This is a genomic window from Methanosarcina baltica, assembly GCF_055394095.1.
Window position 1 is genome coordinate 1,845,193 of sequence record NZ_AP042463.1, and the last position, 57,671, is coordinate 1,902,863.

49 protein-coding genes and 3 tRNA genes (1 of these 52 running past the window's edge) are annotated in these 57,671 nt (G+C 48.1%); 28 read left to right on the forward strand and 24 right to left on the reverse strand.

From position 1 onward, the window contains the following. The 3 genes in view from hisB to hisG are tightly spaced (at most 39 nt apart) and all read right to left on the reverse strand, a layout consistent with a single transcriptional unit that may run on beyond the window. Positions 1–484 carry the 5' portion of an imidazoleglycerol-phosphate dehydratase HisB gene (gene hisB, locus ACZ5QV_RS07995; protein WP_464599324.1) on the reverse strand. The gene continues 92 nt to the left of window position 1, outside the view, so the window shows 484 of its 576 coding nt (coding positions 1–484); the start codon lies at positions 482–484; its stop codon lies off the left edge, out of view. A 36-nt stretch (positions 485–520) separates the two neighbouring features. Beyond that, positions 521–1,258, reverse strand: a complete 738-nt coding sequence (gene hisA / locus ACZ5QV_RS08000; RefSeq protein ID WP_464599325.1) for a 1-(5-phosphoribosyl)-5-[(5-phosphoribosylamino)methylideneamino]imidazole-4-carboxamide isomerase — start codon at positions 1,256–1,258, stop codon at positions 521–523. 39 nt (positions 1,259–1,297) lie between these two features. Beyond that, complete coding sequence (gene hisG / locus ACZ5QV_RS08005; RefSeq protein ID WP_464599326.1) at positions 1,298–2,158, reverse strand: ATP phosphoribosyltransferase; 861 nt, start codon at positions 2,156–2,158, stop codon at positions 1,298–1,300. A gap of 608 nt (positions 2,159–2,766) precedes the next feature. Here hisG and ACZ5QV_RS08010 point away from each other — a divergent pair. Next, positions 2,767–3,963 carry a methionine adenosyltransferase gene (locus tag ACZ5QV_RS08010; protein ID WP_464599327.1) on the forward strand — a complete coding sequence of 399 codons (1,197 nt, stop codon included), beginning with the start codon at positions 2,767–2,769 and terminating at the stop codon, positions 3,961–3,963. A 109-nt stretch (positions 3,964–4,072) separates the two neighbouring features. On the opposite strand, the gene ACZ5QV_RS08015 is transcribed toward ACZ5QV_RS08010, so the two are convergent. Next, positions 4,073–4,411 (reverse strand): protease inhibitor I42 family protein, encoded by a 339-nt coding sequence (locus ACZ5QV_RS08015; protein ID WP_464599328.1) that lies wholly within the window; start codon positions 4,409–4,411, stop codon positions 4,073–4,075. Positions 4,412–4,637: 226 nt separating this feature from the next. On the opposite strand from ACZ5QV_RS08015, the gene ACZ5QV_RS08020 reads away from it, so the two are divergent. The 7 genes from ACZ5QV_RS08020 (at position 4,638) to ACZ5QV_RS08050 (ending at position 10,137) form a co-directional block, all read left to right on the forward strand. Then, positions 4,638–4,747 (forward strand) — tRNA-Tyr (locus ACZ5QV_RS08020). Positions 4,748–4,853: 106 nt separating this feature from the next. Then, positions 4,854–4,926 (forward strand) — tRNA-Asp (locus ACZ5QV_RS08025). 409 nt (positions 4,927–5,335) lie between these two features. Then, positions 5,336–6,514 carry a M24 family metallopeptidase gene (locus ACZ5QV_RS08030; protein WP_464599329.1) on the forward strand — a complete coding sequence of 393 codons (1,179 nt, stop codon included), beginning with the start codon at positions 5,336–5,338 and terminating at the stop codon, positions 6,512–6,514. A 317-nt stretch (positions 6,515–6,831) separates the two neighbouring features. Then, complete coding sequence (gene map, locus ACZ5QV_RS08035; protein ID WP_464599330.1) at positions 6,832–7,722, forward strand: type II methionyl aminopeptidase; 891 nt, start codon at positions 6,832–6,834, stop codon at positions 7,720–7,722. 72 nt (positions 7,723–7,794) lie between these two features. Then, on the forward strand, positions 7,795–8,568 hold the full coding sequence (locus tag ACZ5QV_RS08040) for a hypothetical protein (RefSeq protein ID WP_464599331.1): 774 nt from the start codon (positions 7,795–7,797) through the stop codon (positions 8,566–8,568). A gap of 113 nt (positions 8,569–8,681) precedes the next feature. Next, positions 8,682–8,969, forward strand: coding sequence for a YunC family protein (locus tag ACZ5QV_RS08045; RefSeq protein ID WP_464602067.1), 288 nt, complete (start codon positions 8,682–8,684; stop codon positions 8,967–8,969). A 121-nt stretch (positions 8,970–9,090) separates the two neighbouring features. Then, entirely contained in the window at positions 9,091–10,137 is a 1,047-nt protein-coding gene (locus tag ACZ5QV_RS08050; RefSeq protein ID WP_464599332.1) for a methyltransferase domain-containing protein, read from the forward strand. Positions 10,138–10,197: 60 nt separating this feature from the next. Here the strand turns inward: ACZ5QV_RS08050 and truA are convergent, their stop codons facing one another. Together truA and ACZ5QV_RS08060 are read right to left on the reverse strand one after the other, a co-directional pair. Continuing rightward, entirely contained in the window at positions 10,198–11,007 is an 810-nt protein-coding gene (gene truA / locus ACZ5QV_RS08055) for a tRNA pseudouridine(38-40) synthase TruA (RefSeq protein ID WP_464599333.1), read from the reverse strand. 13 nt (positions 11,008–11,020) lie between these two features. Beyond that, positions 11,021–12,112 carry an ArsR/SmtB family transcription factor gene (locus tag ACZ5QV_RS08060; protein ID WP_464599334.1) on the reverse strand — a complete coding sequence of 364 codons (1,092 nt, stop codon included), beginning with the start codon at positions 12,110–12,112 and terminating at the stop codon, positions 11,021–11,023. A 328-nt stretch (positions 12,113–12,440) separates the two neighbouring features. Between ACZ5QV_RS08060 and ACZ5QV_RS08065 the strand changes: the two genes are divergently transcribed. Both ACZ5QV_RS08065 and ACZ5QV_RS08070 read left to right on the forward strand, forming a co-directional pair. After that, the gene (locus tag ACZ5QV_RS08065; protein WP_464599335.1) at positions 12,441–13,511 is read left to right on the forward strand and encodes a formate--phosphoribosylaminoimidazolecarboxamide ligase; all 1,071 of its coding nucleotides are present in this window, start codon (positions 12,441–12,443) and stop codon (positions 13,509–13,511) included. A 1,008-nt stretch (positions 13,512–14,519) separates the two neighbouring features. Further along, positions 14,520–14,699 (forward strand): hypothetical protein, encoded by a 180-nt coding sequence (locus ACZ5QV_RS08070; protein WP_464602068.1) that lies wholly within the window; start codon positions 14,520–14,522, stop codon positions 14,697–14,699. 82 nt (positions 14,700–14,781) lie between these two features. Here ACZ5QV_RS08070 and tmk read toward each other — a convergent pair whose 3' ends face one another. Then, on the reverse strand, positions 14,782–15,396 hold the full coding sequence (tmk, locus tag ACZ5QV_RS08075; protein WP_464599336.1) for a dTMP kinase: 615 nt from the start codon (positions 15,394–15,396) through the stop codon (positions 14,782–14,784). 166 nt (positions 15,397–15,562) lie between these two features. Between tmk and ACZ5QV_RS08080 the strand changes: the two genes are divergently transcribed. Together ACZ5QV_RS08080 and ACZ5QV_RS08085 are read left to right on the forward strand one after the other, a co-directional pair. Continuing rightward, positions 15,563–16,225: a DUF166 domain-containing protein gene (locus tag ACZ5QV_RS08080; protein ID WP_464599337.1), complete on the forward strand. Its 663-nt coding sequence runs from the start codon at positions 15,563–15,565 to the stop codon at positions 16,223–16,225. A gap of 219 nt (positions 16,226–16,444) precedes the next feature. Beyond that, positions 16,445–16,837 (forward strand): DUF2111 domain-containing protein, encoded by a 393-nt coding sequence (locus ACZ5QV_RS08085; protein ID WP_464599338.1) that lies wholly within the window; start codon positions 16,445–16,447, stop codon positions 16,835–16,837. A gap of 42 nt (positions 16,838–16,879) precedes the next feature. Here ACZ5QV_RS08085 and tnpC read toward each other — a convergent pair whose 3' ends face one another. Next, positions 16,880–18,352, reverse strand: coding sequence for an IS66 family transposase (tnpC, locus tag ACZ5QV_RS08090; protein ID WP_464599339.1), 1,473 nt, complete (start codon positions 18,350–18,352; stop codon positions 16,880–16,882). 222 nt (positions 18,353–18,574) lie between these two features. After that, positions 18,575–19,405: a F420-dependent methylenetetrahydromethanopterin dehydrogenase gene (locus ACZ5QV_RS08095; RefSeq protein ID WP_464599340.1), complete on the reverse strand. Its 831-nt coding sequence runs from the start codon at positions 19,403–19,405 to the stop codon at positions 18,575–18,577. A gap of 431 nt (positions 19,406–19,836) precedes the next feature. Between ACZ5QV_RS08095 and serB the strand changes: the two genes are divergently transcribed. Further along, the gene (serB, locus tag ACZ5QV_RS08100) at positions 19,837–20,544 is read left to right on the forward strand and encodes a phosphoserine phosphatase SerB (RefSeq protein ID WP_464599341.1); all 708 of its coding nucleotides are present in this window, start codon (positions 19,837–19,839) and stop codon (positions 20,542–20,544) included. Positions 20,545–20,591: 47 nt separating this feature from the next. Next, the gene (locus tag ACZ5QV_RS08105) at positions 20,592–21,446 is read left to right on the forward strand and encodes a coiled-coil protein (protein ID WP_464599342.1); all 855 of its coding nucleotides are present in this window, start codon (positions 20,592–20,594) and stop codon (positions 21,444–21,446) included. Positions 21,447–21,871: 425 nt separating this feature from the next. Here the strand turns inward: ACZ5QV_RS08105 and ACZ5QV_RS08110 are convergent, their stop codons facing one another. The 6 genes from ACZ5QV_RS08110 to ACZ5QV_RS08135 all read right to left on the reverse strand — a co-directional run bounded on the left by ACZ5QV_RS08110 (position 21,872) and on the right by ACZ5QV_RS08135 (position 31,626). Then, positions 21,872–23,005, reverse strand: a complete 1,134-nt coding sequence (locus ACZ5QV_RS08110; protein ID WP_464599343.1) for a radical SAM/SPASM domain-containing protein — start codon at positions 23,003–23,005, stop codon at positions 21,872–21,874. A gap of 40 nt (positions 23,006–23,045) precedes the next feature. After that, positions 23,046–24,203 carry an NAD(P)/FAD-dependent oxidoreductase gene (locus tag ACZ5QV_RS08115; protein WP_464599344.1) on the reverse strand — a complete coding sequence of 386 codons (1,158 nt, stop codon included), beginning with the start codon at positions 24,201–24,203 and terminating at the stop codon, positions 23,046–23,048. Positions 24,204–24,333: 130 nt separating this feature from the next. Beyond that, positions 24,334–25,278 carry a UbiA family prenyltransferase gene (locus ACZ5QV_RS08120; RefSeq protein ID WP_464599345.1) on the reverse strand — a complete coding sequence of 315 codons (945 nt, stop codon included), beginning with the start codon at positions 25,276–25,278 and terminating at the stop codon, positions 24,334–24,336. A gap of 377 nt (positions 25,279–25,655) precedes the next feature. After that, on the reverse strand, positions 25,656–27,152 hold the full coding sequence (gene tgtA, locus ACZ5QV_RS08125; RefSeq protein ID WP_464599346.1) for a tRNA guanosine(15) transglycosylase TgtA: 1,497 nt from the start codon (positions 27,150–27,152) through the stop codon (positions 25,656–25,658). 150 nt (positions 27,153–27,302) lie between these two features. Then, complete coding sequence (locus ACZ5QV_RS08130) at positions 27,303–29,288, reverse strand: monovalent cation:proton antiporter family protein (RefSeq protein ID WP_464599347.1); 1,986 nt, start codon at positions 29,286–29,288, stop codon at positions 27,303–27,305. Positions 29,289–29,637: 349 nt separating this feature from the next. Next, positions 29,638–31,626: a monovalent cation:proton antiporter family protein gene (locus tag ACZ5QV_RS08135; protein WP_464599348.1), complete on the reverse strand. Its 1,989-nt coding sequence runs from the start codon at positions 31,624–31,626 to the stop codon at positions 29,638–29,640. A gap of 359 nt (positions 31,627–31,985) precedes the next feature. On the opposite strand from ACZ5QV_RS08135, the gene ACZ5QV_RS08140 reads away from it, so the two are divergent. Further along, on the forward strand, positions 31,986–32,270 hold the full coding sequence (locus ACZ5QV_RS08140; RefSeq protein WP_464599349.1) for a hypothetical protein: 285 nt from the start codon (positions 31,986–31,988) through the stop codon (positions 32,268–32,270). Between the two features lie 20 nt (positions 32,271–32,290). After that, positions 32,291–32,548 carry a type II toxin-antitoxin system RelE family toxin gene (locus ACZ5QV_RS08145; RefSeq protein WP_464599350.1) on the forward strand — a complete coding sequence of 86 codons (258 nt, stop codon included), beginning with the start codon at positions 32,291–32,293 and terminating at the stop codon, positions 32,546–32,548. A gap of 192 nt (positions 32,549–32,740) precedes the next feature. Here ACZ5QV_RS08145 and ACZ5QV_RS08150 read toward each other — a convergent pair whose 3' ends face one another. Then, a complete protein-coding gene (locus tag ACZ5QV_RS08150; RefSeq protein ID WP_464599351.1) occupies positions 32,741–33,328 on the reverse strand; it encodes a pyruvate kinase alpha/beta domain-containing protein in 588 nt (195 codons plus the stop codon). 236 nt (positions 33,329–33,564) lie between these two features. On the opposite strand from ACZ5QV_RS08150, the gene ACZ5QV_RS08155 reads away from it, so the two are divergent. After that, positions 33,565–34,311 (forward strand): proteasome assembly chaperone family protein, encoded by a 747-nt coding sequence (locus ACZ5QV_RS08155; protein ID WP_464599352.1) that lies wholly within the window; start codon positions 33,565–33,567, stop codon positions 34,309–34,311. Between the two features lie 4 nt (positions 34,312–34,315). Next, positions 34,316–34,705, forward strand: coding sequence for a DUF473 family protein (locus ACZ5QV_RS08160; RefSeq protein ID WP_464599353.1), 390 nt, complete (start codon positions 34,316–34,318; stop codon positions 34,703–34,705). Positions 34,706–34,919: 214 nt separating this feature from the next. On the opposite strand, the gene thsA is transcribed toward ACZ5QV_RS08160, so the two are convergent. From thsA to ACZ5QV_RS08190, 6 genes are all read right to left on the reverse strand, one after another. Next, positions 34,920–36,530 carry a thermosome subunit alpha gene (gene thsA / locus ACZ5QV_RS08165; RefSeq protein WP_464599354.1) on the reverse strand — a complete coding sequence of 537 codons (1,611 nt, stop codon included), beginning with the start codon at positions 36,528–36,530 and terminating at the stop codon, positions 34,920–34,922. An 804-nt stretch (positions 36,531–37,334) separates the two neighbouring features. Beyond that, positions 37,335–40,415, reverse strand: a complete 3,081-nt coding sequence (locus ACZ5QV_RS08170) for an FAD-binding and (Fe-S)-binding domain-containing protein (protein WP_464599355.1) — start codon at positions 40,413–40,415, stop codon at positions 37,335–37,337. Between the two features lie 294 nt (positions 40,416–40,709). Beyond that, positions 40,710–41,330: a 4Fe-4S binding protein gene (locus ACZ5QV_RS08175; RefSeq protein ID WP_464599356.1), complete on the reverse strand. Its 621-nt coding sequence runs from the start codon at positions 41,328–41,330 to the stop codon at positions 40,710–40,712. Positions 41,331–41,336: 6 nt separating this feature from the next. Next, a complete protein-coding gene (locus ACZ5QV_RS08180) occupies positions 41,337–41,795 on the reverse strand; it encodes a MarR family transcriptional regulator (protein WP_464599357.1) in 459 nt (152 codons plus the stop codon). 183 nt (positions 41,796–41,978) lie between these two features. After that, on the reverse strand, positions 41,979–44,783 hold the full coding sequence (locus tag ACZ5QV_RS08185) for a cation-translocating P-type ATPase (RefSeq protein ID WP_464599358.1): 2,805 nt from the start codon (positions 44,781–44,783) through the stop codon (positions 41,979–41,981). Positions 44,784–44,924: 141 nt separating this feature from the next. Continuing rightward, a tRNA-Arg gene (locus ACZ5QV_RS08190) sits at positions 44,925–44,996 on the reverse strand. 197 nt (positions 44,997–45,193) lie between these two features. Here ACZ5QV_RS08190 and ACZ5QV_RS08195 point away from each other — a divergent pair. The 10 genes from ACZ5QV_RS08195 to ACZ5QV_RS08240 all read left to right on the forward strand — a co-directional run bounded on the left by ACZ5QV_RS08195 (position 45,194) and on the right by ACZ5QV_RS08240 (position 55,248). Beyond that, positions 45,194–46,378, forward strand: a complete 1,185-nt coding sequence (locus tag ACZ5QV_RS08195; RefSeq protein ID WP_464599359.1) for a redox-regulated ATPase YchF — start codon at positions 45,194–45,196, stop codon at positions 46,376–46,378. A gap of 128 nt (positions 46,379–46,506) precedes the next feature. After that, positions 46,507–47,181 (forward strand): undecaprenyl diphosphate synthase family protein, encoded by a 675-nt coding sequence (locus tag ACZ5QV_RS08200; RefSeq protein ID WP_464599360.1) that lies wholly within the window; start codon positions 46,507–46,509, stop codon positions 47,179–47,181. Positions 47,182–47,613: 432 nt separating this feature from the next. Further along, the gene (locus tag ACZ5QV_RS08205) at positions 47,614–48,168 is read left to right on the forward strand and encodes a DUF5817 domain-containing protein (RefSeq protein ID WP_464599361.1); all 555 of its coding nucleotides are present in this window, start codon (positions 47,614–47,616) and stop codon (positions 48,166–48,168) included. A gap of 220 nt (positions 48,169–48,388) precedes the next feature. Then, the gene (locus ACZ5QV_RS08210; RefSeq protein ID WP_464599362.1) at positions 48,389–49,363 is read left to right on the forward strand and encodes a DUF128 domain-containing protein; all 975 of its coding nucleotides are present in this window, start codon (positions 48,389–48,391) and stop codon (positions 49,361–49,363) included. 26 nt (positions 49,364–49,389) lie between these two features. Continuing rightward, the gene (locus ACZ5QV_RS08215) at positions 49,390–50,052 is read left to right on the forward strand and encodes an MBL fold metallo-hydrolase (RefSeq protein WP_464599363.1); all 663 of its coding nucleotides are present in this window, start codon (positions 49,390–49,392) and stop codon (positions 50,050–50,052) included. A 512-nt stretch (positions 50,053–50,564) separates the two neighbouring features. Further along, on the forward strand, positions 50,565–51,308 hold the full coding sequence (locus ACZ5QV_RS08220) for an ABC transporter ATP-binding protein (protein WP_464599364.1): 744 nt from the start codon (positions 50,565–50,567) through the stop codon (positions 51,306–51,308). Continuing rightward, the gene (locus ACZ5QV_RS08225; protein ID WP_464599365.1) at positions 51,290–52,510 is read left to right on the forward strand and encodes a SufB/SufD family protein; all 1,221 of its coding nucleotides are present in this window, start codon (positions 51,290–51,292) and stop codon (positions 52,508–52,510) included. Before ACZ5QV_RS08220 ends, ACZ5QV_RS08225 begins: the two co-directional genes overlap by 19 nt. Positions 52,511–53,089: 579 nt before the next feature. Next, the gene (gene iscB / locus ACZ5QV_RS08230; RefSeq protein ID WP_464599366.1) at positions 53,090–54,310 is read left to right on the forward strand and encodes an RNA-guided endonuclease IscB; all 1,221 of its coding nucleotides are present in this window, start codon (positions 53,090–53,092) and stop codon (positions 54,308–54,310) included. Between the two features lie 74 nt (positions 54,311–54,384). After that, on the forward strand, positions 54,385–54,735 hold the full coding sequence (locus ACZ5QV_RS08235; protein WP_464599367.1) for a MarR family transcriptional regulator: 351 nt from the start codon (positions 54,385–54,387) through the stop codon (positions 54,733–54,735). Positions 54,736–54,819: 84 nt separating this feature from the next. Continuing rightward, a complete protein-coding gene (locus ACZ5QV_RS08240; RefSeq protein ID WP_464599368.1) occupies positions 54,820–55,248 on the forward strand; it encodes a cupredoxin domain-containing protein in 429 nt (142 codons plus the stop codon). 48 nt (positions 55,249–55,296) lie between these two features. Here the strand turns inward: ACZ5QV_RS08240 and ACZ5QV_RS08245 are convergent, their stop codons facing one another. Continuing rightward, complete coding sequence (locus tag ACZ5QV_RS08245) at positions 55,297–56,085, reverse strand: helix-turn-helix transcriptional regulator (RefSeq protein WP_464599369.1); 789 nt, start codon at positions 56,083–56,085, stop codon at positions 55,297–55,299. A 526-nt stretch (positions 56,086–56,611) separates the two neighbouring features. Beyond that, positions 56,612–57,397: a helix-turn-helix transcriptional regulator gene (locus ACZ5QV_RS08250; protein WP_464599370.1), complete on the reverse strand. Its 786-nt coding sequence runs from the start codon at positions 57,395–57,397 to the stop codon at positions 56,612–56,614. Between the last annotated feature and the right edge of the window lie 274 nt (positions 57,398–57,671).

Consider the following 57,671-nt stretch of genomic DNA (forward strand, 5'->3'; position numbering starts at 1 on the left):
TCTTGTGGTGGTCGTTTTCTCCGTAGACGCTTGCGTGCATTGTGAACCTGCCGTTTGAGGCCAGGGTCTCGAAGAAATGGCGGACGAGCTGGGTTCCGAACTGGCCCACGTAAGGAGCCGTAAATTCGGCTTTCAGGACAAGATAACTCCGGCCCCCCATATCGAGGGCAACTTCGGCCAGGGCCTCGTCCATGGGAATTCTGGCTTCCCCGAAACGGGCTATTCCGGCCATGTCCCCGAGGGCCTCGGAGAGGGCCTGACCGAGCACTATGGCCGTGTCTTCAACCAGGTGGTGCTCGTCCACATGGAGATCCCCTTCCGCTTTTATCGTAAGGTCGATTTCCCCATGCCTTGCAAAAGCGTTGAGCATATGGTCAAAAAAACCGATTCCCGTACTGATTTCCGTCCTGCCTGTCCCGTCGAGGTCAAGCTCAAGTCGGATATCGGTTTCTTTTGTCTTGCGAGAGATTGTGGATTTTCTCATACTGAACCCCTTTCTGTTCAAAAATCTTAAATGTTGTTAGTCGTCCCGGACAGCCTCAAGGGCTTCTCCCAGGGTGAACCTGCCCGTGTAAAGGGCGCTTCCGACCACAACCCCTGCGGCTCCGATCTCTTTCAGGGTCCGGAGGTCTTCAAGGGAACTTACTCCCCCGGAGGCGATTACCGGGATTCCGACAGACTTCACGAGTTCCTCTGTGGGGACAGGGTTTACACCCTGGAGCAGACCCTCGGAATCGATATTCGTGAAAAGGAGGCTGCCTGCTCCGAGGTCCTCAAAGTTCCGGCCCAGCTCCACGGGGGTGTGTTCCGACTCTTCAGTCCAGCCCTTGATGGAAACCTTCCCGTTCTTCGCGTCCAGAGCCACGGTAACCCGCTCCCTCTCATAGGCCTCCGCAAGCCTCCGCACAAGTCCGGGGTCCTGAATGGCTGCGGTACCCAGGATCACCCTTGAAACTCCGAGGTCCAGAAGACCTGCGGCATCCTCAAAACTTCGAATGCCTCCGCCCACCTGGATTTCCACGGCCTTTTCCCGGCAGGCCTCAACTATTTTCTCGATAATAGGGGAGTTTACACGCCTGCCCTCTATTGCCCCGTCAAGGTCTACCAGGTGCAGGGTTTTTGCCCCCTGCCGTACCCAGTCGAGGGCAGCTTCCACCGGGTCGTCCAGGGACACGAGTTCACTGCCCGGGACACCCTGCACGAGCTGGACGCACTTTCCCTCTTTCATGTCCACAGCTGGAATTACTTCAAATATCACGAAAATATCTCCTTCAAAATTATCACAAGGAACAGGCCCTCAGGGCATGATCCTTTCAATGGGCACGACCAGAATATCCCTGGCCCCTACCTTTTTCAACTTGTTTACGAGGGTAAAAATCAGGGCCGCGTCCACAACCGCGTGTACGGCAAGGATGGGCTCATCCGCTTTGCTCGATTCCACTTTCATGATCGTGGGTCCCGCCATGCCGGGAAGGACTTCTTTTACGGCTTCAAGGGCCTCTTCGGGCACGTTCATCATAAGGTAGCGCCGCTCCTTGGCGTTGAGCACACTTTCGAGTGCGGTCTTGATGTCCAGGATCTTTTCCTTGGTCCTGCAACTTTCTTTGTTTGCAATAAGGCAAACACTTGAGGAAAAGACTTTTTCGATAACCTTCAAACGGTTCATCATAAGGGTGGTCCCGGAACTGGAAATGTCCACAATGGCGTCCGCAATCCCCACATGCGGAGTCATCTCGCAGGCCCCACTGACCTTTATGACCTCGACGTTTATGCCCAGCCCCTCAAAATAGCGACCCGTGATTCCCGGAAATTCCGTTGCGACCTTCTTTCCTTCCAGGGCTTCCGGGGTTTCGATCTTCGATTCTTCGGGAACGGCCAGGACAAGGGTGGCTTTTCCGAACTTAAGGTCAAGCAGGATCTCGACCTCTGCTCCACATTCGGTAATCAGGTCAACCCCGGTGATGCCCATATCGGCAGCCCCGTCCTGGACGTACTCGGGAATATCGGCCGCCCTCGCAAAGAGGATGCTGATCTCGGGATCTGTGGTTTTCGCAAAGAGGTTACGGCTGGCCCCGCTTATGGGAAGCCCCGCATCACTGAAAATTGACACGGTGGGATCATGAAGGCGCCCTTTATTGGGTATTGCAATACGAATCATTTGATAGGTCCTCGGATGCTTTTATAAACTCTGATATATTCTGATAGACTCTTATAAGCTCTGACATTCATTAATAATAATTATAATAAGTGATTGATATAGTTCCTCTACAAGTAAACGACCTGGTGAACGACTTCCCATTAAAATGAGGTGCTTCCTGTTTCATTCCCTGGACTAAAGACTCAGGGGTTTTCTGCTGCGTTCTTATAAAACGTTTTTCAACAAAGCTGCCGCAGGAGAGAGGCCATATGCCCGAAACCCGGTAAAACTGCTATTATTCCGCAACCCTACAAAGCCCCGGGTAGCTTCCGCGGATACACATATAGATTATTAATAATCAAGTCATTACATATCGTTTTAAGTAAAAATATATTACTAACAGTTATGATGGTATGAGAAATATTATATAGATGCAGTAATTTATTAGAAAATAACAGGTGAATCAGGAATATAATATTATTTAAGAAATATTATGTAAAGCTTGAGCCAACAAAAAGTGTTGCAGATCCTTAAACCGGCTAAGCAAAACCGGGAAAGAGAAGAAGGATCAGGCTCTCACATCACACTATTTACCCTGCTTATATCTATTTTAAAAAAAGAGGATTCAAATGTCCCGAAATATCAAAGTAGAACAGCTTTTACAGACGCCCATCGAAAAGCAGCAAATCGAACTCGTCGAACGCAAAGGGGTAGGGCACCCTGACAGTATTTCAGACGGACTTGCCGAAGAGGTGAGCCGGGCGTTATGCAGGGAATACATTGAAAAATGCGGAGTAGTGCTTCACCACAACACTGATGAGACCCAGATCGTGGCCGGTAGGTCCCACCCGAAATTTGGGGGAGGAGAACTGCTGCAGCCTATCTACATCCTGCTTGTGGGTAGGGCCACAAAAGAGTTTGAGGGAATCGAACTTGCAACCGAGTCCGTGGCCCTTGAAGCTGCTCGGGGGTACCTGAAAAAGACCGTTGTTAACCTGGACCTCGAAAGGGACGTTATCCTGGACTGCAAACTCGGAACCGGTTCTTCGGACCTCAGGGAAGTCTTCCAGCGGGACCGGATACCTGTCGCAAACGACACCTCTTTCGGGGTCGGGCACGCGCCGTTCTCCGAACTCGAACAGATCGTCTACAATACCGAAAGGCAGCTTATCACGGACCTGAAACCAAGGCTCCCTGCAATCGGGGAGGACATCAAGGTCATGGGGCTCAGGGAAGGAGACGACATGACCCTCACTCTCTGCTGCGGCATGGTAGGCAGATACGTGGACGACCTCGATCATTACGTCAACCTGAAAGAAGAAATCGAGGACTACGTGACAGACCTTGCGGGCAAATACACGGAACGCAGCGTGAAGGTACAGCTCAACACCGCCGACAACCTGGACACAGGCAGTATCTTCCTGACCGTGAGCGGGACCTCGGCCGAGATGGGCGACGACGGCTCAGTAGGGCGCGGTAACCGCTGTAACGGGTTGATTACCCCGAACAGGCCAATGAGCATGGAAGCCACCAGCGGAAAAAACCCGATCAACCACATAGGAAAGATATACAACCTTCTCTCGACCCAGATGGCAAAGGACATCGTAAAAGCCGTCCCCGACATACAGGACGTTTACATCAGGCTCCTTTCCCAGATAGGAAAACCAATCGATCAGCCGCTTGTCGCAAGCGCCCAGATTATCCCGAAAGACGGAGTCTCCTTTAAAACGGTCCAGTCCGAGGCCGAGGTTATCATGGAGGACTGGTTTTCGAACATAACTAAAATTACAGAAATGGTGATCAACGGAGAGTTAGATACTTTCTAAAACACCATTCCACTTTTTTTATTTACGATTTTTATCATTTCCGTATTTTATCATTTACGTTTTTCAGGGCCTTTTGACTTTATGGCCCCTTTGACATTACTTCTGATTTTTATTCGACGGTAACTCTAAGCTTGAACTTCTCCTCGCCTCCGAAACGGTAGATTGGATACGTGCCCTTGATTTCCTGAGCCCCTTTCTCAACAGCCTTGAATTCCCATTCATGGACTCCGGGCACGGAGGTCGTATCAGGGATGTCCGGGACAAACTCACTCTTTATGAGCTTGAGCCCAGCACTTGACTCCATTTTCCAGACAGGTCCCTCTTCATGTGCTTCTTCCTTGCTGTACATATGTTCGGCAGGTTCTTCACGAAGCTTTAGCAGAAAGGACTCTCCCAGCTTAACGGTAACCGTATCAAAGTTATTTGCATCCGTAAAAATCTGAATCACTGTCTTCCCTCTCTAGATTTAGCATTATATGACAGTATGTCCCCGACAATATAGAAAAGTATGCGTGAGAAATATTGAAAATGTTTTGCTTATACAATAAATAATTAAAGAAGTGGGCCCGTCCCAGCGAAAAACATAAATATGATAGTTAAGTATGAGAGGATGCACTAGTTAAGTGCGAATCCGGTGCATTGTTTTAATGACCCGGGTTGGGATGATTCTTCGTCCCGCCTTAACTCAGTGGTAGAGTGCGCGGCTGTAGTACGGATCATGCGAGAAATCGCACCTTTTCGCGCAGTTACCGCGATGTCCCCGGTTCGAGTCTGGGAGGCGGGACCTGAAACATTCAAAATGAAAGAAAAACGTCGCCGGAAATCTTTATATATCGGAATGACGTTTATGAATTGCTCACAGTATGAGCAACAATAAAATCATCGGAAGTGTCCGGATAGTGTAGAGGCCTATCATGGAGCCCTGTCGAGGCTCCGACTCGGGTTCGAATCCCGGTCCGGGCGCTCATTTTTTTTGTGAATTTTCAACTTTATAAATATTAATACACTGTTTTAAAATTAAATACATTGTATTTACACCACTGTTTTAAAATTAAATACATTGTATTTACACTATACATGCCATGCAGGAAAACTCATTGATTTTTTCAGCTCTGTAATATATGGGTAGTCCACTGCAACGGTTTTTGCCGATTATTTCTCTCGATTACGAAAAAACGGCTGGCGGGACAACAGAAAATCGTTGGCAGGACAACAAAAAATAGTTGAAAGGACAACAAAAAATAGTTGAAAGGACAACAAAAAATAGTTGAAAGGACAACAAAAAATAGTTGAAAGGACAACAAAAAATAGTTGAAAGGACGGCAGAAACCGGACAATAACAACTTTATCGGTTAATGAGTGATTACCTTTCATGACTCAAACAGAACTTAGCATTAAAGAACCCCTGGAAGAGGCCGGAGCCGAAGCTTACCTGATGACAGGAGACCTGCATTCCGCAGACATCTTTTACACAACCCGTTTCCTGGCCTCGGACGCTTTTGTATACCTTCAGACCGCTTCAGGAAAAGAGACGCTCTTCATATCGGAAATGGAGAAGGGCAGAGCTGAAATTGAATCAAGGGTATCCCGGATTAAAACCGCGAAAGACTTCGGCTACCGGGAAAAAGTAAAAGAAAAAAAAGACGCTTCCCTCGCCTACGCAGCCTGTCTCTCGGACCTGCTTCTGGAAGCCGGAACAATAAAGGTTGCTGTCCCTTACGATTTTCCCGTTTTTTACGCAAATTTCCTGACTGAAGCCGGTTTTTCCGTGCTGCCCATAAAAAGCCCTTTTAAGGAGCTTCGGAGCGTGAAGGGGCCAGAAGAGGTGGAAGCCGTCAAATACGCCCAGCGGGCCGGAGAAGAGGCCATGAAGGCGGCAATAGGAATTATAGAGAGCGCCGAAGAAAAGGACGGGTTCCTCTGGCACGAAGACTCCAAACTGACCGGAGAAAAAGTACTCTCCGTAATCGACCACGCCCTTCTGGACTACGGCTGCGAGGCGGAAGAGACCATCGTTTCCTGCGGAGAGGATACCTCAAACCCCCACGGAACAACAGCGGGCCCCCTCAGAGCAAATGCACCCATCATCCTGGACATCTTCCCGAGAAGCAAAAAGAAACGCTACTTTGCGGACATGACACGCACGGTAGTCCACGGAAAAGCTTCCGAAGAACTGAAGAAAATGTATGCAACCGTACTCGCCGCCCAGGAAATTGGACTCAAAATGGTAAAGCCGGGAGTCAAAACCTCAGAAATCCATAAAGCCGTCTGTGACCTGTTTGAAGAGCAGGGATACGACACCTACCGAAGCGGGGCAGAGGTTGGCTTTACTCATTCCACAGGACACGGGGTTGGAATTGACATCCACGAACTTCCGGGAGTCGGAGATCACGGAACGGTGCTCAAAGCAGGAAACATTATCACAATCGAGCCCGGCCTCTATTACCCGAAAATAGGAGGAATCCGGCTGGAAGATATGGTGCTTGTAACCGAAAACGGCTGCGAGAACCTGACAAAACTGGAGAAAAAATTTGAAGTAAGCAGGAAGTAAGCAGGAAATAATCAGATACAAAAATTCTTAAACAAATCTCGAACGAAGATTTAAACCGCGAAGCACACGGAAAAAAGAACGAAGAAGATATACCAGTTACAGTTGCTCGGTATCTTTTAGTTCTCTTCTCCAAAACAAGGTTTATAGTCCGCTTGAGCTCGCGCAGCGAGCGAAACGGACCCCGTGCTCCCGAAGCGGAATTCGGGTGCTGAAGCGGAACTCGGGAAGTGCACACGGGAAATGCAACTCGGAAAGTTCACGCGGGAAATGCAAATAGGGCAATATAGTTATCAGGTATTATTCATTAAGGAGTTAATATGACAGATAACGTCTATAAAATGGAAGAAATCGCTGAAAAATACAGAGAAGCAGGCAGAATCCTCGTTCAGGTCCGGGCCGAAGCAAAAGACCTGGTCCGGGTCGGAGGCAGCCTTCTAAAAGTCGCAGAGTTCGTGGAAAACCGGACCGTCGAACTCGGGGGAAAACCGGCTTTTCCCTGTAACATCTCAAGAAATGAAGAAGCTGCACACGCGACTCCTAAGGCCGGGGACACGGACATCTTCGGAAAGGACATGGTAAAGCTGGACCTTGGAGTCCATGTGGACGGCTACATTGCAGACTCGGCCATAACCGTTGACCTCTCAGGAAACCCTGACATCTTAAAGGCCTCCGAAGAAGCCCTTGCCGCGGCAATCGCTCTGGTGAAACCCGGAGTCTGTACAGGGGAACTGGGAACCGTTATCGAAGAGACCATCCGGGGCTACGGCTTGCTCCCCATCGCAAACCTTACCGGGCATGGGCTTGGCCAGTATGTTGCCCATGACAACCCTTCTGTCCCGAACCGATGCGTTGACGGGGGAGCTATCCTGAAAGAAGGAGACGTGATTGCAATCGAGCCTTTCGCGACAAACGGCATGGGCCTGGTCCACGACGGAAGCTTGACCGAGATCTACAGTATTATCCGGAAAAAACCTGTCCGTGTGCCTGCAATCCGAAATGTCCTCAAACAGATAGAGGAATACAAAGGACTTCCTTTTGCAAAACGCTGGCTTTCCTCCGATAAACTGGACTTTGCAATACTCCAGCTTCAAAAAGCCGGAATTCTTCACGGTTATCCCCTACTCCTGGAAAGTGCGGGCGGTCTTGTAGCACAGACTGAGCACACACTTATCGTAAGTGAAGACGGCTGCGAGATCACAACAAAATAAGATATAGAGAGGAGAGGGGTTGATGAACATATATAGCACATCAATACAAAAACATGAGAGGAGTTTAACACCTTGAAACCCAAAAATATTCTTCTGGCAGCATGTATAATCCTCCTGCTTTCAGGGACCGGAGCTGCGGCCTTCTCCTACTCCAATAGCATCACCCTGAACCCCGGGAACGCTTCCTGGGAATACAAAGAATACGTAACAGACAGGGAAGCCAGTTTTTCCAGGCAACTTATAGATAATCAGGTCGGTAACAATGACAGCTTTGTCAATGTCTGGGAACTCATAAGCATGGAGCGGAAGTTTGGAGAAAGGCTGCGTGAGTCCATCGAAAAAAAGCCGGACATCAGGTTTAACAATTCCTCTAAAACGGTAAAGATTCAGGATGTTGAGTACAGCTTCTCGGAAGATTCCCTCGGAAACGTCTTTAAAACGACAGCCCTGAAGAACCACGCCAGAGCCACATACAGCATTGATAAAGGAGCCCTCGGCCCCGGCACAGAGGCATGGTTTAGTGGGACCCCGAAATCAAACGTCACAGTCACCCTGCCCCCGGGTCTTGACGTAAACGAAACAGAGGGACTCGAAAACAGTACGGTCAGCTTTGTAAAAGACAGGGCAGTCTTCAAGGGCAGGTTTGACGAAAAAGGAGAACTCACACTCCGGTTTACGGAAAACAAAAGCTTTAACGCACTGTCTGAGGAAGAAGCCTTAAACGCCAGCCTGGCGGAAGAAATGAATGAATCCACACCTGAAAAGCTGATCAGGAACCCGAAGCCTGATATTTTCAACTTTTTTGATAGTTTGAAGAGCAAACTGGCCCGGACCCTCAAAGTTTGAGAAAGTTAAAGTCTGAGAAAGCCGGGGCTCCGGGCCCAAAAGCTTTCTCCGGAACCAAAAGCAATCTCTCAAATCCAAAAGTTTAATCTTACTCCTGACCCATGCTAAAAAACATGCTTGTAGAACAGATTAAACTTGAGAAAGGATACGCTCTTGGCCTCTGCTTTCAAATGCAGGCATACCCCCTGCTTGTCCTGCGAGCGGAAAAAGGCTTTTTAATGTGCGGTTACCTGGACACCGGGGCCGCAGAAAAGCTCGGAGACGCCGCAGCAAAGGTAAAAGGTGTGCAGACCTTCGAAGACATGTTAAAAGCAAAAATCGTTGAAGCCACGCCCGCGGCCAGGGCTCTCGGGGTTGAGCCCGGGATGACAGGCGAAGAAGCCCTCAACAAAATGTTTTAAAATGTTTTAGATCAACTCACCCCGGCCGCCGGCCAGCAGACCCTCGCCGCCCTGGCAGCCCTTCTCAAAAAATACCCTAAAAAATACCCCAAAAAATGACCAGCAATACACGGGTTTAGCAATGTTATACGCTTTTGAACTTTCAGGAGAACATGAACAACTCCCCGCCGTTGAGGCCCTGGCCTGCCTTGAGACGGTGGGGCTGGAGTTTGTGACTCACGCCTTTTTTGAGCAGTGCCTCGTGGTGGATATCACGGGCAGAAAAGAAACCATTGAAGAAATACTTAAGGGACCGGTAACGAAACGGCTCGCAATGACTCACCATATTCTGAAAGTGGTGGGAATCACCGAAAGCCATCCGGAAGAAATCCTCGAGCTTGCCGAAAGTTTTGTCCATGAGGACTTTATCAGGGAAGGCGAAAGTTTCGTGGTCCGGGCAAAAAGGATCAGGAAACATGTGGATTACCCCTGCGAGCCCCTTGAGAAAAAGATAGGAGGCTGCATCTACAGGAAAGGTTTCAGGGCAAAGCTCCAGGCCCCTGATGTCAGCTTCCGCCTTATCCTGAGCGAGCGGACCGTTTTCGGGACAGTGCTCTCGTCCATTGACAGGAGTGAGTACGAGGCCCGGACCCCGCAGAACAAACCCTTTTTCCACCCCGGTGTCCTCATGCCGAGGGTTGCCCGGGCCCTTGTAAACATCGCCCGGATAAAGGCTGGAGATCTTTTACTTGACCCTTTCTGCGGGACGGCAGGCATCCTTGTGGAAGCCGGCCTCTTGGGAGCGAGGGTCATAGGAATTGACGCCCAGGAAAAACTTGTGATGGGCGCCCGCATGAACCTTGAAGCCTTCGGGGCGGACTACGTCCTCCTGAAAGGAGACGCCTGCAAGGTCCCCTTAAAAGCGGAAACCGTGGACGCTGTTGTAACTGACCCCCCTTACGGGCGCTCGGCAGCAATCCTGGCGGAGTCTCTGGAAAAACTCTATGCAGGAGCCTTTACGGAAATTTACCGTGTCCTGAAACCGGAGGGTTTCGCAGTTGTGGTCTCGGACAAGCCGGCTTACGAATACGGGGAAAAGGCAGGGTTAGAAGTGCTTGAGGTCTATGTTCAGCGGGTCCACCGGAGCCTTACCCGGACGATAACAGTGTTCCGGAAACCGGCATCTTGAAAAAATTAGGAAACTTGATATAAAAAATAATGGATAAGTACAAAATAAAAAATAAAGAGGTCATTCCTTGAAAATCAATTCTTCAATGACCTCGGCCATCACCCTGTGTTCCAGGATGTGCCTGTAGTTCAGGTCCCCTGCCCTGCGGATAGAATAGGAATCTTCGACCCACTCTATGGGGCCGGGATAATTGATTTCCATCAGGGTCAGCCCATATGGGGGAGCAGGTTCCAGGCCTTCCTCATAGACTTCGGGGGACAGCATCTGGACCAGCCAGTCCTCATCCCTGACCCCTTTTCCGATCATGGAAAGGGCGGTTACGATTTTTCGGACCATGTTCCAGAGGAAACTGTTTCCCACAACATCGATTTTTGTGAGTTCCCCGTCAACCCGGATATCGATCCTTTCAATGGTCCGGACCGGGCTTTTTTCCCCGTTAGACCTGGAAAAATTCGTGAAATTGTGTGTCCCGAGGAGAAGTTTCGAAGCTTCCCGGATCCTGGGGATATCATACGCTTCTCCGCACATGACGTACCTGTACCTTCTGGAAACCGCCTGCCTTCGCGGATCGAACTCTTCGGGAACTTCCGCATGGGCCCAGGTCCAGATGGAGGCCGGAAGTTCCGAGTTTATGACCCTGGGGATTGCCAGGCTGGGTTTATCGGTATTAAAGGAAACGACCTGGCCAAGGGCGTGCACTCCCGCATCGGTCCTGCCTGCGCAGACATAACTGGCGGATTTTGGGCTTTCTATAATTCCGAGTTTTCGGAGAGCTTTGAAAAGTTCTCCTTCCACAGTCTCAACATTGGGCTGGATCTGGGAACCGTGAAACTCGGTGCCGATGTAGGCAATTTTTAGAGCAACTCTCATATGAATTCCCTGATTACATGGACTTTTTCTTATAATAGACTTCTCTTACGATCATGAAAAATATGACAAAGAGACAGCCAAAGAAGAACCAGACTCCCGGATGAGCCAGAAGGGTATCAAAAAAGTGGTGGACAGCTCCGGCTCCGAGGGTGCCTGGAGGAACGGAATCGAGGGCAGACGTGTCCATGCCCTCCAGGGTATCTTCCAAAGGCAGGGCATCCTCTGTCGATACCGGGGCGGCTTCCAGCATTTCAGGGGCTTCCGGAGCTTCTGCCGCAGACATTTCCTCTTCCATGGGAACTTCTTCCATGGAGGCTTCTCCCACGGGAGCTTCCGCAACCATGTCCCTGGCGACTTCTTCAGCAAGCTCCTCTTCGACGTCCCCAGCAAAAACTTCGTTCAGGCCCTCATTTGCGGAAATGCCATCTTTATCAAAAACATTGTAATCGGCCATCAGTTCCGGGGATTCCGTCATTTTCGGGCTCAGGCCGTTTTCACTTGTGTTTACTGCCGCGAGCATGGATTCCGGGGCAGGAGCAAGGGCAGTTTCCGGAGCAGCATAGTCTAAGGCTGGAAGCCCGGCCGGGGGCCCCCAGGAAACGACATTAATGAGACGTCTGGCCCGCAGGTAGGCTGTAAGGTATTCGATCCCCGCGGCGGCAAAGAAAGCCCCCGCAATTACCCCTATGTACTGCTGCAACATGCTTATTATGGAGATCTTGTCCGCAAAAGCTTTGCTCGGGACCAGCACTATCAGCTTTTCCATTGCCTCATAAATCTTGACCTGCCGACCTTTCCGGCTCCATTTGATCTGCTTGACCTGCACAAGGTCGGAGTCGACCAGGGAATCAATGTTATACTTGACCGTGGTCAGAGGAATTTTGAGTTCCCCTGCAATATCGCTTGCAGACAGTTTCTTCTTGCCCAGAAGTTCAAGAATTTTTAATGAGGTCTCGTTCGAAAGGGTCTGAGTGATCTTTCTCGAATCCTCGTTTACGGGAATTATCAGCAGCTTTTCAGCGCCGCCCCGGGGACCGGTTGCATCCCCTGCTTCTTCGGGGCCGTTTATATCTCCTGTTTCAATCCTGCGCTCTATTTCACTCATGATAATTTTCCTGAATTAAGGGCCTTCATAAAAATGATAGAATAATTTTCCTGTGGAAACACTCCGGTAAAATCTTTACCTGGTTATAACGTTATAAAATGGATTTTTTCTTAATCTAACAATATTATTAAACCGTATAACCTTTTGCTCATTTTGTTTTTACTGTAGAGGGGCCAAATTTATAATCATTGACAATTCACTTAATTTAATTCTGATAAATATTATACTTATCTGGCCATAATTTAAATAGGCCTCTGCCCTTAAACTTAAATAGAACATTGTGCATTCTAACCTAAATTTTTCCTAAATATTTCTGATGGTAGCCACTATGATAACGAAACAGCAAGTTCTGGGTATTCTGGAAAATTATGATCTGGAAAACCTGACAATTGCAACGGTCTGTTCTCACTCAAGCCTTCAAATCTTCGACGGGGCAAGAAAAGAAGGATTTAAAACACTGGGGATCTGTGTGGGGAAACCCCCTAAATTCTACGAAGCTTTTCCGAAGGGGAAACCTGACGAGTACCTTGTTGTCGAGAGTTATGCAGACATAATGAACATGGCAGAGGAACTCCGGGAGAAAAACACAATCATCATCCCCCACGGCTCTTTTGTAGCTTACCTTGGTACCGAAAAATTCATGGAACTTGAAGTCCCTACCTTCGGGAACCGGGGCGTGCTGGAATGGGAATCTGACCGGGACAAGGAAAGAGAATGGTTACTCGGGGCAGGCATACACATGCCCGGACAAATCGATGACCCGAAAGACATCGACGGGCCTGTTATGGTCAAGTATCACGGGGCAAGGGGCGGAAAGGGCTTCTTTGTGGCAAAGACCTACGAAGAATTCCAGGAACTCGTGGACCCCACCCTGAAATACACCATACAGGAATTTATTACCGGGACCCGCTACTACCTGCATTACTTCTACTCACCCCTGCACGACGATGGTTACAACCTCAGCAAAGGCAACCTCCAGCTCCTGAGCATGGACAGAAGGGTCGAGTCGAACGCCGACGAGATCTTCAGGCTCGGCTCCCCGAGGGAACTTCTGGAAGCAGGCATCCGGCCCACCTACGTAGTTACAGGAAACGTGCCTCTGGTGGCCAGAGAGTCCCTTCTTCCCCTGATCTTCTCCCTGGGAGAAAGAGTCGTTGAAGAGTCCCTGGGCCTCTTCGGAGGAATGATCGGGCCTTTCTGCCTGGAAACCGTATTCACGGACGAACTGGAAATCAAAGTCTTTGAAATCTCGGCCAGGATCGTGGCAGGCACGAACCTCTATCCAAAAGGTTCTCCCTACTCGGACTTTATTCAGGAAGACCTCTCCACCGGCAGGAGACTTGCCCAGGAAATCAAATACGCAGCAGAAAACGGAAAACTCGAATATATTATTTCGTGAAAAAGCCCGGAGCTCTGTGAACTACCCCTGAGCTAAACCAGGGGTATTTCCTGTTAAGGAATAGTGAAAATATAACTTCAGGTTTTATTCTAGGAATTGCTTCATTCTCATACATATTATGTTTTTGTGTAAGGTGTTGTTTGGTGTGTGCATTCAAACCACGGAACACACGGAATACACAGAAAAAGACAGCAGGAAGACGATTTTAAGGTTGCTCTGGTGTTGTTTAGTCCTCTTGAGCTCGCAAAGCGAGCGAAAAGGACCCCGTGCTGTTGCACTTGCAGTGCAACTCCCAGGAAATCTATGATTTCCTGTGATCCCGAAGCGGAACTCGGGCATGGAATACACAGAAAAAGACAGCAGGAAGACGATATTTAAGGTTGCTCTGGTGTTTTTTAGTCATCTTTAAAGAATCTAGGATCTTTTTTGAATCCGATTGCATAAATATCCAACTTACTCACCGGCCACAGGCCGGTTTTCGTGTCTTCCGTGGTTAATAAATGGTAAACTAAAATACTTGATATTATATTTGACCCATTCCTTATCAAATTAGAATGCCGATTTTCGGAGCTAATTTTAGAGCCTTTTGTAATCCAAACCTGAATTTCAGCAAACTTTATATTTTATAATCTGGCATCCACTATTGGGACAGATCACAACTTAAAAATTATGAGGTTTAATATGTCAGAAGAAAACACAGTTGAAGATAAAAGTGTCGAAGATAAAAGTGTCGAAAATAAAAGTGTCGAAGATAAAAGTGTCGAAAATAAAAGTGTCAAAGACAAAAGTGTCAAAGACAAAAGTGTCAAAGACAAAAGTGTCAAAGACAAAAGTGTCAAAGACAAAAGTGTCAAAGACAAAAGTGTCAAAGGCAAAAGTGTCAAAGACAAAAGTGTCAAAGACAAAAGTGTCAAAGATAAAAATGTCGAAGATAAAAATGTCGAAGATAAAAATGTCGAAGATAAAAATGTCGAAGATAAAAGTGGCGAAGGATATGCAGAAATCAAAATGGGGGGCGGCTGGTACATTACCATTTCTCTTACCCACAGTGAACGCTTCGACAAGGATTACGTGGAAATCGCAAAAGAACGTGGGGGAAATAAAAAATCGAGGTTTAACCTGAACCCTGCTCATGTACGGATGCTGGGCGAAACTCTTATCAAATTTGCTGATGAGAACAAATTTTAATTATTATTCGATTTCTTTTATATAACCTGCTTAAAACCCCCGAGTCTTATCTCAGGGGTGATTTTCCCTGTTTTTTCGCTTTTTATCCCTCAATAACTGCCAGGATTTTTTCAACGACCTCAGCCTCGATCTCTTCTGCCGGCCGGTCGGCCTCGATAAGGACAAACCTTTCAGCTTCTTCCGCGGCAAGGGTATGAAATATTTCCCTGACTCCTCTCAGGAACTCTATTTTTTCGAATTTGGTTTTGTCTCCCCGGTTTCCGCAGCGTTTAACCGCGGTTTCAGGCGAAATTTCAAAAAGGATGGTTAGGTCAGGCACAATGGTCCAGCCTCTGTGAATACCCTTTACCCAGGCCAGGGGCTCCTCCAGGCGGCCTTTAAGGGTCATGCCCTGATAGGCGTAGCGGCTGTCGGAGTAGCGGTCTGAGATTACAGGCCTGCCGCTCTCAAGGGAGGGCCTTACAAGCTTTGCAATATGTTCCGCGTGGTCGGCCGTGAAAAGGAAAAGCTCGGCAAGCTGGTCGGTGTCCGACCCGATTGCCTCCTCAACAGCCCTGCCTGTAAGCGTATTTCTGGTAGGCTCCCTGGTAAAGACCGGGGCATGGGCCAGAATTTTCGGGTTTTCGGAAAGCCTTTTTGCAACGGTGCTTTTGCCTGAACCGTCTATGCCTTCCAGTGTGATCAGTTTTCCTTGCATGTATACCGCCGTTTTCTCTCGGATTTTTCTTTCGGAAAATAAGTTTTTGAAAATAAGTTTTTAAGGGAAATGGGTTTTTAAGGAAAATGAGTTTCCCATATTAAAAAATGATCTGAATTAAATAAGCAGTTATTTATAACAATAATAAAAATAACTTAAAGTAACCATGACTTTAATTGGAGTAATTACAAGGGGTAAATACGGGAACCGCCTGATTGAAACCATTAGAGATCACAGCGACCTTGAGGTCATATCCACGGAGCTTCCCGAGTTTTTGCCTGGCTTTATTGATGAGCCTGATGAGTTTCTGGAGGGCCTGAAATTTGACCTGAAGGTTTTCAATGCTGAGGTCGTTATTACCTATTCCCTTCATCCTGACCTGACCTCTGCTGTTGCCAAACTCGCGGGAAAGGCCGGGGTTCGGTCTTTAATCGTACCCGGAGGCCCATCCAAAGCTTCGGTCCCCGAACTTGAAAAACTTTCCGAAGAATACGGGATAGACATCGAGGTCGATGAAATCTGCTGTACCCTCGAAGCAAACGAGTTTAATTCCGCATTTGCGTCCGTTTTCGGGGTCCCAATCCTGAAGGCCTGGACAAAAGATGGAAAAATTGCCAGAGTCGAGGTTGTAAAAGGGGCTCCCTGCGGGAGCACCTGGCATATGGCAAAGGAACTTGTGGGTATGGCGGTAGAGGAGGCTCCTCCCAGGGCCGGGCTGCTTGTCCAGCAATACCCCTGTCGGGCTGTCCGGGGCAATATGGGGGGAATCCATGAGTCTGCGGAACTGCATAAACAGGCCCTCATTGAGGCGCTTGAAAATGAGGATTGAGCATATCCTCCGGTAAAGCATATCTTCGGTAAAGTGTATCTTTCTTTAAAGTCGGATTTTTTGGGGGGTCCCCCATTTTTCGGCTTTTTGAGGAGTTTCCGTTTACCTGAGGTATTTTTGACCGGATTTTTTCTTTTTCACCGGTGTTTCTTGAAACCTTATTGCCTGCAATATATGTATATAATTTTTAATATTCATGTGCACTATGGGGTAAAAATAATGAGTTCTATAATAATTTCCAAGGATTCAGGTCCTGAAGACTTTGAACCGATAGCATTTGCGGTACATGCTCTGACCAGCCTTCCCACGACAATCCGGAGTAAGGGACAAAAAGGTCTGCGCCTGGAAAACGGAATTATCCTTGAAAGAGGATACACCGGGCCCGTGCTGGAAGAGGCTCTGACAACCAACAGAATTGTGCGTAAGGTCCCACAGGAAGGGGTCTATAAAGGAAAACCCGTGGTGGTTACTCCGATCCGTTCAAAGGATGGGGAGGTCGTTGCAGCCATAGGGATTGTGGATATGATGGTAGCTCTTGATCTTTCCGATGTTTTCCACGGATACCCGGATGTGATTGAAGAGGTAGAAGAAGCTAGAAAAAGAATGAAATAATTTTTTGTAACTATTCAGCCTACTGATAAAAAAAGCATAGTTTCAGCTAATGTTGCAACTATCGGATAATAGCGGCGCTCCATTGAGCGCCGCTCGAATAGCATCCATGACATTCAAGCTATTCTTTCTAATAGTGGATATGTATCCCCGAATTCTGCAGAAAGCTACCGCTCCTTCGATGCTTCGGAAAGTTCCCGAAATCTTCTGTTGTAGCTTCATCATTCTGATGTCTCGCTCTGCTTGATTATTATCAAATGGAACTCTCAGGTCATTGAGGAATTTCAGAATCCTATCCTTGTATTTTATGAACCTATCAAGGAGATTCTTTGCTTTTGTTTGTGCTGGTCTTCCTCTTTTTTTAACCTGTTTTGAGAGGTCAGGAGGTGGATTTTCTTCAATTCCCTCTTTAATTATTTTATCGTATATTTCCTCGAATGCCCTGACTTTTATTGGATCTATTGGAATTTCCATTTCTCTGCATTCGTCGGTATATTTTTTTACTTCACTCAGAAGTTCATTTACTTTTTTAGCCCATTGCTGCTCAAAATTCTCTTCAACTCCAGTGAGGTCCCTCTTAAGATGAGCATTGCAGAGAGCATGTTCACATCCATATTTGTTGTATGATGCCCAACCATCATGAACTACTACCCCCTTGTATTCTGGAAGAAAACCCAAAGCATTCATTGCCTCTGATCCTCTTTTTGGATGTACAAAATAGTATGTCCACAGACTGTTTGAAACAACATGGAGCCACCATTTTGTCCCTAAAACCCTCATTCCTGTTTCATCACAATGTACAGAATAGGCTACCCGTAGATGTTCGAAAACAGCTTTTTCGAAAGGTTCCAATTTCTGGAATAATTCCTTTTCAGCTCTTTTTATGGTAGCAGGGCTGATACGTATTCCATAAAAGTCCTCTGACAAATCACAAATCCGTTTATAAGGAATCAATTGAAAGTTCCTTAAATATACAAGAGAGGATAAAAGGCGAGGTCCATATTGAATAGGGAATTTTATAGAGTCTGGAAAAGTACCTTTGTTTATTTTCCCACAGTGAGGGCATTTCTTGGACTCAGCACGATGTTCGGTAAATATGATGTTCACAGGAGGAATATCAGCTTCTTGCCTGCGTTCACAGTCCCGAACTTCAGTATCTTCAAGATCATGACCACAATTTTCACAGCAGTGAGGGGAATGAAATATTATATGGTCAGGATCCCCAACCATTTCGAAAGTACTTCCAGAATGACCTTTTTGACCACCAGGTTTTTTCCCACTTCTTGTGCGGCTACTCTTAGGTTTAGGTTTTTCATTCACAAAAACGTCAGTAGAAGGAGGTTTACTGCTGTTTTGGCTGTTTTGATTTAGACGAGCCTCTAAAACCCTTACACGTTCCTCAAGTTCAGCAATTTGAGAAGCCTGTTTCTCTATGATAGTCTCAAGTCTCTGAATTACAGCAACGACTGCTTCAGGGCCTTCTTCATAGATTTCAAGAATCTCTTCACGTGTAAGCATGATACTGAAGAGATAGAGTTATTTTATATGCAATTTTTCCTCGAAACGAGGAAAAATTGCCTTTGTTCAAAGTATGGCTGAATAGTTACAATTTTTTTTTGAAATTAAAAAATATAAAACTTTTAGGGGGTGAAGTGGGGGAAATCGGGCATCCCTTTTTCTCAGGACAGAGGCCCTTTTCCTCTCCTTCATCTTTGCAATCTTTATATTATTTAAAAGCCTTTACTGAGGCTTTTCGAAGAGCTTGACCTTTTTGAGGAGCCTGCCATCCTTTGCATGAGGCTGCCTGAAGACAGTGTCGTTTGATTTTTCGATTTCCCTGGCCTGGGTTGCAAGTACTGCGGCTGCTCCCATGATTTCATGTCCTGCTGCGGCTGCGAGGCATACCTGCTCGATGTCCTTGAGCATGAAGCAAGCCGGGAAGTTGACCTGTGCAACTTTCTCTGCCATGTGCAGAGCTGCAAGGGCCTTTGCCTTTGCGTAGGGATTTGAGAACCCTGCGTGTTCCACGCATTTTTCGGGTTTTGCGAAGATATGAGGAAGTTCAAGTTCCTTTCCGGACTTGCCGGCAGCAACCTGGTCGGTTACTCTGTCGAATTCTTCCTGCATGAGCCTTACGACGCCGCAGAGAGAGAGTACTTTCATTGCGTCGGAGTTAAAGGATGCCATCTCTACAGGGTCGAGGAATTCCCTCTTTGCCCCAATGAGTGGATCCACGGGCAAGATGATGTATCCGAAGCCTGCTTCTTCCAGGGCCTGGCGGGCGTCCTTCTTGGTGGGTCCGTCGGATATCACAATGCAGGGTACGTCCTTCCAGAGTTCACGGGCTGCGGACGGGCCGGGAGCTGCGGCGTTCGGGCTAATCATGACCACGAAGTCCGCGTTAAATTCTTTAAAACTCTCGGTATCGGCTGCGTCGTTGAGACCCATTTTAGCGCCGGTTCCGAATGCCCGCACGTTGATACCTTCTCTTGCTGCAATCTCATCCTGAATCAAGCTGATGACCTGACTCATTCCGAGGTTGCCCATTTTGATAAAACCTATGTTGACCATTTTTCCAAAATCCTTTAGTTGACCTTTTAATCAATTACTGGAGTTATCCGGAGGTTTATAACTTTTTTGGCTATTTTCCTGTTTCATATATCCCATTTTATAATTTTCCTTCGTATTTATAACGATTATTCACCATATACTCCACATCCTCCGAAAAGCTTAAAAAGGATGTGATTTATTTCAGTCCAAAACGTTGACATCTATGCTGTTGTTTTGTGGTTTTGTTTTTTTACGAAATCCGCACATTACGAGTTTGAAAAGTTTTTTCATCGGTGGGTTTTTAATGTCAGGGCAAATATATTTACCTAATCTTCGGGGGTACCTCTAACTTTATAGGAGGTACTTTCGGGCAGAGTGCCCTTTTTTGGGATTGGTCATAGTACTTTTTCAGTCCCTGTCTATTATAACATCAAGTTTTAGGTTTTGGTTGAGTGAACTATCCTGCAAATGTTTCCTATGTAAACAAGCTGATTGTTTTTGATATGGATCAAACCCTTATAGACGCTGAAACCATCGATGAACTTGCCAGGGCTGCTGGGGTTGCTGGCGAGGTGGAAAAGATCACAAATAAAGCGATGATTGGGGACCTCGATTTTGGAGAAGCTCTCCGGGAACGCGTAAAGCTCCTGAAAGGCCTGTCTCTTGAGGCTGCTCAGGCCGCGGTATCCGGGATTTCCTTCATGCCGGGTGCGAAAGAGCTGATCAACTACGTTAAAGAACTGGGCTACACGACCGCAATGATTTCCGGCGGGTTTACCATATCTGCCGAAAGGGTTGGTAAGGCTTTAGGCATCGATTACGTAGTTTCCAACAAACTGCTTGTGGAAGACGGCTGTCTTACCGGACAGGTGGGAGGCCCTTTAACCTTCACTGATTCAAAGGCGCATGTCTTCGAGGAACTTGCAAGGCTCAACGGGGTCTTGCCCGAACAATGTGTGGTTGTTGGAGACGGCGCGAACGATATCTGCATTTTTGAAAGAGCCGGATTTGCCATAGCCTTCAACCCCAAACCTATCCTGAAGCAGTATGCAGACGTGGTCATCTCCAAAAAAGATATGAGAGCCGTAATTCCTGTTCTTGAATCTCTTAATCGCCTATCTCGTAATAATGCACAGCATGTTGACTTCGAAGAAGAATAACCATTAAAATGCCAGCTTTTTTGCTGGATCGGGAGGTTCAATTAAAAATGTTAAAAGAATTACAGAAAAAAAGAACAGACTTGAAAGCCATCTCCGAGGAAGCTAAGGAGAAGAGAAACGTCCTAAATGCCGAAGCCAGTGGACTTGCAGGAAAGCGCAATGAGCTGAACAAGAAGACAAAGGACCTCATCAACGAAGCTCAAGAATTAAAAGAAGCTCGGGATGAGGTCAACTCTAAGGTAAGTGCACAGAAGGATAAGCGTGATGAAATCAATGCGAAGGCAAACGAACTCTTCGCCAAAGCTGATACGCTCCGCAAACAGAACAATATTGGTGGCCCTTCCATCAAGGCTCTTAGGAAAGACATCGATCGCCTTGAGTTCACCCAGCAGACGGAAGTCCTGAGCACGAGCAAGGAAAGGGAACTTGTAAGCAAGATTACTGAGCTTCTGAAGCAGTATCATATTAAGAAGTCCCAGCTTGATGACAACGTGGAACTTAAAAATGTTCTGGAAGAAGCTCAGCTGATCAGAGATGAGGCTTCCGAATACCATAACTGCCTTGCAGAATTTGCCACGCAGGCTCAGGAATACCACGAAAAGATGATTGCCGCCTTCAAGGAAGCCGACAAGACAAGAGCCGATTCGGATATCGCTCACAAAGAGTTTGTAAAGGCCCAGGAAGCAGCCGACGAGCAGCACAAGGCCTTCATCAATGCCCAGAAAGAAATCAGGGAAATTGACAAGGAGCTTTTCAAACTCAAGAAGAAAGACAAAGACTTCAGGGGTCATCCGCTCAAGGCAGAACTCCAGAAGGACGCGAAGAATATCTTCGAGAAATTCAAGGGCGGCGCCAAGCTGACCACCGAAGACCTCATGGCTCTTCAGAGATCAGGTCTTTAATTTCGATTACTGAATCTATAATTATTAAAATTTGCAACATCCATGTTGCAGTGCAGGTTAAACTTTAACCTGCATATTTTTCTTTTAATTTTCTGTTTTGCGGGCTTGAATTTTTCTTAGCCTCCGCTATCGTTTTTTTTGAAAACATCCTGGCTAAAAACAGTATCTACAAACAGTATCTACAAACAGTGGTATTGTCCTTGAGTCATTTATCATGCAGGAGAAAAAATACACATTCAGCTTGTTTGGGCGCATTTATCGGAAGTCCTTCTATAACCAATTTTCAATGACTTACCCCCACGACCAAAACAGTAAAGTCCAAAAAAATAAGGGTTCCTGAAACCTAAAAATGGTTTGAGTCCCCTCTCAAAAATGATGAATTCCGATTTCTGAGCGATCTCGGAGATTTTTTGAAATTTTTTCTTTCAAATCCCCAGATACTTTTTCCTGAATTCCGGGTTTCTCATCAGACAGGAATCCGCATTGTAGACAGTTTCTTCCCGGATCTTTTTCCAGACGTCTTTTATTTTATCACTGTGAATATTTCCATAGGAAATGGGGATGCAGGCACAGGGCAAAACGTCTCCCTGGGGGGTTACGTGCAGCCATTTCCGGCCCGCCATGCAGCCTGTTGTGCGCATGACCTGGGGGATTGGAAAGATCCTCGGGCCTTCCATGACATCAGCCCTGGCTACAAAGGCGTCGAACTTTGCCAGGTCGGCGGGGGTCAGGATATCGGAACTGTGATCCAGCCAGCGGCCCGTAGGCACGATTTCATAAAAGGAAAGTTCGTGGGCCCCGAGTTCCGAGGCAAGGGCGTAGATTTCATCGAGTTCGTCCACGTTTTCTTTGGAAAGCACCACGTAGATATTCATGAGCAGCCCGGCCGCAAGCCCGTTTTTGACTGCGGATACGGCGCTTTTGAAGACACCTTCCCGGCCCCTTATGCGGTCGTGTTTTTCCTCAAAGGCGCTGTCAAAACTGACGGTCAGGGAGTAGAGACCTGCTTTTTTCAGGGCCCTGGCCTTTTCTTCAGTAAGCCCCACCCCCGAGGTGAACATACCCGCAATGGCTTTTCTGCGGTCCACATGCTGGATCAGGGTTTCGAGGCCCTGGTAGGTCAGAGGTTCTCCACCGTCGAAGATCACAAAGGTCGTGCCCATATCGAGCACCTGGTCGATAACGTCCTTTACGGTCGGAGGGGAAAGCCTTGCTCTGTGTTTTGTGTCCGGCAGGGCGCAGTGGATGCAGTTGTTCGGGCAGTCTTCGGTAATTGAAATCGTCACCTGGTCCGGGACCATTTTCCCGAACATGGCCGAAAGCTGGCTTTTTACCAGGCGGTCGAAAGCAGGGCTCGGGATAGGGGGCATCCAGGTGGAAAAAATAAGTTCCTTTTCTTCGGCTTTCGAGTACTTCTTGCCGTCAAAAATGCCCAGGTTTCCGGCAATCGTCTTTTTCATGAAGGGGGAGACGATACCACTCGTTTTCATCTTAACGCGGCCCTCTTCAATTTCCGCGTAAACTCTGAAGAGAGGGTTTTTATAAAAATCGTATTGCATGTTTTTCCCTTGCATTATTTTTTACTGGATAATTGTTTTTTTACCGGTTCCTTAAAAAAGCCCGGTACTTGAGAAGCGCTGAAGGTTTTTTCTTCAGCATGAACATGAAGACCTGTATGGACTGTTCAAAGGCGCTGCCGTGGATGAAAGAGAGGTCTTCTTTTTCAAAGACCCGTACCATCTCATCGATTTCCCTGTCCGTCATCTTCCTGAGGGTCTCAAGGGCAATCCTGCCCAGATAGTGCTCGGTCCTGGATTCTTTTTCCCAGGTTTTCCGGTATTCGGAAAGGGCGGCTTTCGAGACGTCCCCGTTTTTCACGGCCCCTGCCGCAACGTCTCCGCAGATCTGGCCTGCCCGCATGGCGTACCCGAGTCCGGACTGGCCGGCAGCTCCCCCCACGACCATGACCCCGTCCGTTATGAACTCGTTCGGAATGGTCACGATGGGGTCTCCTCCGTAGCGTTTTGTCACAATTTCAAGTTCGTCGAGCCCTTTGAGCTTTTTGAAGCGTTCCACCCAGGCGTCCAGATAGGGGTTTGCATCTTTGCCGCACCTCCGCACATAGGCCCCGATGGCGGCGGAGTCCCCCCCTCTTGGGGCATAGGTGGTCTTCCAGCCTGGAGCGTGGTTGCCCACATAGTACTCGAACAGCTCAGGTTTTCCCAGGTCCTTTGCCCGGATGTCCATCTCAATGCCCCAGGCGATGTCCTGCGGGTACTTCATGGTCTTCAGGCCTAGAAGCCCGGCCATCTTCGAATTGATCCCGTCGGAGATTATCACCAGCTTTGACCTGAATGTCCCTTCGGAGCTGCTGACCGAAAACTCTCCTCCGGTTTTCAGTATATTGTAAGTCTCAATCCCTGTACGTAAATCGACTCCGGCTTTTTCCGTTTTTGCGGCGTAAAAGCGATCGAATTTTGTCTTATCAATGGAGTAGCCCGGAGTTTCCACGACCACTTCCCGCCCCGATGGCGAGATGATCTTCATGCCTTTGAGGTAGTGGACAACATAAGAAGGATCCACGGGCTCTTCGCACCGGTCAAGCATACCCTTGAAAAAGGAGTTTGCGGGGTGAGGGGGGTGTCCGATCTCTGCCTTTTTCTCAAGAAGAAGGACATTGGCCCCTTTTTCAGAGGCGTTTCGAGCCGCCATCAGGCCGGCCGGGGAGGCTCCTATTACGATTATATCTGCATCCATTTTTCCTTTCCTCTCTTTTTTCTTTTTCCTTAAGTTTTCCTTTTCCTTAAGTATTCCTTCTTTTCTTCCTCTCAATATCCTTTCCCTTTTTTTTCTTTTCCTTCTTTCGTTTCGTCTCTCAAATTTTCGTTTACCAGAGAATGGAAGTGTAGGAGCTTCCCATTTCAATGCAGAGGAGCACGTCCAGGATCATGGACCCGAACATGATCGCCCGGTAGTTTGAGCCGTTCAGGAAGAGCCTGCCTCCTCTCTCAGGGGTTGGGTTTTTGATGAAGTCAAAGCACTGGGCCAGCATCCAGAGCCCGGAGGCAAGGGCTCCCGCAAAAAAGATCGGGCCAAGCCCTGCTGTCCAGCCAATGATTACGGAACAGATGATGCCTATAATCCACCAGAAGGTCACGAACCTGGAGGTAAAGGGGATCCCATAGGTCACGGGGAGAGTCGGAGCTCCCTTAATCCGGTCGCCTTCCACGTCTCTGGCCACCCCTCCCAGGGTAAAGGCCCAGTCTGTCACGCAGATCATGAGTCCGAAGCAGATTCCGGCCGTGGGCAGGATTACCCCGTCGCTTCCTTTCAGTATTCCTGCCGGGTCAAAGCCGAGCCAGATCCCGATAGGCACAAGCCCGTAGGAGATGCCCACAGGTACGAAACTTAAAAACGTACTGCGCTTTGCAAGGGCGGAGTAAATAGTAATCGTAGCGACCGCAAGGACCAGGACCGCAAAAGATTCGGGGTTCAGGTAAAGGGCGGCTGTGGCTGCAATAAGAAAGAGGAAAAAGGTGTAAGTGAGGGCCGATTTCTTCGATACGATCGATGTGGGCAGGGGACGGTTCGGAAGATTGATGGAGTCAATGTCAATGTCGCAGCAGTCATTGAAGACATAGGAACTTGTGATTGCGGCAAAGCCCCCGATTACGGCGATCAGTAATGGAAGTAGTTCGGGAAGCCCGCCTGTAGCAAGGTAGGAAGCCAGGATAGCGCTTGAGGCGGGGAGCGTCAGGTCCATGTAGTAAAGTTCAGGCCGGAGAAGCCGGAGGTATGGGCTTAATTCCCCGATTTTTGCTGTTAGGGACAATGGTTTCACCTTATGCAATTTTTTATTTTAATCATTTTTCCAGGGTTTGTGGAGGTCTTTTAGGGTTTAAGTGTAGTAAGTGGATTTGCACGTCAAAAAAGTTTCTATTTTAAGCAATTACTTTTTTTAAATAATTATTAAATTTAGATTATTAACTCTCTGGCAGGAAATTATTTTTAAATAAACTTTGTTTGTTTGGAGCTTATAGTCAGGTGCTAAAATTCTTTAACTAATTTAGAATTAAGATTTGAACCACGGAAGGCACGGAAGCGCACGGAAGCACACGGAAGCACACGGAAGAAAAAACGATGAAGATACGCTATTTACGGTTTCCGTGTCCTTCCGTGCTTTTCTGTGTTTATGAGGCCTGAGCTGGATTAGTTAAGAACCTTGCTTTCTTGACTATACTTTTCCCAGTTCTTTCGGTACACTATTTTTGCCTTTTCGGCAAGCTTCTCAAGCAGGGGGTGTTTAAATACCTCCTCGCAGACAAAGGTGAACTCCGCGTCAGGGTTCAGTTCTATCAGCTTGAGGGTGTTTTCGAGAGCTTTTTCGAGGGATTCATGGTCCGGGACTCTCGGAACTTCGGCGTTGAAGGGGTAGACCTCTTCCATCTCCACGGGATAGGCCCCGAAAGGCGGCTTGAAGACCAGAACCTGGTCGTATCCTCTTTCTCCCTTTACGGGCCTTGTTCGTATAACGGCTTTTCCTTCCACACTGAAGCGGTCCAGCTTCTTTTCAAAGTGCAGGACTTCCGGCCGCCTTGCGGACTCGGGGCCGCAGTAGAAGAATGTGGACTTTGTTGCGGGGTCGAATTCTTCAAGCCACTCCGAGTGTTCGTAAAGCCTTTTCAGCCCGTCGAGCAGTCTCGGGTGGGCCCGGCAGCGCTGTTCCACAAGTTCAAGCAGGTTGCCTTCCTTGATACGCTGTTTTATGAGCCGGATTTCCGCAAAGGTTGCGTAAAGGTTGTGCTTCGCCAGAAGTTCCTGTTGATTCTTAGCGGTCTTAATATCCTCCGCACTGTACTTCGAGCAGATCGGGCAGGAACAGGGCAGGTAACTCAGCTTATCAATATGGGAGGTCCCCAGGGCTGTTATATAGCGCCCGGCTTTGGCATAGAGGGCATAAGCTGCCGAATCGAAAAGGTCGCAGCCAAGAGCCACGGCCAGGGCGAACATCATGGGGTGACCGGCTCCGAAGAGGTGGACCGGGGCTGTCGGAGACAAGCCTTTTTTACACGCCGCAATCACGTCCACAAGCTCGGCGTAGCGGTAGGACTCCATGAGGGGGACGACCGCTCCTAAGGGGTAGACCTCAAACTCCAGGTCCCTTCCGTGGACTGCGGCCTTTTCCCTGAGTTCCAGGTGGGTTGAACCCTGGACCGGGCAGGCGAGCAGTTGCTCTCCTCTGATAAGTTCCCGGGCTTCCTTGAGCCGGGTTTCGGTGATCTCCAGTTCCTCTTCGGCCCGTTTCCAGGAAACGTCCGGGGGAGTCGGGATGTCGAGTGGGACTATGATATCGCTCCCAATTTTTTGCTGGAATTCGAGGATTTCTTCGTTTGTCACTTCCACGGAACCGTAAACGGAAAGTTGGAAGGAGCCGGAATCGGTCATGATCGGGCCGTCAAAGTCCAAAAGTTCATGCAGCCCTTTTTCAAGAGCCTTTTCTCTGAGTTCCTCTTTCCGATAAATAATATAGGAATTGGTGATCAGAATTTCCGCCCCGAAATCTCGCATTTCCTTCGGGGAGATAAGCTGTATGTTAGGATTAATCACGGGCATGACGGTGGGGGTCTCAACAACCCCATGGGGAGTTTTAAGCCTCCCAATACGGCCGCCCGCGTCCTTATCAATAATTTCAAATATGGATGGCATCTTGGGGGTATAGATGCCCCTCAGATATATTTATCTTTGGGGAGCCACCTTCTCCCGTTCCGTACTTCTTTTGAAGGCTGGTCAGGGTCTGCACTCGTGTCCAGCCTCAATTTTCAAAAGTGGATTTTCTGCCCATTATTCTAATAATTCTCATTCCTCGAAAAATTCCCTGACATTATGGAGGTGATGGGGCTCTCCGAGCAGGATACAAACATCATTTGCCTGGATGAGCGTTTCTCCTTCCGGGTTGTGAATTATTTCCGAACCCCTGCGGATCGCGAGCATGGTAACTCCGTGCTCTTTTCTCAGGTCCATTTCAGAGAGAGTCTTTCCTTCCAGGGTGGACCCGTTTTTCGCTTTCAGGAGGTGGATTTCCATGCCTGGAAGTTCCTCAATCAGGTTGAAGTTACACTCATCTGCAGAAAGTTCTCTCAACATTTCGTAGCCGTCGGCCCGCACCCCGGATACGAAAGTATCAATTTCATTTTTCGGGACCAGATACCTGTTCAGCAGGCGGACAAAGATTTCCATCGTGGTCTCATACTCCTCGGGGATGACCTCGTCGGCTCCCAGCTTCTGGAGGGGGTCCATTTCCTGCAGAAAACGGGTCCTGGCAATAATATAGATGTTCGGGTTCAACCTTTTTGCAAGTTCCACTATCTTTCGGGTGGCCACATGGTCCGAGATCCCGATTACGAGCACCCTTGCTCTCCGAATTCCGGCATGTTCCATCACAGGCCCGGAAGTACCGTCCCCATAGACGATACTTTCCCCGTTCTTTTTCTCGTTTCGGACCGTTTCGGGGTTCATTTCCAGGACTATATAGGGAATTCCTGCGGCTTTTGCGACCTTTGAGACCGTACGTCCGTTAAACCCGAAACCCAGGATTATGAGGTGGTCGTTCAGCTGACTTTCCTCATCTTCTCCTGCCAGGGAAACCGCACTCAGGCCTCCGAGCAGTTTTGGGTTTGAGATCTTTTTGGTAAGGAAATCGGCCACCTTTGGAGAGAGGTTGATGACAAAAGGCGCGGCACCCATGGAAAGGACTGATACCGCAAGGAAGGTCTGGTAAATCCCTTCGTCAAGGAGCCCGTATTCCAGCCCGAACTTTGAGAGCACGAAGGAAAACTCTCCTACCTGGGCCAGCGCGAAACCCGTAAGTAGCGTCGTGCGGAGGGGGTAACCCAGGAGGAAAGTTGCAAATGTTCCGGAAAAGACTTTCAGGAGGATAATGACAGCGGCGGCCAGGAAAAATATCTGCGGTTCGTGCAGCAGGGATTTTACGTCGAGCAGCATCCCGATAGATATAAAAAAGAAACTCAGGAACACGTCTCTGAAGGGTATGACGTTTCCGAGGGCTTGGTGGCTGTATTCGGACTCGGAGATGACCAGCCCTGCAAGAAAGGCTCCCAGGGCAAGGGAAAGTCCGGCCGCGGCAGTCAGGACGGCGGTTGAGAGGCAGATGAAAAGCACGGTCAGAAGGAAGGTTTCCCTGTTCCGGGTCCGGGCGGCCTGGCAGAGCAGCCGGGGGACAAGGTAGCGGGCGCTTAAAATTACCAGCAGTATTATTCCCCCGCCTTCCAGGAGCAGGGTCAGGAGCGAGCCTGCCGGGTCCTCTGCTGTCCCGGCCAGGATAGGGGTTATGAGGATCATGGGCACGACGATAATGTCCTGGAAGATCAGCATGGCAAGGGAAGTCTGGCCGTGGGGGCTGTAGAGTTCTCCCTTTTCCTGAAGGACTCCAAGTACTATCGCGGTACTGCTGAGGGATACGAGAAAGCCCATAAAGATGGAAGTTGGGAGCTTGAAGCCAAGCTGTGTACATACGGCAATGACAAGGCCTGTCGTGAAGAGGATCTGTAAGGTTCCTCCGAGCAGTACGGCTTTTTTAATCTTCCAGAGTTCGTTTAAAGAGAGCTCGACTCCTATGGTAAAAAGCAATAAGATAATCCCTATTTCGGAATAGATCTCCAGCCCGTGGGACCCATCGATTATTCCTATTCCATAGGGGCCTATGAGTATGCCTGTAACAAAGAAGCCCAGAATCGGGGGAAATTCCAGGCGGTGGAAGAGGGAGAGGATGAGGATAGATAAACCAATAATTATGCAGATTTCTCCAAATACCTGAAATTCCATCTTATTGAGCCTCCTAATAAATCAGGACATGAGAGCAGTGGTGGAGCTGGGAAACCCACAGTTTCTCCAGCATTATTTAAAAAACTTACATGTTATTCTTCGAATACATACACAAAAAATGAAAGTACACATTGCACTTTCATCTAAATAAAAGGTTAAGTGTAACGTGTAATAACCTTTAAATCTGCATTCTGCATTTTTAGGCGCATAAAGGCTTTACGATATTGAATCATGTGCTTAAATTATAAGCACATTGTTTTTTGACTGAATTTCAAAATAGGCATCAATTGAGACCATATAATGCGTGTATGCGCTTAAAATTTGGGAACTAAGGTTATTTTAATAATTCTCATTCCTCGAAAAATTCCCTGACATTATGGAGGTGATGGGGCTCTCCGAGCAGGATGCAAACATCATTTGCCTGGATGAGCGTTTTTCCTTCCGGGTTGTGAATTATTTCCGACCCTCTGCGGATCGCAAGCATGGTAACTCCGTGATTTTTTCTCAGGTCCATTTCAGCAAGAGTCTTTCCTTCCAGGGTGGACCCGTTTTTCGTTTTCAGGAGATGGATCTCCATGCCTGGAAGTTCATCAATCAGGTTGAAATTACTTTCATCTGCGGAAAGTTCCCTCAACATTTCGTAGCCGTCGGCCCGGATCTCGGACACGAAAGTCTCTATTTCATTTTTCGGGACCATGTACCTTTTCAGGAGGCGGACAAAGATTTCCACTGAGGTCTCGTACTCCTCGGGGATGACCTCCTCTGCCCCGAGTTTATGGAGGGGGTCCATCTCCTGCAGGAAACGGGTCCTTGCAATAATATAGATGTTCGGGTTCAACCTTTTTGCAAGTTCCACTATTTTTCGGGTGGCCACAAGGTCCGAAATCCCTATTACAAGTACCCTTGCCCTTTGAATTCCGGCATGTTCCAGTACGATCCGGCTTGTCCCGTCTCCGTAGACGATACTTTCCCCGTTCTTTCTCTCGTGGCGGACTGTTTCGGGGTTCATTTCAAGGACAACGTAGGGAATTTTCGCAGCTTTTGCGACCCTTGAGACCGTGCGTCCGTTAAACCCGAAACCTGCGATTATGAGGTGGTCGTTCAGCTGGCTTTCTTTATCTTCTCCTTTCAGGAGGGTTGCCGAACTCAGGCCCCCGAGCAGTTTCGGGTTCGAAGTCTTTTTGAGCAGGGAATCGGCTATTTTTGGGGAGAGGTTTATGATAAAAGGAGCGACCCCCATCGAAAGGATCGATACTGCGAGGAAAGTCTGGTAAGTCCCTTTATCAAGGAGCCCGTATTCCAGCCCGAATTTGGAGAGCACAAAGGAAAACTCTCCTACCTGGGAAAGGGCAAGCCCGGTCAGCAGCGTTGTGCGGAGAGGGTAGCCCAGGAGGAAAGTTGAAATCGAGCCGGAAAATACTTTCAGGAGGATAACCGCGGCCGTTACCAGGAGGATGAGCTGGGGTTCCTGTATCAGGGACTTGAAATCGAGTAACATGCCAATTGAGACAAAAAAGAAACTCATGAACACGTCCTTGAAGGGTATGACGTTTCCAAGGGCCTGATGGCTGTATTCGGACTCGGAGATGACCAGCCCCGCAAGAAAAGCCCCGAGGGCAAGGGAAAGGCCGGCCGCGGAAGTCAGGACCGCAGTTGCAAGGCAGATGAAAAGCACGGTCAAAAGGAAAGTTTCCCTGTTGCGAGTCCTGGCAGCCTGGTAGAGCATCTGGGGGACGAGGTAGCGGGCACTTAAAAGGACCAGGAGTATTATTCCTCCTCCTTTCAGGAGCAGGGAAAAGAGCGAACCTGCAAGGTCGTCCGAGACCCCGGCCAGGAGGGGAGTTATTAGAATCATCGGCACGACGATGATGTCCTGAAAGATCAGCATGGCAAGAGAAGTCCGGCCGTGGGGACTGTAGAGTTCGGCTTTTTCCTGGAGTGCCCCAAGTACTATTGCGGTACTGCTAAGCGAGACAAGAAAGCCAATAAAAATGGAAGTGGGAAGATTGAAGGCAAGCTGAGTACATATAATTATGACAAAGGCCATACTGAAAAGGATCTGAAGAGTTCCCCCAAGCAGTACGGCTTTTTTTATTTCCCAGAGCTCTTTTAAAGAGAGCTCGATTCCTATGGTAAAAAGCAAAAGAATAATCCCGATTTCGGAATGGATCTCCAGCCCGTTGGACCCCTTGATTATCCCTATTCCATAGGGGCCTATGAGCATTCCGGTAACAAAAAAGCCCAGTATGGGGGGAAATTCGAACCTGTGGAATAGGGAGAGTATGAGAATCGAGACCCCAATAATTATGCAAATTTCTCCAAATATTTGAAATTCCATTGTAACTAACCTTTCCTTGAATCAGGCCCGTGGGCAGAAGCAGAGCCAAAAAACACACATTATATCTGCCAATATTTAAAAAATACTGTAAGGAACATTGGTCTAATATTTATTTACATTATATTAATATTTAGTGTGTGGTACACCTATATATTATTTATATAGTTCGTTAACCTTTATTACTACATAAATATATGTGAGCTTAGAAATCATTTTCTGAGATGGTTCACTGATCACGGATCAAAGCTGGATAAGTAATTTTAATAGTAATTTAAACAGTAATTTAAAAAGTAATTTAAAAAGAAGTGCCAGATTTTAACAAATAGGAAAAGTAAAGCACAAAATTGGGACGTTTAATTATGGTTACGAGGGAATTTGAGAAAAAAGTGTTCAATGAACTTGATTATATCAAAAAACAGCTTGGAGAAATAAAGGAGCGTATGGTTGATGTGGATTCCATACTTACGGAAGATGAAAAAGAACTGGTGGACCGGAGTTTTGAAAATGAAGCCAATGGTAAATTGTTAAATTTTAAAGACCTGGACTCCATACTTACGGAAGATACAAGAGTCTCTGACGGATCTCTTGAAAACGGAACCGGGGATAAGCCTGCAAATCTTAAAGATCCTTTTTGTAGATTTTGAAAAATGTGGAGGGGCCGAACATGTTCGAAATTTTTCTTGATTTTCCCGCTCAATCCATCCTGGACGGAACTTATATAAGCACCTGCTTTCAGGTAAAGGAAACTCTCAAAAAACTCTCTGAAGACCCCGTTCCTCCAGAGGCCAGGAGGGTTCTGGACAGAAAAGAAAAACTGTTCAGGCTCAGGGTCGGCCGTCTGCGCTACCTATACAGGCTGGACTATGAAAAAAATAAAATTGTTATCATAAAAATAGAGCTGATGAAATGTATTCGCTGTTGAAGGATGTTTTTCCTGATGGGGGATACCCGGATACGGCTTCCTTTTCTATCTCCCGAGTTGCGTTTCAGGATCACAGGAAATCAAAGATTTCCTGGGAGTTGCGATGAAATCGCAACAGCACAGGGTCCATTTCGCTCGTGTTGCTCGTTCAAGCGGACTTAACTTTTTTCATTGCCCGGTTTTAAAATCCACTCAGTCTTCCTTTGCCCTGGGCATTGCGATTATTTCCCGGACCTGAAGGAAAAAGAAGTCGTTGCTGTGGGCGGGCCTGAGCACAATGGCGACATCTGCACCGTGCCGGGTGCCTCCGAGGGCTATAATTTCCGTATCATCGGAGACCGGGATGTGGCCTGAATCTGCGGCCATGATTGCGGACTCGATTGCTACCTTGAAGCCTTTTCCGAAAAGGGAGCGCAGGGTATCTGAAATTACCTCAAGCCTGGAATAGCCCCCGTATTTTTTGGTAATAGAGCGTTCTATGCCTGAGAACATGTGGGACTGGGTAGTTATGATGGCTCCGAGGGTTTCAAGTTTCTGTTTGTATTCTTCCTCGACTTCCCATTCCCCTTTTTCTTTCTGGCCGTACTGGTGACTGATGCCGATTACCTTAATGTCGCTTTCCCGGACTGCCTCCGCCATCTTAAGGGCGGTTTTCCCGCTTGTGCTTGCGACCACAATATAGGATATTCCAAGTTCGAGAGCCCTTTTCGCGGCGGCCTCTACAACTGTGTCGCTGTTTTCTTCTCCTACACTGTCCAGATATTGAATTGCTTTTTCCATGATTTTTTTCTCCTGTTATTTTTTAAATTAATTCTACTGTGATAGGCCTGAACTCTTATTATCTCTTTCAGCAGGATAGTTCTATTATCCTGCTTTTTTGATGATACGGTCTGGTCCTTTCCGGTACATTTCTTTGATGAGGAGCCGTGTATTGGCCATTTAAGTGTTTATTAATCGTTTAAGTACTAGTAGCTAAAATATAGTTATAGGGGTTTATACCAAATGAGGTGGTTTTTTTGTCAGATACTGACTATGATAATAATGATGTAAAGATCATTACGAAACCTGTGAAATCCAAAAATCCGATTTTAATCGAGGGCTTTCCCGGAATAGGGCTTGTCGGGAATATTGCAAGCCAGCACCTTATCGAAGAAATGGAGATGGAGTACATAGGTTCTATTGATTCCAGGTATTTTCCCTCCATTGCCGTGCTCTACGAGGGGCTCATCAACATGCCTGTCCGGATTTACGAAAGTGAGAAGCATAACCTCATTGTCGTGATTTCCGATATCCCTATCAGCCATTCTGTTTCCTATGACGTCAGCAGTGCGCTTGTGGACTGGGCCCAGTCCATTAATGTAAAGGAGATCGCATCCATTGCAGGTATTGCGATTATGGAAGGGCCTCATAAGGTCTTCGGGGCTGCAACAACCGCGGAAATGCTGGAGAAAATTAAGGAGAAGGTAGAAGTTTTCCAGATGGGCACTATTTCAGGGATCTCGGGCAGTGTTATGTCCGAATGCCTGCTCCGGGAGATTCCCGCCTTCAGCCTGCTCGGGGCGACAAGGACGCAAAATCCTGACCCTAGAGCCGCTTCTGCGGTTGTTGATGTCCTGAACCAGCTCTATGAGTTTTCGGTTGATACCGAGAAGCTCATAAAACAGGCCGAACGCATAGAAGTTGAACTGCAAAAACTTGCCGAGGATGTCCAGACCACCGAGCAGAAGGGTGAAGTTAGAAAAGAATTCCCAATGTACGGGTGATTCTATGGAGTATATTGCGTTAACGGGAATAGCCGAGTCAGTGATAGAAACTCTGAAAAACAATAATCTACGGACGCTTGAACTCCGCAGTCCTCATAATTTTGTCAGTGTGCTCGAGATCAATACCGGGGACCTTGTTCTTATAACATCCTCCCGTCTCCAGGACCTAAGCAACGGAACCATGGGGCTTGTGGCCAGGGTCGTGCAAAAACAGATTTCCACTCATTCTCTCATAATGGCCAATGACCTCTATGTCGAGGAACGGGAAACGACGACGGCCAGTGTCCAGCTCAAGTGCAAGTGTATGGCCCGGGTCCGGGATGTCGTCTCGAATGAAATAGGAAAACCCGTGCTTGTAGATGTCATGGAAATTTCCTGCTACGAGGCCAGATGAGGTTCTATCCGATCTTTTTCCATAACTTTTTTTTGAATTTTTTTCTGTAAAATGAGTCTGTATAATCTGGAAAAATAGAACGTAATCTCAGGTTGTATAATCTGGAAAAACAGAACGTAATCTCAGGCTGTATAATCTGGAAAAATAGAATGTAAATAGAAAGGCGCCGAAAGTTTTCGGCACCTGTCTTAATTAATAACTTTTTTAAATGGACTTACATGTCCATTTCAGGCATTGGGGCGCCGCTCGCGCTCATTCCTGAGGATGCGATCACGTCGTCGATCCTGAGGATCATGATTGCAGCTTCGGTGGCTGCGTTGATTGCCTGGGTCTTGATTCTGAGGGGTTCGATGACGTTCTTATCGAACATGTTTTCGACCTTGCCGGTGTAGACATTGAGGCCTGCCTGCTTGTTGCCCTTTTCGTGCTGGGAGCGCAGTTCTACAAGCATGTCGATGGGGTCGAGCCCTGCGTTCTCGGCGAGAGTCAGGGGGATAACTTCCATGGATTCTGCAAACTTCATGACAGCAAGCTGTTCTCTGCCCTTGAGGGTCGAAGCATACTCTTTGAGCCTGAGAGCAAGCTCGATTTCAGTAGCTCCGCCGCCCACAACGACATTCCGGTCTTCGAGAGCAACGCCGACCACGCGGAGGGCGTCTTCAAGAGCTCTTTCGAGGCCTTCGACCACATGCTCTGTCCCGCCGCGCAGGAGGATGGAGGTCGCCTTTTTATCCTTGCATTCCGTGACAAAGGTCATTCTGGAACCTGCAACGTCCTTCTCTTCGACCTGCCCTGCAGAGCCGAGGTCGGATTCCTCGATTTCGTCCAGGCTGGTGCTTACCCTTGCGCCGGTTGCGCGGGAGAGCTGCTCCATGTCGCTTTTCTTGACTCTGCGCATTGCAAAGATACCTGCCTTTGTCAGGTAGTACTGGGCCAGGTCGTCAATTCCCTTCTGGCAGAAGACAGCGGTTGCACCGGTGTTGATTACCTTGTTTACAATGTCCTTGAGCATTGCTTCTTCCTGGTCAAGGAAGCTCTGCATCTGGCCAGGAGCTGAAATCTTGATCTCAGCCTTGGTCTCGGTTTTCTTGAGCTCGATAGGTACGCTTAAGAGCAGAATCTTTGCGTTTTCAACAAGTTCCGGCATACTCGGGTGGACACGTTCCTTGTCAATGATTACCCCTTCGATGATTTCGGAGTCCTGGATGCTGCTTCCCGGTCTCTTCTCGATCTTTATATCGCTGATGTCGACGGTGATCTTCCCGTCGTTTTCCTCGATAACGGACCTGACAGCTCTCACGGTCAGGGCGGAGAGATGGTCCTTGTAGGATTCGGCACCTTTGCCTGTGATGGCGGTTGCGGCCACTTTCTCAAGGGTTGCAGTGTCCTCGGGGGAGACGTCGATTGTAATGGTGTTTACAATCTCTTCGGCCTTCTTTGCCCCTAGCCTGTACCCGGCGGCAATAATGGTTGGGTGAACCCCGCTTTCCAGCAGGTCCTCTGCCTTTTTCAGGAGTTCCCCTGCAAGTACGGCTGCGGTGGTTGTCCCGTCTCCGACCTCGTCGTCCTGGGTCTTGGCCACTTCCACAATCATCTTGGCTCCGGGGTGTTCGATGTCCATTTCCTTAAGAATTGTTGCCCCGTCGTTGGTGATTACAACGTCGCCCATGCCGTCCACAAGCATCTTGTCCATGCCCATTGGTCCAAGAGTGGTCCGGACCGCTTCCGCGACGGCCTTTGCGGCCATGATGTTGTTGTTCTGGGCTTCGGAGCCGTGAGTTCTCTGGCTTCCGTCTCTTAAAATAAAAATTGGTTGTGCTGCCAAGATTCAATCTCCTGTTATGATTTGAATTTGATTATTTACTGATAAGTTTTAAAATTGGATACGCTTTTTTTCGGCACGTGATTTTACCTATTCTTAATGCAAGCACTTCTATATAAGTATTCTTCTTATCCTGGAGGCCATAAAGCAGAAAAAAAGGTCGGCTGTTCCCATTAATCTATTTTCCACGCTTTCTTTTTGCAAATGTCTTTTCTTTTCTTGAACAGGGTTTTTTGAGTCAGACCTTGCAGGGGAAATGCCTTTCAGGGAAATACCTTTCAAGAAAATTGCTTAACTGACTCAGTGAAATTTAACTCCGCAGGCGGGAAGTCCCCTTCCTCGATGTTTAATCGAAGATTAGAAACTCCTGTTAAACCTGCGGTTTAACACGACAGCTGAAGGCTGGCAGGTGGGGGATGAAAGCCGTCCACATTTCACCGCTGTCTATTTTATATATGCTGAATTCTATATTAATAATCGGGGCTATATCTCCTATTTCATCGAATTCTTGACCTGTGTTACAGGTAATAAACAAATAAGAATTGATGGAAGTTATATCTGTTATTTTGGAAACGCAAGTTTTCTATAACAAAATGCCTTGTGGACGGGCTATTGGTACTTTGCCGATAATCTTCAACAAACAGGCTTGAAGATAGGGATTGAGTTCTTAGAACCAATTCCTAAATGATTCAAGTACTCGAAGGAAGCCCCTTCCTCGGTGTTTCTAATTGAAAATTAGAAACTCCTGTTAAACCTATGGTTTAACACGACAGCCGAAGGCTGACAGGTGGGGGTAGTTCACCCCTCTCAGTGCGTCTTGAGGTACTCGATCATCTTCGGGGTCAGCAACGGGAGCAATTCGGGCAGCATATTCGGCATCAGGTTTTCCATGGCCTTTGGCAGGAGGTCAGGGAGCTGTTCTCTCATGTAATCCGGCATTGGAACTCTCCTTTCCACGGCCTTCAGCATATCAGGCATGACCTTCGGCATGACAAGGGGCATGAGCCTGGGTATCATTAGCGGCATCATGGGCTTCATCAGGGTGCCCATACCGGGCAACTTTACCAGTTTCATCATGGTCGAGAGGGGCGAAGGCATGGCTGCCATCATCTCAGGCAGGAGTTCCACCATCAGGTCGGCCATGTGCTCGGGCTGCATGAGGGTAATCATCCTCTCAAAGGGTAGCCAGGACTCGAGCGTATATGCGGTTGACTCCGGCATCTCGTACCCCAGGCTCTCGGCCACAAGGGCTCCCAGGTCCCTGGCCTCGATGTCCATACCCGCCCTGTCCGCAGCGACTCTGAACTGGAAAATACAGCAGGGGCAGAGCGCCGAGATGACCTCAGCCTTCACGTCCAGGGCTTCCTGTAGCCTCATTTCCCCAAGCCTGTAGGCGACCGGAGGCTCCGCAATCAGGCTGACCACCGACCCGCAGCAGTGGGCCTGTTCCCGGTTGTGTTCCATTTCCCTGTATCTGATTCCCGGGATTGCTTTCAAAAGTTCCCGGGGCGGCTCGTAGATTTTGCCCCCGGCCCGGCCCATGTGGCAGGAATCATGCCAGGCAACCGTTTTGTTCAGGGATTTTTTGAATTTGGGCCGAAGTACGTCCAGATGTTCGACAAGGATTTCAGAATAGTGTTTTGTTTCAAGCCCATAGTCCAGACCCAGTTTCTCGGCCCACTGGGGGTAGACGGTATGCCACATGAGCCAGCAGGCGGGACACGAGGTTATCACGGTCTTTACCCCCTGCTTTTTCATGTTGGAGACGTTCATTCGCATGATCTTTTCGAAGACATCCCATTTCCCGGCAACAAGCATTGGAATCCCGCAGCAGGCTTCTTTGTCAAAAAGCCCGGTGAACTTAATCCCGGCGGCATCGAGCATGTGCACGGTCCCGATAGCGATCTCTTTTTCAATGTAAGAGGCCGTGCAGCCTGCGAAGTAGCCGTATTCGGCTTTCTCTTCCATCTTTGCCCTGAGGTCTTCGGGAATCCATTTATCCCTGTCCTTCCGGTAATTGGCCCAGATATTCCTCTCCTTCAGGAGGCTGGCTGCCATGATCTCGAAGGGAGGGAAAGTCATCTTCTTTTCTTCCTCGACAAGTTTCCCGCGCAGGGTCATCCAGGCGTGCTCTATTGGCATGTCAAGTTCGCAGCGGGAGTCGCACATCTGGCAGGTGGTACAGGCAAGGAAGGTGTTCGTCTGCCTCTGGTCCAGTTTTTCCCGGCCTGCCAGGTATTCTTTGATAAAAAACCACTTGCCCCTAGGGGACTGGGACTCCCAGCCCCGCCCGTAGTACTGGTCACATTCGCCCACACAGTACCCGCACTGGGAACAGGCATAGGCAAGTTCCACAATCTCCGCGGAAATTTCCTTTTCGTCCCGGAAGGTCACCTTTCCGATTCCGGACATGTTTCCCATGATTCTTCCCAGAGGTTCGAACGTGGAGCCCATCGAAACCGCGGTGTTGAGGACCCCACACCCCTCAAGGGTGCAGGGGTTCATGACCCCTTCAGGGTCTACTTCCTGCCTGAAGGCCTCGATTTCCTCAAGCTTCTCCCCGAAAACAGCTTTCTTTTTCGAGGCAAAAAAGAGCCCTGAAGCGTAAACCCTTCCCCCGTTTTCCTCGGCAATCTTTAAGATACTGAGGGAAAGTGCAAAGGCCATGTTGTAGCGCAGGGAACGCTCGGAATGGCGCATGAAACAGAGGAGCACCACGTTCCCGTCCCTGACAACCATGCCTTCGCTAAGGACGGGGAGCTTCACTCTTCTTTTGATCTCCTCAAAGACCCTGTCCATCTTCTCCAGGGGGACAACAATTTCGGCCGGGATGAAGGAGGGTCCGAGCCTCTTTACCTTCATGGACTTGAACCATTCCCGGATTTCGTGTTCCGCAATCTCTTCCGAAAGGACTGTCCCCCCGGCATTTTCGATTGCCAGGGCAAGGTCGCTTTCCAGACTGCCGGTAAGGCTTTCTGCCGCCCGGCTTTTATCCCTTGAAGCCGGGTAGAGGAAGTTACACACGTAGGCCAGGGGCAGCACTGGCCTCTTTCCGTCCACGACCTCTCCGTAGTGGAGCTTATGAGGGGCTCTGTTCTTCATGTCGGCCCATTCGGGGTTCAGGAAGGAGATTGACCAGAGGGGAAGGTTTTGCTCCCTTATTTTCTCAATGGCTTTCCTGAGCCCCTCCGCATCAGGAAAACTTGCGGAAACGGCCTTTCTCTCCTCAAGTTTTCGGACCTTCAGGGTAACTTCCGTAATAAGGCCGGTCGTCCCCATGGTCCCGCTGATTTTATTCAGTTCAGGCCCCGAAAATTCCCTGAGTGTTCCGTCCGGCAGGACAAGCCGGGCGGATTCCATGCTCTCATGTCCCCAGCCAAACTCGTAACTTCCGTAGCCTGCCCCGCTCTGGGCCAGCCAGCCCCCGACGGTGGAAGAGGGGGCGCTTGAGGGAATGGCCCGGAGGGAAAGCCCGGCTTCGTTCAGTTTAAGCTCCAGCTTTTCCCAGGTAATCCCGCTCTGCGTCCTGACTCTCTCCGCTTCCGGGTCAATTTCAAGGACTTTGTTCAGGAGAGTAACGTCAGCGACAATTCCTCCTTTTGTCGGGATAACTCCCCCGTACCCCGAAGAGGCCCCGGCCCTCGGGACCACAGGAATTTTGTTCAGGTTTGCAAATTTAAGGAGCTTCACGGCATCTTCTTCCTTCCGAATCTTTACAACCGCCGCAGGGTCAGTGTTTCCGATTAACTTTTTGACGAGAGGCGGAAGGGCCCCGATATCGTGGTTATAATAGTGGCGTTCTCGTTTGTCCAGGTTGACGAATTCCCCAAAAAGGCCGGTGAGTTCTTTTTTATTTGTTTCCGATAGTTCCGAGACTCTGGAAATCAATGAGCTTTACCCCCCCAGGTTTGCTTCTCCCTTTGCTTCTTCCTTTGCTTTTTCCCGCAGTGACTGCAGGCTGTGGGCCGGGCACCGGGATCTTTTATTTAATTATATTTCATTCTATTATATTTCACTTTATATAATAATCTTCTGAAATATTCTTTTGTTATGTTAAAAAAGGGCCTGCAAATTTCGAATATTTCTGAAAAAAAATAACATTGTTCAAAAGATGTAAAAATTGCTGCTAAATGTTATAAGTTAAAAAATAAAAAAAGTAATAAAAATTATGTAAAAAATAAATTATTCAAAGTGAAGGGCGTTCTTTGGACAGGCCTCGACACAGCGCCCGCATTTGATACAGTCAGGGAGGGGACCCCCTTTGTGGACTTCAAGTTGCATGGGGCAGACTTTGTCGCATTTTTTGCAGCTTATGCACTTTTCCTTATCGAGCTTCAGAGTATATTTATTTCCTCCAAGCATGCGCTGGGCTGTTCCCATAGGGCAGAAAGTACACCAGGCCCTCGGGCTGAAGTAACTGCCGAGCAGGATCGCAATCGCCGTGGTCACAATGCACATGCTGACCAGGATCATACCTATTTTATTGAAGGTATTCTGAGTACCTATGACGCTGATGATCCTGTAAGTCATGAAACCCATGAGGAGCAGGAAGACCGGGATCCTGAGCCAGAAACTGCGGAAAGCTTTCGGGATTTTATTCTGTTTTGAAATCTTCACTATCCAGAAGTCCGCAAGGCTTCCCCTCGGACAGAGGTTTCCACAGAACCAGCGGCCTCTGAAGGGGCTTATAAGCAAGAGTGCCGCAAAGACGAGCAGCAGGAAATATCCGAGAGCGGGGAACCACAGGCCCCCTATTGATACGATAAGAACAATAATTCCGAGATATGGGGTTATTTTAAGCAAATTGGATCAACCTCGTTTTTCCCATTGTTCCAGTTCTTTTCCGAGCTTTTCGGCCCAGCCCCGGACAATGTTCATTATTATATTTTTGATTTCGCCTTTCGAGCGAATTTGATAGATAAAGACGTAGCCCCCACTTTCCAGGTTCTGCTGGGACCTCTGCAGAATCTCTTTTTCGTACAGCTTCTTTACCGAACGCTGAACCGTGGACTGGTCAAGTTCAAGAGCCCTTGAAAGGGTCTCCGTGTCCACCCAGAGGGCGGAAGTGGGAGTAGAGGTGGATGTAGGGATATAGGTAGATGAAGGGCTCGGAGTAGAGTTAAGGGAGATGGGGACCCCCTCATCCGTTCTTCTCTCCGGGCCGGCGTTTAAAAAGTACTTCAGGACCCTGAGGTCGGCTCTGGTGAGGGTAAGAGCACATTTGATTACATCTTCAACTTTGAATTCTTTACAGGCGAAGTCTATCATCTCATTACCTCAAGTTTATTGCAGTACTGCGGTATATCTACCGTCTTATATATACGATGTTAAGTACTGAAACCAGCCTCCTGAAAACAGAAGTACTTAAAAATATTCATCATCGAGGCCGGGACCTGATCCACCTTTTTCCGGATATCCATTTTCTTCCAAGAGCCGGTTTTTTTGCAAGCTTTACCATTTCATAAACCGGGTTACGACCCTTACATCCTTTCTTATGAAATATTTCCTGAGTTCGTCCACCACGAGCAGGAGGATAGCAAACGGGACCGCAAGCCCCAGGTATTTCATGGGAAGGGCGGAGGTATTAAAAATGAGGTTTGCCAGAGGGTTCCAGATTATAAAAGCGAGGATCAGGACCTCACTTGCGATTCCCAGCAGGACCAGACGGTTTTCGAAAATCCCTTTTGTAAAGACCGACTGGAGCCGGGTCCGGGAGGTAAAGACGTTTGTGAGCTGGCAGATGATTACCGCCGAGAAAAAGGCTGTTATGGCCTGCATGTAGAGGGGGGAGTTGTAGAGCAGCCCCTGTCCCCAGGTCCAGCCCCCGTCCCGGAGTACGGCAAAATAGCAGAAAAAGCCTGCTGCAGCTTCGATGGGGCCCTTTATTCCGTAGGAGGTAAAGAGCATCTGAGGGGTCAGTAGCTTTTCCTCCTTCGGGCGGGGGGCCCGTTTCATGATATCTCCTTCTCCTTTTTCCACGCCCAGGGCAAGGGCGGGAAGGATGTCGGTCCCGAGGTCGATTGCGAGAATAAGCTGCACTGTTATGGGGAGGGGCAGGGAAAAGAGGACAAAGGCTATGAAAGGCAGGATTTCGGGCACATTGCTTGTCAGGACGTATGCGATGAACTTCTTTATATTATCAAAGACCGTCCGGCCTTCCTCAATGGCGTTTACGATTGTCGCAAAATTGTCGTCGAGCAGCACCATATCCGCAGCTTCCCTTGCCACATCCGTTCCGCTGCCCATGGCCACGCCCATATCCGCGTTCTTAATAGCGGGAGCGTCGTTGACCCCGTCCCCTGTCATGGTCACGGTCTCCCCTTCGGCCTGGAAGACCTGCACGATTTTCAGCTTCTGCACCGGAGAGGTGCGGGCAAAGACAATGCTTTTCTTTTTAAGCCGCCTGGAAAGTTCTTCTCCGGAAAGGGTCTTCAACTCGTCCCCTGTGATTATCTCAAGTTCTTCGGAGTTTGCAAGCCCCACACTTCTTGCGATGGACTCCGCGGTAATCGGGTGGTCGCCCGTAATCATGACCACCTTGATGCCTGCGGCATGGCACCTTGCGATAGCATCCCTCGCCTCCGGCCGCGGCGGGTCAACGATGCCCACCAGCCCCAGGAATACAAAACCTTCCATGTATTCCTTTTTCTCTTCGACCTTCCGGTAAGCAAGCGCAATCACCCTTTCCCCTTTGCCTGCCATCTCCAGGTGGCGGTCCATAAGTTCCTGCTTTTCGGAATCCCCAAGCCCGACTTCCCCTTCCGCTTCGAGGACGGAATCGCACATCCCTATAACAACCTCGGGGGCTCCTTTAAGGTAAGCTTCAAGCTCCCCTCCGGGGGTGCTGCAAATTACCTGCATCCGTTTTATACGGGAATCAAAGGGGAACTCTTCCAGGCGGGGGTAACTTTCCTCCAGCTCTTTTATGCCTCCGAAACCGTTTGCGTAAACAAGCATGGCTCCTTCGGTGGGGTCTCCTATATACCCGGGGGCTTTTTCCAAAAGCCTCGCGTTGTTGCAGAGCCCGGTCGCCCTTATGAAAATCGGAGGTATTTTTTCAAGTTCCTGCTTTTTAATTCCCTTTTCTTCAATTCCCTTTTCTTCAATTCCCTGCTTTTTAATTCCCTTTTCTTCAACTCCAGGTTCTTCAAACCTCAGTTCCTCAAGTCCCACAAGCAGGGAATGCACGGCCATTTTGTTCTGGGTGAGGGTCCCGGTCTTGTCCGTGCAGATCACGGTGGTCGAGCCGAGGGTTTCCACGGATTCAAGCTGTTTGATTAAGGCGTTTCTTTCGGACATTCGTTTTGAAGCCAGGCTAAGGGCGAGGGTGACTGTCGGCAAAAGTCCTTCGGGCACGTTTGCAACAATGATACCTATTGCGAAGATGAGGCTCGCCAGCAAAATATTTTGCAGGAAAAAAGCCAGCAGAAAAAAGGTGATTCCTAGAAAAATTGCAATGCCCGATATGACCTTTATGAAATGGTTGAGTTCTTTTCTAAGCGGGGTTTCCACGGTTTCGGTCCGCTCCGTAAGCACGGCCAGGGACCCTATCTGAGTATTTTTCCCGGTTCCGAAGACCACGGCTTTTCCATTTCCGCTCTGCACAAGTGTCCCCGAAAAGACCATGTTCCGGCATTCCAGGATCTCCTCATGGGTGCAGCGGAGGGAGCGGAGCTGGGGTTCGGCTTCCCCGGTGATTGTGGAATTGTCCACCTTGAGGGCGTTTACCTCGATCAGTCGCCCGTCCGCAGGGACTTTATCCCCCTCCTCAAGCTGGATGACGTCGCCTACTACAAGTTCGGAAGCGAGCACTTCCTCAAGCTTTCCACCCCGGATTATCCGGGCGTGTGGGGGGATAAGCTCCCGGAAGCTTTCCATGGTCTTTTCGGCCTGGTACTCCTGGACAAAGGTGAAGGTCCCGTTCAGGACCACAACAGCTCCCAGTGCGATTCCTATGTAGAGGTTGCCCTGGCCGGGGGTCAGGTATTCCGCGAGAAAAGAGAGCAGCGCCCCGAGGATGAGCAAAAGGGAAAAAAAGTTCCTGAACTGTTTGAGGTATTTGAGCAGTGCGCTCTCCTTTTCGCTTTCCTCCAGGGCATTGGGCCCGCATTCCCGGATCCTCCGGGAAGCTTCCTCTTTGCTCAGCCCCTCTTCGCCCGTCCCTAACCTTTCCAGAAGCTCTTCGAGTGCTATCCTGTGCTCGTCACCTTTCGGAGAGCAATATCCGGCCCCACTGCCGGCAGAAGCGTTTGCCATAGGTCCCCCTTATGTTTTCAATGCGATGTGAACATAAGAAGCTTGACAGTATCAGGTAAAAATAATATAAAATATATAATATAAAGTAAAAATAAGAAGCCTGACAGTATCAGGTAATAAAAATACAAAAAAAGAAATGTACGTCCCGACTGAGACTCGAACTCAGGTCTAAGGCTCCGCAAGCCCCAAGGATATCCGCTACCCTATCGGGACACTATTACGCAAGTGCAGCTCAATAACAACATTCAATCATATAAAGCTTATCACTGAAAAGGGGTGCACTTATTCCATTTTTTCAGATGGCTCCAGTCTGGCTTTTTCGGAAAAGTTCGAGAAAGTTCGGGAAATGCCTTATTATTGCGTTTCTCTATCAATAAAGATTAAATGCAACGAGCCCGATTTTATAATTCATGTCAATGACCATAGGACTTGCGGGAAAACCCAATGCGGGGAAATCCACCTTTTTCAAGGCCGCCACGATGGCGGACGTTGATATTGCCAATTATCCTTTCACAACCATCAATGCGAATCACGGAATTACCTATGTAAGGACGGAATGTCCCTGTAAAGAAAAAGAGAAAGAATGTGGGAAATGCACGGACGGGGTCCGGCTTGTCCCTATTGATATCATTGACGTTGCGGGGCTGGTCCCGGACGCACACAAGGGCAAGGGCCTGGGAAACACCTTCCTTGACGACCTCCGGCAGGCTCAGGCGATCATCCACGTCGTCGATGCCTCCGGGAGCACGGACGAGGAAGGAAACCCCCTGGACCTGGGGGCGCACGATCCCCTGAAAGACGTCGTATTCCTGAACCGGGAAATCACAATGTGGCTCTACGGCATCCTGGAGAGAAACTGGTTCAAGCTCTCCCGGAAAATCCAGGCCGAAGGGCTCAAGGTCGAGCTTGCGATTGCCGAGCAGCTCGCCGGAGCCGGAATTACCGAGTCCCAGGTAAACGAGGCTCTTATGGAAACCGGGCTTATCAGGATGGACCACCTTAAATGGGCTGACGAGGACATGATTCGGCTCTGTGAGACCATGGAACGGATAAGCAAACCCATGCTCATTTCCGCAAACAAGGCCGACGTCGCCTCCCCGAAAAACCTGGAAAAACTCGGAGAACTTGAAAGGATCGTGGTCCCCACGAGTGCGGCTGCCGAACTGGCCCTCAGGTCCGCTGCCAAAAGCGGGCTTATCCGCTACACTCCCGGAGACGGGGATTTTGAAGTCCTGGCCGAGGGTCTGAGTGCAAAGCAGCAAAAAGGCCTGGAAGCGCTCCGAAAACTTCTGCTGGCCAGAGGCGGGACCGGAGTTCAGGAATGTATTAACAGGGCCGTTTTCGAGCTCCTTGGCCTTATAGTGGTCTATCCCGTGGAAGACGAGGGAAAATGGATCGATAAAAACGGAAACATGCTTCCCGATGCCTACCTCATGAAGCGGGGCTCGACCTGCCACGACCTGGCCTACCAGATCCATTCCGATATCGGGGATAGGTTCCTCTATGCCGTGGATGGGAGGACAAGGCTCAGACTCGGGGAAAAGCACGAACTTAAGGACGGGGACGTAATCAAAATCGTATCCACCGCAAAATAAGCTACACTTCCTGCAGCCCTGTTTTTTGCGCACATAATAAATTCTATAAATATGCCCGGCATATTTGAAAGTAAACAGATATAGCCGGGCAGGCTCTTTCAGGATAACGTTTCCATAAGGTTTTTTCCATGAATTTGTTATCTTTCATTTATCCTGTTTACGAACGATATCTTGTATGGCAGATCAAAAGATCTCCTTCCAGGATCCCGGGGCATGTGGCCCTGATCCTTACGGAAAGTGACCTTCTGGACCCCGAGGGGATTTCCAGGCTCCATTCAGTCCTGCTCTTTTTCAGGAAGTACCAGGTACAACTTATCAGCCTCTACGTGGACATCCTTAATACTGACCCGGCTCTGGAAGCCGGGCTTGCTTCGAGGCTCACGGGCCAGGTGAAAGAGGCTTTTTCCCGACTCCCTGTGGGGGTAGGGTACGAGATCTATGATAAAACCGGAGAGGTGGTAAACCGAAGGGTCGGAGATGATTTTTTTGTTTACGTGTCCGTGGGGTTTGGGGGGAGGAGTGAAATCACAAAAGCGGTTTTTTCCATACTAAAGGATGTAAAGGCAGGAGAAGTGAGGCCTGCTGAGGTGAATGAGGAGCTTCTGGAATCCCGCTTGCTTGTCAAGCATGAGCCCGACCTCATGATCCGTTCGGGAGGGCAGCACCTTTCGGATTTCCTGGTCTGGCAATCCGTGTATTCCGAACTTTATTTTACGGACGTTAACTGGGAGGAATTCCGCATGCTTGATCTTTTGCGGGTCATCAGGGATTACCAGAAACGGCAGCGCAGGTACGGGAAATGATTGTTGCGGAAATCTCGATAAGGAAATTATAGTTAAGGAATGGCTGAAAAATAACTTCATATTTTCAGGTAGGGAATCACTTTATACCCATACAGGTTATATTTTTGTTAATGGAAGTGTCTTGTGTGTACATTCAAACCACGGAACACACGGAAAATGAATGCAGGAAGACGATATTTAAGGTTGCTCAGGCGTTTTTCAGTCCGCTTGAGTGAGCGAAGCGAGCGAAACGGACCTCGTGCTGTTGCACTTACAGTGCAACTCCCAGGAAATCTTCGATTTCCTGTGATCCCGAAGCGAAACTCGGGTATTTAAAGGTCCAGTGTACTCACCGGCCCTCAGGCCGGTTTCCGTGTCCTTCGGTGCTTTTCCGTGGTTAAGGAATGGTAAACAAAAATACTTGATATTATATTTGACTTATTCCTAAGTGGGTTGGTAGAACTGAATTTAAACTATATTGTTCCTGACCGGACCCGGCGCTTTGCGGTTGTGGTCTGTCCTAAATGCCGGAAACATGCCCAGGTCATTGAACAGGCGAACAAAACCACAGGGTGCCAGCACTGCGGGGTTCTCCTGAAGATAAGAAAGTTGAGGGTATTTTTTTCCTCGGATGAACTTTCCGAGGCCGTGGCGGCCCGCACTCACCTCCAGGCCGGACTTTGCGGAAAAGATGCCGCGGAATTTTTTGAAAAACTGGTTGAGGAGGGGGCCGCCCAGGTACCGGCTTTCACTTCGGAAAAGCTTGAACAGCCTGTCCTGTTGCCTGTGGAAAGAGCAAAAAAAACAGAGAGAGCTCTGAAAAAAAGTGCAGGGAAAATCCTGTCTGAACTGCTTGAAGCCTCCGGGGGAGTAATGGATGCCGAAAAATTAGAGGCAGCCGCACTTGAGAGAGGAATCGGTCCTGAAAAGTTTGAAAAGGCTCTGAAGAAGCTCCAGGCGGAGGGAGATATTTATTCCCCTTCGAAGGGGGTTATAAAAATCGTATGATTCATGGAAGGAGCTTTCGAAGTTCCTGGTAACAAAATACTATTAAGTAGACGACTCTACTAATATGTAAGTGCTAGAGTATTTATAACTGCTTTGTATATAACTATTGAATGTTACGTTGAGTGTCAGGGTGACAATCTCTATAGAATCTATTTACCTTTATATAATCTATTTATCTTTCTTCATATTCATATTTCCACATTTTATAACGGTGTAAAACATGATGGATCCGCAAATCGAGCGAAAACTCATTGAAATCATGAGAGTGATTTATGAGAGTGATAAACCCATAGGGGCCAGGGCCATAGCCGATGAACTGAACAACCGCGGATACGATATAGGGGAGCGGGCTGTCCGCTATCACCTCAGGATTCTGGACGAGCGGGGGTTCACACACAAGCACGGGTATGCGGGAAGGACGCTTACCGAACTCGGAGAAAGTGAGATGAACGATGCCCTTATCGGGGACCGCTTTGGTTTCGTTATCTCTCGCATTGAGGAAATGGCGTACCGGACCACCTTTAACCTTGAGTCCCGCAAAGGAGATGTGGTGGCAAACATCTCTTATTTTGATAAGGACGATTTTGAAACCGTAGTCGAGGTGCTTTCTTACGCGGCCAGTGCAGGCCAGACCATAAGTCCGAGGGTCAAAATCTTTGAAGTGGAAGAGTACCCTGAAATTATCCTCCCCCCTGATAAAATCGGGATTGCAACGGTCTGCAGTGTGACCTTTGACGGGCTTTTTTTAAAGGCGGGAATCCCGGTTGAACCGGCTTATGGAGGGATTCTTCAGGTAGAAAACAACAGTCCTGTCCGTTTCATGGACCTGATTTCCTACAGCGGGACCTCGATTGATCCCATTAAAATTTTCATGAAAAGGAAATCGACTTCGGTGCTCGAGGTGCTTGATAAGGGTACGGGTAAAATCCTTGCCAACATGCGGCAGATTAACTCCTCGGCTTTTGAAATGACCTGTAAGGTTATTGATGAAGCCAAAAAAGCCGGGTTAACAGGCTGTTTGCCTCCGGGAGAAGTAGGAGAGCCCTTATTCGGGGCTCCGGTGGAGGTCGGTAAATTTGGGGTATCGGTTGTCGGAGGGATCAACGGGATCTGCGCTCTTGAGGAAACCGGTGTCGAAATCGTTACCGACCCAATTAAAACAGTAATTGATTACAGTACCATGTCCGAACTCTGAGATTTCCGAAACTTTGTGGGTAAAATATGTTGAAGCTAACCATACTCTACGATAATGAGGCAAAACCCGGTCTCAGGGGGAGCTGGGGCTTTGCAGCCCTCCTCGAAACCGAAAAAGAGTCCCTGCTTTTTGATACGGGCTGGGATGGCTGTCTTTTGCTTGAAAACATGAAAAAACTCGGGGTTTCCCCGACTTCTTTCAGGAAACTTGTCCTTTCCCACCAGCACTGGGATCACATAGGCGGGCTTCCCACTATCCTTCAAGCAAACCCGGACCTTACAGTCTATGCGCCGGAGTCTTTTTCCAGGAACATTAAGGCGGAAATCCGAAAAAGGGCAAAACTCGTTGAGATAAAAGAGCCCTGTGAAATCCTGCCCGGCGTCTACAGCACCGGAGAGCTTGGAAATAAAATTAAAGAGCAGTCTCTTGTCCTGGATTCCGGAAAAGGGCTCTATGTGCTGACTGGCTGTGCCCACCCGGGCCTTTCAGCCATCCTGGACGCTGCGGAACGGTTCGGAAAGGTCAAAGGGCTCATCGGCGGACTCCATGATAGCACGGAGTTTGAGAGGCTGGAAGGGCTCAAACTCGTTGCAGCAGGGCATTGCACCACTCATAAGGTCGAAATCAGGGAACGTTTCCAGGATTCGTTTCTGGAAATCGGGGCCGGGTTGCAAATCAAGCTTGATTGAGTGTTTCTTCTTTCCTTTTTTCTCTTCTTCCCTTTTTTCTCTTCCTTTCTTTTCTAAAAGAGTTTAACTTTCTTCTCATACAACCCACAGTTTTTTGAATCAATGAATGTTTTTCATTGTGCAGGAGATATAAAATAGGATGCATGTCAAATGAAATAGTGCTCTTTGAAGGGCCAGCTTCTGGAGGGGATGCAGAGGCCCCATTTGCAGGGAACTCTTAATTCGAGGAACAAAAGGCCTGGGGGGGTTTAAGTTCCATTACTCAATCTTCCGGACTTTCAGTGTAAAATAGAAACTGGATTATTTCGGTTTGATCGTCATTATTAAATATAAGGGTCTGGATATTGCTTGTTAACAGCGTTAACATACAAAATATTGAAACTCATTAAAACATCTAAAGAATATCACAGAAAAGGCGTTCGAACACTCTTCCAATTTATAACACTTAATTTGACACTAAATTTGTAAGTATGGAATAAGATGCAGGACAACCAGTCCGTGGGGAATCAAAGATGCTGAAAATAGAAAACCTTACAGTTGAGGTTGCAGGAAAAATCCTGCTCCATGACGTCAACCTTGAGGTCGGCAAAGGGCACACGAATGTCCTTTTCGGCCCGAACGGGGCGGGAAAATCCGCACTGATGCGGACGATTATGGGCTTTAGCGGCTATAAGGTGGTCTCGGGAAGGATCCTCTTTAAGGGTGAGGACATCACGGAACTATCGGTGGACGAAAGGGCCCGGAAAGGAATAGGGATTATGATGCAGAGGCCTCCTGATATGTCAGGGGTCAGGCTGCGTGAACTCGTTAGGGCGGTTTCCGGAGAAAAGGTAGACCCCGAGGTCCTTGCCGAAGACCTTGACATGGGGCGTTTTCTGGACAGGGACGTGAACGTGGGCTTTTCCGGAGGGGAGATCAAACGCTCCGAACTCCTGCAGCTCGCCTCCCAGGATCCGGACTTCTACCTTCTGGACGAACCCGAGTCCGGGGTGGATCTGGTGAGCATCGAGCAGGTCGGGGCCATGATCAAAGGAATGCTCAGTGTGGGAATTGAGTGTGCAGGGGAGCGCTATAAAAAAGGGAAATCCGCCCTCATCATCACCCATACCGGTCAGGTCCTGGAATACGTGCAGGCAGATCAGGCTTACATCCTCTGCAACGGTACGGTAATGTGCTCGGGCAATCCCATTGAAATGCTGGGCGATATCAAAAAAAGAGGCTATGAGGAGTGTATCAAATGCAAACTGAAGAGCTAAACCTGAAAAAGCGGGCTGAAAAGGCTCTCCGAAAAAGTGCGCAGTACGGGGAGGACTTTGATCTTGAAAAGTTCGAAGCCCCGAAGGTTTCGGAGCCCATCAAAGACCTCCGCAAGCTCGATGAAGAGAGCAGGCAGACCCTTCTGCATGTAGGCATCGTGCCGGACGAAAAGGACCGGGTCGGAAGCCTCATAATGACGGATAACACCATCTCCCATACATCTCTCCGGGACGAAAGCCTGGAACTCATGTCCACGCAAAAGGCCCTGGAAAAGCATGAGTGGTTAAAGGACTACTCCTGGAAGCTCGTGCCCGTGGACACGGACAAGTACACCGCAAAAAGCTATCTTGAGAATGCGGACGGCTACTTTGTCCGGGCCCTGGCCGGGAAAAAGGCGGCTTTTCCCATTCAGACCTGCCTCCTGCTGGGCAGCAAAAAGGTTTCGCAGACCGTGCACAATATCGTGCTGGTCGAGGAAGGGGCCGAACTTGACATCATCACGGGCTGTGCAACCAAAAAAGGAGTTGAAGAGGGGCTCCACCTAGGGATTTCCGAGATGTACGTCAAAAAAGGCGCTACCCTGAATTTTACAATGATCCACAACTGGGACAAAAATATCGGGGTCAGGCCAAGAACGGTCATCCATGTGGAAGAAGGCGGGACTTTTATTAGCAACTATATCTGCCTGAAACCTGTTCGTTCAATCCAGACCTACCCCACGGTCCTGCTTGAGGGGAAAGGTGCGGTTACAAGGCTCAGCACCATCGCAATAGCTCACCCGGGCTCGGAACTGGACCTCGGGAGCCGGGCTATATTCAACGCCCCCGGGACAAGGGCCGAACTCATCTCAAGGACGATCACCACTGGCGGAAAGATAATTGCCAGAGGCGAGATGATAGGAAACGCGAAAGGCGCAAAAGGACACCTGGAATGCCGGGGGCTTGTCCTGAGTGATACCGGTTCGCAAAGAGCCATCCCGATCCTTGAGGCCAACGTGGACGACATCGAACTGACCCATGAAGCGGCCGTCGGAAAGATCGCTCAGGACCAGGTCGAATACCTCATGGCCCGGGGCCTCTCCGAAGACGAAGCCGTGGGAATGATCGTGCGCGGGTTCCTGGACGTCGGGATCAGGGGCATTCCTGAAGAACTGAGAGGAGAAATCGAGGATACCATTACACAGACAGCGCTCGGGATGTGAGTTGCCCTTCCCGAGTTCCGTTTCGGGAGCACGGGGTCCGTTTCGCTCGCTGCGCGAGCTCAAGCGGACTATTAACCTTATTTTGGAGAAGTGGACGAAAAAACTCTATGGCAACCTTAAGTAGTATATCTCCGACGTTCTTTATGTCTCTTTTTTTCCCGTTTTCCCGTTTTCCCGTTTTTTCTATTTTTCCGGCCCCATCATTCTTTATATACTAACGCGAACAAATATCAGTACTGTAATAGTTTCGAGGTAGCGCAGTCAACTACCCCCACCTAAAACCTTCGCCTAACGGCTCAGGTTTTTGAGGAAGGGGCTTGTTTCGGCAAGTCCCTGGTTGACCAGATCGCCAGTAAGGAGCTTTGTAATACTGGCAGCCGATACGAAAGAATATTATAGTTACCCTGGAATGCCGCCTCAGTTTCAGGCTCTAAGGATGCTGGTTAAACAGTCCTGAGAGGTAGGGACAGTGCTTGCATCATACAAACCTTTCAGTATCAGATCGAGAGGAAGCTGGATTTGGTGGGTTGACTCCACAGCCCCCAATACGCATAACTCCAAAAAATGGAGGTAAACTCTATGTTAGTTTACATAAAAAACCAGAACGGAAAACCACTAATGCCCTGTAAACCTTCAAAGGCCAGAAAACTTTTGAGGGAAGGTAAGGCAAAGGTTTTGAGAACTACACCATTTACGATTAAAATGCTTTTCGGAAGTAGTGGGTACACTCAGCCCGTGATAGCAGGCATAGACTCGGGCTCGAAAGTTGTTGGCTGTGCGGCCATTGCTAACGGAAAAGTACTCTATCAATCAGAAGTTCAATTAAGGCAGGATGTTTCTAAAAAGATGGATCAAAGGAGAATGTACCGAAGAAACCGGAGAGGCCGGAAAACCCGGTACAGGCCCACAAGGTTCAATAATAGGGCAGCTTCGAGGAGAGAAGGAAGGCTGGCTCCTTCAATAAGAAGTAAGCTGGAATCTCACATCAGAGAAAAGAACTTTGTGGAATCCATCTTACCGGTTACAAAGTGGAAGGTCGAAACGGCTTCCTTTGACATTCACAAAATAACGAATCCGGAAGTTTCAGGTATTGAGTATCAGGAAGGTCCACTGAAGGATGCCTACAACGCCAGGGCTTTCGTACTGGACCGGGACGGGTACACATGCCAGCACTGCAAAGGTAAATCAAAGGATAAGCATTTACAGTGTCACCACATCGTTTTCAGGACAGATGGAGGCCCCGACACTCCGGAAAACCTGATTACCTTATGCCGAACCTGCCACCAGGCCCTCCATGCCGGAGAGTTTGACTTAAAGAAAAAGCAATCAAAAACCAAACATGCAACCGACATGGGAATTATCAAAAGCCAGCTTAAAAAGTCAGACTGGGAGTTTGAGGAAAATTTAGGATATCAAACAAAATTCAAAAGAGAACAGTTTTTAAAGCTCCCTAAAACTCACTATAATGATGCTGTTGCCATCTGCTGCGAGGACGGGCAAACGGTAAAGCTGGATAATACGGTTTACCATAAAAAACACGTTTCATCCGGGGACTTCCAACAGACAAAAGGTGCTAGATCAGAAAAGAAGATTCCAACCGGTAAAATATATGGAATTAGAAAATTTGACCGTGTAAAAACAGTTAAAGGGGAAGGGTTTGTGAAGGGAAAAAGAGCCACCGGCTTCTTTGCCATTCAAGATATATTTGGCAATGTGATATCAAACAGTGTCAATGTAAAGAAAAACTGTATTCGCCTCTGTGCGAGAACTACAACTTTAATCCAGGCGGTGAATGTTTGAACGCATTCCTCCCCCACCTGCCAGTTCCGGCAAAGCCGGAACTGTCGAGGATGGGGACCCCCTGCTGAGGTAAGATGATCGATTTCGCATGTAAGGAGTTCAAACTTGAAGACGTGATCAAATGTGCCCTGAACCTTACAAGGGCTGATCTCAATGTCCTGAAGTACTTTTTAAACAATCAGGGGGTGGGTATGAGCACTGACTCACTTTCTCAGGCCCTCGATCTTGATATTTCCACTGTCCAGCGTTCGGTAAAGAAACTATATGATAAAGAGGTCCTGCGGCGGATCCAGCAGAACCTTGACGGGGGCGGTTACGTGTTTATTTACAGGGGGCGTTCGAAACCTGAAACCAAAGGCCTGATAATGGACATCGTCCGGACCTGGACTGAAAGGGTTGGAAAGGAACTGGAAAAGTGGGATTAAGAAGATTCTGATAGTGGCTGATAACAAAATTTATAAAGAATTTGGGGATAACTTAAGAATAAAGTTAATATGGAGCTTTTTTCTATGAAACTAAAATATCTGGCACTTCTTTTTGTGATTATTTCCGTACTTCTTGCGGGTTGTGCGGAAAAGGAAGATTCTTCTGTACAGGAAAACTCCGAGCTTTCTTCCTCATCTGAGCAGGGCCTAGAAGGAGAAAATGAAGATAATCAACCGGAAGTTTTGGTAGGCGAGGGTGAAGAGCACATGGTCCGACTGGAATACTATAACAAAATGACGCCTCCTTCCCTTGAGATCCCCAGAGGGGATACGGTTTCCTGGTGGAGCCAGAAAAGGCAGGGCAATTTTGTGCTCATAAGCGAAGATGGGCTTTTCCCTGCCGAGGAACTTTCTTATAGAGTTCCATTCGAGTATACTTTCACTGAAGCGGGAACTTATTTTTTTACCGTTGAGGAAGTTCCGGAAATGAACCTGACAGTTACCGTAAAATAATAACCGCTTCCGAGGCCGTTATGCTGAAGAAAGCAAAGGCTTTTGCTTTCAGATCTTGTTAATCGGCCTTGCAAGATTTTTGTAGTGCTCGAAAAGTTCCCTTCCCCACTTTTTGGCACTGTCATCAAAACTGACAAGGTTATGGTTGTAGTAGACGCCACTGTTACAGAAAAGAGATATTGCCATAAACTTTTCCGTTGCGATACTTGAGGCTATCTTCATGTTATTGTTGTTGCAGACATAGAGCTCTGTGTATTTCAGGTTCAGGAAATGTTCAAGTTCTTTTTTGTAGTCATTATATAGCCGGTCATAGACGTATTCCGTGATTACAAGAGCAATTTCCGTACCTTTGGCGGCAAGTTCTATGCAGAGAGAAGGGATGATGGGCAGGAAAAAGGATGAGGATATCATCACTGTTTCTGATTCTGATAGATAGTTGACCAGTTCCCTGGGGTATTCAAATACGTGGTTCCTGTCCGGATTAACTTCTATGTAGTTTCCAAGACACCCTATTCTGTCCAGGTGTGCAGATGGTATTGAGGTCATTTCCTGGTTTACCCAGTATCCATGATTTTTATCCAGGACATTGAAAGTTTCAAGGGTGGTCTTCATTTTGGGGACCAGAATCTCCCCGATGCTGGATAATCTGTAGAGCCGGTTGTTTTCAATTACCAGGTCATGCTTCATCAAAATTTTTATCTGAGTCATTATAGGGCTTGACCTGACATTGAGGATGCTTTTGATCTCTTCAATATTCTTTGGGCCCTCAAGGAGAAGCAGGAGAAGACTTTTCCTTTTTTCCGAAAGAAAGAGAACGTCAATTAATGAGTTTTCCATTCAGATCCTCCTTCCCTTTTGATGTCAATTTTCTATCTTTCTATACAATAAGCCTGTTTACGGCAGTTTGTACAGCTTTACTTTTCCGGGTTTTCAGGAGTGAAAGGAAGATAACAGCAATATTTTCTGGTTTCCTTATTTTAAAGGCCGGCCACTTCCGGAGACTGAAAAAAGATCCGGAGACTGAAAGCAATCTCTGGTTGCCATTTTTTTTACTCGGGGAACCTGCTTTTAATTTCCTGTATTTTTTCTTTTCTCAGTTTCTACCTTTCTTCTTAGAACGTGGAATTTCTGGGGAAAGTTTTCCGGAATAGCACCCGTTACCAGGGCCAATTTTTAGTTCAAAAATCGTTGTGGGGTTCATCTTTTTTCATCGCAGTTTCGTTGGGAGTTATTCTACTGGGATTTTTAATTTAAAAGGCCTATCATGGATGATAAGTTTGTTAATTTGCCACTTTTTTTATATTATATAAGGCTCGACATTCTTATACTTATGTTATTATTCAATTTATTATATACCAATTCCTTAGACTTTGGTCACCTGTTTAGCCAGGCTCTTGGAATAGTCGAACAGCTCTCTGCCCCAGCGCAGGGCCGCAGGTTCGAAACTCATTATGAATTGCTGGTCAAACTTTCCTTTTTTGTCAAAGAGACCAAGGAGCATGATTTTATCCGTTACCGTAATTTCCGTAATTTTATTCCCTTCCCTGGAAACAAAGAGGCTTACGTTTTCCATGTTCAGGATTTCCTTTACCATTTCGGAATGTTCACTTGAGAGGTGGTCCCAGACCGATTGCGTGAAATTAATGGATAGTTCGGCGTCCTTTCTGCCCATTTCTACATAGAGGGGCAGGTAAGCCGGGTTAAAATACGAAGCAAAAGTAACTACCTTTTTAGAGTCTGCCATGCTCTCTATGATTTTCGGAGAGGGTTCATAGACATGGTTCAGGTCCGGCTCGACCAGGATGCAGTCCCCTAGTTCCGAAATCCTTTCGAGAAGGTGCCTGGGAATAGAGTTCAGGTCATGTCCTGTCCAGTACACGTTGTGCTGTTCCACCACATTAAGTGCATTTACAAGAGGTTTTATGTTCTTGATTATGAATTCTCCCAGGACTGAAAGTCTATACATCCGGTCTTCCTGGACAACCAGGTCACTGTCTATAAGTTTCTTAATTTGGGGGAGAATGGAGGTTGCGGTAACGTCTATTTTATCCTTTATTTCTTCAATATTCTTTGGTCCGCTGTCCAGTAATAAAAGCAGACATTTTCTTTTTTCAGATCTGAAGACGAGGTCAATCAGGGAAGATTCCATATTCCTTTCACGATTCCTCAGGCAGGATGCCTGCGACTTTAGTCGTGGAAGGAATGCCGTCAACTTTCAAGGCATTCCGTTCCACGTTTGGATTTCTCCACTCTGCTTTTGAAACAAGTTCTCGTAGCAGGTAACGTAGTTTTTTAAACTATCTCCCCTCGCCAATGTTGAATATGCTTGTCATGCGTAGCACACCGTCCCTAGCTCTCAGGACTTTTAATACTACACGATAGAACTGCAAACTGAGGAAGCATTTGTAGGTATCATGACTTAT

What these genes read in the sequence shown, in the direction of transcription:
- ACZ5QV_RS08080 (WP_464599337.1), top strand. Translation starts at nt 15,563, where the DNA reads ATGACTTTAATTGGAGTAATTACAAGGGGTAAATACGGGAACCGCCTG.
- ACZ5QV_RS08245 (WP_464599369.1), bottom strand. Translation starts at nt 56,085, where the DNA reads ATGGAAAACTCATTAATTGACGTTCTCTTTCTTTCGGAAAAAAGGAAA.
- ACZ5QV_RS08220 (WP_464599364.1), top strand. Translation starts at nt 50,565, where the DNA reads ATGCTGAAAATAGAAAACCTTACAGTTGAGGTTGCAGGAAAAATCCTG.
- ACZ5QV_RS08050 (WP_464599332.1), top strand. Translation starts at nt 9,091, where the DNA reads ATGTTATACGCTTTTGAACTTTCAGGAGAACATGAACAACTCCCCGCC.
- ACZ5QV_RS08200 (WP_464599360.1), top strand. Translation starts at nt 46,507, where the DNA reads ATGAATTTGTTATCTTTCATTTATCCTGTTTACGAACGATATCTTGTA.
- ACZ5QV_RS08235 (WP_464599367.1), top strand. Translation starts at nt 54,385, where the DNA reads ATGATCGATTTCGCATGTAAGGAGTTCAAACTTGAAGACGTGATCAAA.
- ACZ5QV_RS08140 (WP_464599349.1), top strand. Translation starts at nt 31,986, where the DNA reads ATGGTTACGAGGGAATTTGAGAAAAAAGTGTTCAATGAACTTGATTAT.
- ACZ5QV_RS08115 (WP_464599344.1), bottom strand. Translation starts at nt 24,203, where the DNA reads ATGGATGCAGATATAATCGTAATAGGAGCCTCCCCGGCCGGCCTGATG.
- ACZ5QV_RS08210 (WP_464599362.1), top strand. Translation starts at nt 48,389, where the DNA reads ATGATGGATCCGCAAATCGAGCGAAAACTCATTGAAATCATGAGAGTG.
- ACZ5QV_RS08110 (WP_464599343.1), bottom strand. Translation starts at nt 23,005, where the DNA reads ATGCAATACGATTTTTATAAAAACCCTCTCTTCAGAGTTTACGCGGAA.
- ACZ5QV_RS08010 (WP_464599327.1), top strand. Translation starts at nt 2,767, where the DNA reads ATGTCCCGAAATATCAAAGTAGAACAGCTTTTACAGACGCCCATCGAA.
- tnpC (WP_464599339.1), bottom strand. Translation starts at nt 18,352, where the DNA reads ATGCTTACACGTGAAGAGATTCTTGAAATCTATGAAGAAGGCCCTGAA.
- ACZ5QV_RS08250 (WP_464599370.1), bottom strand. Translation starts at nt 57,397, where the DNA reads ATGGAATCTTCCCTGATTGACCTCGTCTTCAGATCTGAAAAAAGAAAA.
- ACZ5QV_RS08085 (WP_464599338.1), top strand. Translation starts at nt 16,445, where the DNA reads ATGAGTTCTATAATAATTTCCAAGGATTCAGGTCCTGAAGACTTTGAA.
- ACZ5QV_RS08045 (WP_464602067.1), top strand. Translation starts at nt 8,682, where the DNA reads ATGCTTGTAGAACAGATTAAACTTGAGAAAGGATACGCTCTTGGCCTC.
- ACZ5QV_RS08160 (WP_464599353.1), top strand. Translation starts at nt 34,316, where the DNA reads ATGGAGTATATTGCGTTAACGGGAATAGCCGAGTCAGTGATAGAAACT.
- ACZ5QV_RS08215 (WP_464599363.1), top strand. Translation starts at nt 49,390, where the DNA reads ATGTTGAAGCTAACCATACTCTACGATAATGAGGCAAAACCCGGTCTC.
- ACZ5QV_RS08135 (WP_464599348.1), bottom strand. Translation starts at nt 31,626, where the DNA reads ATGGAATTTCAAATATTTGGAGAAATTTGCATAATTATTGGGGTCTCG.
- truA (WP_464599333.1), bottom strand. Translation starts at nt 11,007, where the DNA reads ATGAGAGTTGCTCTAAAAATTGCCTACATCGGCACCGAGTTTCACGGT.
- ACZ5QV_RS08240 (WP_464599368.1), top strand. Translation starts at nt 54,820, where the DNA reads ATGAAACTAAAATATCTGGCACTTCTTTTTGTGATTATTTCCGTACTT.
- ACZ5QV_RS08225 (WP_464599365.1), top strand. Translation starts at nt 51,290, where the DNA reads ATGCAAACTGAAGAGCTAAACCTGAAAAAGCGGGCTGAAAAGGCTCTC.
- map (WP_464599330.1), top strand. Translation starts at nt 6,832, where the DNA reads ATGACAGATAACGTCTATAAAATGGAAGAAATCGCTGAAAAATACAGA.
- tmk (WP_464599336.1), bottom strand. Translation starts at nt 15,396, where the DNA reads ATGCAAGGAAAACTGATCACACTGGAAGGCATAGACGGTTCAGGCAAA.
- ACZ5QV_RS08150 (WP_464599351.1), bottom strand. Translation starts at nt 33,328, where the DNA reads ATGGAAAAAGCAATTCAATATCTGGACAGTGTAGGAGAAGAAAACAGC.
- ACZ5QV_RS08070 (WP_464602068.1), top strand. Translation starts at nt 14,520, where the DNA reads ATGGGGGGCGGCTGGTACATTACCATTTCTCTTACCCACAGTGAACGC.
- iscB (WP_464599366.1), top strand. Translation starts at nt 53,090, where the DNA reads ATGTTAGTTTACATAAAAAACCAGAACGGAAAACCACTAATGCCCTGT.
- hisG (WP_464599326.1), bottom strand. Translation starts at nt 2,158, where the DNA reads ATGATTCGTATTGCAATACCCAATAAAGGGCGCCTTCATGATCCCACC.
- ACZ5QV_RS08145 (WP_464599350.1), top strand. Translation starts at nt 32,291, where the DNA reads ATGTTCGAAATTTTTCTTGATTTTCCCGCTCAATCCATCCTGGACGGA.
- ACZ5QV_RS08095 (WP_464599340.1), bottom strand. Translation starts at nt 19,405, where the DNA reads ATGGTCAACATAGGTTTTATCAAAATGGGCAACCTCGGAATGAGTCAG.
- ACZ5QV_RS08060 (WP_464599334.1), bottom strand. Translation starts at nt 12,112, where the DNA reads ATGAGTGAAATAGAGCGCAGGATTGAAACAGGAGATATAAACGGCCCC.
- ACZ5QV_RS08180 (WP_464599357.1), bottom strand. Translation starts at nt 41,795, where the DNA reads ATGATAGACTTCGCCTGTAAAGAATTCAAAGTTGAAGATGTAATCAAA.
- ACZ5QV_RS08185 (WP_464599358.1), bottom strand. Translation starts at nt 44,783, where the DNA reads ATGGCAAACGCTTCTGCCGGCAGTGGGGCCGGATATTGCTCTCCGAAA.
- ACZ5QV_RS08065 (WP_464599335.1), top strand. Translation starts at nt 12,441, where the DNA reads ATGATAACGAAACAGCAAGTTCTGGGTATTCTGGAAAATTATGATCTG.
- ACZ5QV_RS08130 (WP_464599347.1), bottom strand. Translation starts at nt 29,288, where the DNA reads ATGGAATTTCAGGTATTTGGAGAAATCTGCATAATTATTGGTTTATCT.
- tgtA (WP_464599346.1), bottom strand. Translation starts at nt 27,152, where the DNA reads ATGCCATCCATATTTGAAATTATTGATAAGGACGCGGGCGGCCGTATT.
- ACZ5QV_RS08030 (WP_464599329.1), top strand. Translation starts at nt 5,336, where the DNA reads ATGACTCAAACAGAACTTAGCATTAAAGAACCCCTGGAAGAGGCCGGA.
- ACZ5QV_RS08105 (WP_464599342.1), top strand. Translation starts at nt 20,592, where the DNA reads ATGTTAAAAGAATTACAGAAAAAAAGAACAGACTTGAAAGCCATCTCC.
- ACZ5QV_RS08195 (WP_464599359.1), top strand. Translation starts at nt 45,194, where the DNA reads ATGTCAATGACCATAGGACTTGCGGGAAAACCCAATGCGGGGAAATCC.